The following is a 57671-nucleotide window of genomic DNA, read 5'->3' as shown; positions in this document are numbered from 1 at the left end:
GTGGGTGTGAACGACCCCGCCGACCTCGGGCATGTGGCGGTACACGTAGGCGTGAGCGGCGGTGTCGCTCGAGGGCGAGCGTTCGCTTCCCACACTGCCGGGAACGACGTTGCCGTCGAGGTCGCAGAGAATCATGTTCTCGGGGGCCAGATCGTCGTACGAGACGCCCGACGGCTTGATGACGAACAGGTCAGCGCCCGGAACGCGACCCGAGACGTTCCCGCCGGTCCAGACGATCAGTCCGTAGCGAACCAGTTCGGAATGCAACGCCGCGACATCGGCACGGACCCGAGCGATCGCTTCGCTGACGGCACTGTCGAAATGGGCACTGTCGATTTCGGTCATCGATGAATCCTTCCGAGACACCCTCGTCGTCGCGCTTGTCTGCACCGACTGGGCACGCCCCGAATGTTACCGGTAACACTTGGGATCCGCCAGTCTTGACCGTCGCAGCACCACGCCCCGGGAGGTCAGATCGTCAGCGGCGCACTCGAGGCCCGGATGACGAGCCGAGCCGGAGCCGACGCTGTGCTGAGCCCCCCGGTCGAGCCCCCCGTAACCTCGGCGACGCAGCGGCGCGCGTCACCGAGCACATCAACGCGAACCGTGGTGAGCGCGGGCGCATAGAACGCCGCATCCGGGTTGTCATCGAAGCCGACGACCGCGAGATCGTTCGGAACCCGGATGCCGCTCCCGGCGAGCCCTGCCATGAGCCCCAGCGCCATCTGGTCGTTCGCGGCAAGGATCGCGGTCAGTTCACCGGCCTGCACCGCGGCAGCGACCTCCGCGGCGCGGTCCGCGCCGGATCGAGCTGACCAGTCTCCCCGCCACTCATGGGTGAGGGACAGGCCGGCACGATGGAGTCCCGCCTCGGCGCCCTGGGCACGAGATGCCTCTTCAAGCCAGTCGACGGGCCCGCCGAGACGCCCGATCCGTCGGTGTCCGAGGCCCACGAGGTGTGCCGCAGCGAGCGCTGCGCCTTCGTGTTGCGCTCCTGCGCCCTCGTCTGCGTGCAGCGCGGCGACCGGCACGCCCAGCTCCCTTTCGCGCAGCGCGGCAACCATCCGCGCGTGCGGGGCAACGAGCACGAGCCCGTCGATGCCTTGAGCGAGCACGTGGGCTATCGCTCCGTCGATCGCGGCCGGATCGCTGGCATCAGCGTAGGCAGTCGCGATCCACAGGCCCGCCTCCCGAGCGGCTTCGGCGAGAGCCGCGATTCCCACCGTGGGGCCGTAGAGGGTGGCATCCGTTGCGATGACCCCGATGGTGCGCGTGGATGCCGTGCCGAGCGCTCGCGCGGCGTTGTTGACCCGGTAGTCGAGTGCTCGCATGGCCTCGAGCACACGCATCCGCGTCTCGGGCCGGATGTTCGGGTAGTTGTTGATGACCCGCGACACCGTCTGTGTCGATACTCCCGCCAGCCGGGCTACCTCGCGCACCCCGGCAGGACGCGCCGGACGGGTGACATCGCTCATGGGCCCTCAGCGTACTGCTGCGCTGCGCCCACCGATGACGAAGGCGGGACGGTCAGAGTGCGCCGATGCGCGCTTTCAGTTGCGCCACGATCTCGGGGTCGACCTGGCCGCCCGCGAAGGTCAGCACGGTGTTCACAGGCATACCCTTCGCCATCCCGACCATGGGGTGTGTCGGAAGCTCGGGAACCAGTTCGTCGATGATCGCGCGCGCCTCCGGGTCATCGAGCAACTGCCCGAGAGTGGTCGTGTTCAGATCGAACTTGCCAGCCATCGTGTGTTCCTCCATGGGCGAGGCGCGCACCCAAACGCGCACGCTCTCAGCTTCCCAGCGCCGGCGGCCGACGGCAACCGTCAGATCACGGAAAGGGCACTCTCCTGCTGGTGCGCGACAAGTCGCGCATACGCGCCGCCAGCCGCGAGGAGCTGGGCGTGCGTGCCGCTTTCGATAATGCGTCCCGCCTCCACGACGTGGATGACGTCGGCGGCGACGATCGTCGAAATGCGGTGCGCGATCGTCAGGGTCGTGCGGCCCTGCGCCGCGGCATCCAACGCCTGCTGCACGGTCCGTTCCGAGACGGTGTCGAGCGCGCTGGTCGCCTCATCCAGAAGGAGGACGGGTGGGTTCTTCAGCAGCACCCGCGCGATCGCGATCCGTTGCTTCTCGCCACCGGACAGGCGATAGCCCCGCTCGCCCACGATCGTGTCGTAGCCGTCGGGGAAGGACTCGATGACGTGATGAATATGCGCGCCGCGGCATGCTTCCTCGAGCTCGTCGGGAGAGGCCTCCGGCTTCGCGTACAGCAGGTTCTCGCGAATCGACGCGTGGAAGAGATACGTCTCTTGCGAGACGATCCCCACGCTGTCGAGCAGCGACTCCCGGCGGAGATCCCGAACGTCGGCGCCGGCGAACAGCACAGCACCCGACGACGCCTCATACATGCGCGGCGCAAGGTAGAGGATCGTCGTCTTGCCCGCGCCACTGGAGCCGACGAAGGCGATGTGCTGACCGGGTTCCGCCACGAAGGACACATTGTGCAGGGTCGCCGCGTCCTCACCCGCGCCGGGGTAGCGGAACGAGACGTCGCGGAACTCGATCCGACCGACCGGCCCCGGCGCTGCATCGACGTCGATGGCATCCGGAGCGTCGACGATAGCGGGCTCGAGGTCGAGGTACTCGAAGATGCGGGCGAACAGCGCCATCGAGGTCTGGACGTCGAGCGCAACCCGCATGAGCGCCATGAGCGGAAAGAGCAGGCGCCCCTGCACGGCGGTGAAGGCCACGATCGCGCCGGCCGTGATGTCGACGCCGCCCGTGATGAACACACCCGCGAGCAGATAGATGACCGCCGGGACTGCCGACATGATGACGCCGACGACCGCGAAAAAGCCCTGGCCGCTCATCGCCTGCCGGATCTGCAGGGAGACCTGACGGGTGGTCTCGTCGGCATAGCGACCGGTCTCGTAGTCCGCGCGATTGAACGAGCTCGTGAGCATGATGCCCGAGACCGAGAGCGACTCCTGGGTCATGGCGGTGAGCGTTGACAGTGATTCCTGGGCCTGCGCCGCGATCCGGGCACGCACCTGACCGACGCGCCGCTGAACGACCACGAGCACCGGCAGCATGACCACTGCCACGAGTGTCAGCCGCCAGTCGATGATGACCATCGCTACGAGCGACGCGATGACGGTGACGCTGTTGCCGAGGATCGAGGTGAACGTGTTGGTCAGGACGCTCGCCACCCCGCCCACATCGTTTTGAAGCCGGGACTGGATGACGCCCGTCTTCGTGCGCGTGAAGAACGCAAGTTCCATCGACTGCAGGTGCTGGAAGAGCCGGACCCGCAGGTCGCCGGTGACGCGGTTTCCCACCGACGAGGTCAGCCACGTCTGCAGGACGTTCAGCCCCGCAGACAGCACGAACAGCCCGATCATGAGCGCAACGAGCTCGATCAGCAGCGCAATATTGGGTCCGCCGGATGCCGGGAACAGCGCGAGGTCGAAAACCTGCTCGACCAGGAGCGCCGGGATGACGCCGAGGGCAGCGCTCAGGATGACGAGAACCGCGGTGATGCTGAGCCGCCCGCGGTACGGCGAGAACAGCGCGACGATGCGCCGCCCGAGGTGCGGGATGTGGGGCGCCTCCGCGTTGCGTTCCCGCTGCGTGCGTTCGTCGGCCCCGCGAGTGAGGCCCCCGCCGAAACCACCGCGCATCATGCTCATCCGCGCTCTCCCGTCCGGCGCTTTCCATGTCTTAGTACATGGAAAGCGTACCCGCCTGGAGCACCGCGAGGGTCGGGACGATGACGGCGCCTCGATAGACTCCGTCCTATGCTCCGTCGCACCCGACGAACGGTGGCCCTCGCAGCGATCGTGTGCGCCGCCACATCAGTCGTCGCCTGCGCCGCGACCTCCGAACCCGACGTGCCGCCGACCATCGCGGCCATCATGAACCAGCCCACCTATGAGGGTGGCCGGTGGGGGATGTCGGTGATGGACATCGACAGCGGCGAGACCCTCATCGCGGTGAACCCCGACGATCAGTTCCTCACCGGGTCGACCGCGAAGATCCTGTCCGTCACCGCAGCCCTCGACCTGCTCGGCGCAGACGCGACGTTCACGACGCCCGTCATCGCAATCGGTGAGGTCACCGACGGCATCCTCGAGGGAGACCTCATTCTGCGCGGCTCCGGGGACCTCACCCTCGGGGGCCGCACCATGTCAGACGGCACCCTGGATGTGCCCAACTTCGACCACTACGACGCGAACGTCCTTCCGGGACTGGCAACCCTCACCCCCGAAGACCCGCTAGCCGGCCTCGACGATCTTGCGCAGCAGGTCGCGGCTTCCGGCATCCGTGCCGTCACAGGAGACGTCCTCGTCGATGACAGGCTGTGGGATCCCGTCGTGTTGGATGGAGTGCCGATCTCACCGATCGTGGTCAACGACAATCTGGTGGACATCGTTCTCACACCCGGCGAGGCAGTCGGCGATCCCACGACCGCGAGCTGGCGCCCCGAGACCGCCGCCTACTCCCTCGAGAACCAGGTGAGCACGGCGGACGCCGACAGCGGATTCGATATCACGATCACGGAGCGGGACGGCATCCTCACCGCCACCGGAACGATACCCCTGGGCGTAGACCCCGTGGTGCAGACGTACCAGGTTCCTGAACCCGCCGCGTGGGCCCGGACCCTGTTCATCGAGGCGCTGGCCCGGGCGGGTGTCACCGTCGAGGCCGACGCGGTATCACCGAGCTCTGCCAAGCTGCCCCCGTCATCTGAACTCGATGACGAAGCCCCGGTCGCCACGTTCACATCGCCGCCGTTCTCGGAAACCGCCCGCCTGATCAACAAGGTCAGCCACAACCTCGGCGCGAACCAGCTCCCCCTACTCCTGGCTGCGCAAGATGGTGAACGAACCCTGGAGGCCGGACTTGCGCGGCAGATGAGCGTGCTCGAGGCGGCGGGCCTCGGTCCTGAGGACGTCGTCATCGCTGACGGTCAGGGCCTGCCGGGAAACCGCATCACCCCGGCGGCAATGACCTCGTATCTGGTTTCCCTGACTGATGCGCCGTACTTCACGACGTTCCTCGAGTCCACGCCGATCCTCGGGGTCGACGGCTCCCTGGCGGACGTGCTGCCCGAGGGCGACCCCGCGATCGGGTCTGCGCACGCGAAGACCGGCACACTCGTCGGACCGGGAACCGAGACTCCCTACCTCCTCGAGACGAAGGCGCTTGCCGGATACCTGGATGCCGCCTCCGGCCGACGCCTCGCCTTCGCCGTGTTCGTCAATGATGTCCCGATCACCGAGGTGCAGGCGGTTCTCCAGGCCAACGCCGATCTGGGCGCGATCGCCTCTCAGCTGTTCCAGTTGTACTGACGCCTAAACGGTCAGCGGGTGTTCGGCCGCGGTCTGGCCCGCCCGCAGCCTGCGAGCTGGGAGGTCGACGAGCGTCAGTGCGAGCCCGCCAGCCGCCCACAGCAGAAGCACGGTCCACTGCTGTGCGGTTGCCGCATCCGGGAAGTATGACAGCGACCGCAGAAGAGTTGCAGCAGCGCCCGGCGGCAGCCACTGACCGATCGCACCCCACGGCTGGAGGAGGAACTCGACGGGAATCGCTGCCGCAGAGAGCGGGTTAGCGAACAGCATCGTGAAGGCAGCGCCGAGACCAACGCCTGCCGGTCCGAGCAGTCCTGCGCACCCGGTCACTGTCGCCGCGATCGCCGCGATGGTCGCGGCGCACGCTGCGGCATTGAGCCAGAAGCTGCCCTGAAGGGCGCCGAACAACCCCTGCAGGATGCCGGCGAGCACAAGACCGGCGCCGACTGCTGCAACCACGACGGTCGTCACGCGCCTGACCGCGCTGCCTCGGACCACGAGCGTCGAGACGATTCCGACGGCGAGCCCGCCGAGGACAAGGGGGAACGATGCCACACCCAGTGCGGCGCCTCGCGGGTCGGACGCGGCGAACGGCACGATGTCGGTGACCGTGACAGTCACGACCGGGATCTGCACCGACCCGGAGGATCCAGCCTCAGGGATCTGCGGAGTCTGTCCGCTTCGGACTGCTTCGAGGACGGATTGGATGCGGGCGGCAACTTCCTGTTGTGCGGCAGTGATCTGCGCTTCGACCGTGGAGCGGATCTGTTCGTCAATGACAGCCTGCATGCTCTGCGCGAGGTCGTTGAGCATCTGCGCGACGGTCGAACTCGCCGCGCTTGCCGTCAACACTTCGGGTGCGTCTGTCGGGCTGGCACCCAGAACGATCGCGCCGTAGCTCTCCCGACGCTCAATCGCAGCCACGGCAGCATCCCGGGAGTCGTAGCGCGTGAGGGCGACGGCGCCCTCCGCCTTCTCCGACACCGTCGCCTCGACCTGCGTGACCTGAGCGTCGTCGCCGACGACCCCGACCGGAAGGTTCTGCGGGGAGGCTGTCACGGCCGGCCAGGCGAACAGCAGAAGGATCACTCCAACGACCAGCGACAGGACCACAGCCACGCCCAGTGCGCGCGACCAGGGTGTCGGAGCGGACAGCCCGGGATCGGTTGTCGTGGATGAATGAGTCATCGATCCTCCTAAAACGAATGTTCGTTCTTTATTATGAGGATGACCGCCTATTCTGGCAAGACCCGTTCGACGCGGGGCGAAAGAGGAGGGTGGATGCCGAAGATCAGCGAGGCCCGGCGCGACGCCCGTCGAGCCGAGATCCTCGATGCGGCCCTGCGCTGCTTCGCGCGATCGGGGTACCAGCGCACGTCGATGGCCGACATCATCGCCGAGTCGGGCCTCTCGGCGGGCGCCATCTACGGCTACTTCGCGAGCAAGCAGGACCTCGTCCTCGCTGTCGCGTCGCGGCTGCTGGAGGAACGCCGCGCTGACGTGGAGAGCGCGGCGCGCGAGCACCCGCTCTCACCCGCCGAGATCGCCCTCACACTGATCCACGGGGTGCGCACCCAGATGCCGATGGACGTCCTCCTCCAGATCTGGGCGGAAGCCAGCGTCGATCCCGGGATGCGCCGCCTCATCGAGTCGACCCTCGGCAGCCTTCGCGCCACTGTCGGCGACAGCCTGCTGGCCTGGGCACGCACTCATCCCGAACGCATCGCCGACCCGGCATCCTGGAGCACCGCCACGGCACCAGTCCTGCTCAGTCTCATTCCCGGTTTCGTGCTGCAGCGGGTTCTGCTGAACGAGTTCGACGAACAGGCGTTCCTGCGGGCGGTGCCGATGCTCCTTCCCCACGATTGAGCGCAGCGCTGGCAGCCGCCATGCGTGTCACGCGAGTTCGACGTCGCGCCCCGGCGTCGTCCGGCCACCGATCTCGACCTCGCGGCCAAGGTTTCGACGGTGCGTGACGAGCCTCGAACCTGCTCCCTGCTCGATCTGCAGGTCGCGGCCGAGCGCTGCAGTCAGCCGGATCGCTGCTGACCCGGTCGCCTCATCGGTACGGATGCCGAGCCCCGGCGCGAACATCCGCGTGCGCACTTTCCCCGCTTCTTCATCGAGCCACGCCCAGACATAGTGCATGCCCTCGGTGTAGGCATCCGGGTCGACGGCGTCGACTTCGTCCGGCGAGTCGAGCTGTTCGAGTTCGAACTCCGGCGCCCAGTCCACGTCGGCACTGATCCACGTGAACTCGCCGTCCGCCCGCACTCGCGCAGATCCGGCGGGCACGGCGACATGGCGGATGTCGTCGCCCGCCGCGCGAAGCCAGGCCGCAAGACCAACCGTGGGATGCCCGGCGAAACGCAGCTCCTGCTTCGGGGTGAAGATTCGCGCCCGAACAGTGCGCCCTTCCACCGCGTCGATGACCACGGTCTCGCTGAAGCCGAGGTCTGCGGCGATGTCCTGCTCACGCCCGCGAGTGGCCTTCGATGCCCACACGATTCCGAGCGGATTGCCGTGATCTCCTGCTTCGTCGACGAACACGTTGACGACAGTTGCCAGGATGCCCATGGGACGCCAGTCTTGCATCCCCGATACCCTGACGTGGTTCGGAGCGGCCCAGGATCGACGTACCCGGGCGCTGTGAGGGGCGGTTTACGCGACCGAAACACGAATGTGTGCACAATGGATGTGCAGCGTAAGCCGTTGCGGGCGCACTGGGCCACAAGATCCCGGGGCGTGTGGAGATGTCGTTCGCTCCACGTCCCCTCTCGCGGTGTGGTGCGGCGACTCATCCCTTCCTGTTCATCGGTATGGAAGTGAGAGAGTCATGTCACTCAAAGTCGCGGTCGTTGTCGGCAACCCGAAGCCGGCGTCGCGAACCCGCAAGATCGCCGAACTTCTGCTCGAGAAGCTTCTCGACCCCGGAACGTTCGAGGCGCAGGTGATCGACCTGGCCGACTACACCACAGAGATCTTCGCGTGGCCGTCGGAGACCATGGGGGCGCTGAACGCGGCAGTCGCTGAATGCGACCTCGCGATCTTCGCCTCGCCGACCTACAAGGCCACCTACACCGGGCTGCTCAAGGCCTTCCTCGACCGGTATCCCGCGAATGGGCTCGCCGGTGTCACGGCAATCCCGCTCCACACCGGCGCGGATTTCACGCACGCGATGGGGCCGACCTTCACACTGTCTCCCCTCTTGGTGGAGCTCGGAGCAACAGTGCCCGGACGCGGCTTCTACCTGGCCCTCAGCCAGATGGAGCGCGTGGACGACGTCCTGGACGCGGCAGTGGCGGAGTACGCCGGCAATATCCGACGAGTGGCTTCGCTGGCCGGCGCCCTCCGCGCCGACATCCCGGCATCCTGAACCGACGGCGAAAGAGAAAGCAAACCATGTCGCAGCTCGCCACACCTGAAGTGCCGTTCTCTCCCCGCCAGTTCCGGGACACCCTCGGCCACTACGCATCCGGAATCACGATCGTGTCGGGGATCGACAACGGCGAACCGATCGGATTCACCTGCCAGTCGTTCTTCTCGGTATCTATCGACCCGCCGCTGATCTCGTTCAGCGTCATGAAGACCTCGACGACCTACCCCCGGATCGCTGCTACCGGCAGGTTCGCGGTGAATGTCCTCGCGCACGATCAGCACACCATCGCCACCCAGTTCGCCCGTAGCGGCACCGACAAGTGGGCGGGGGTTTCGTGGACACCTGCCGCCTCGGGGAACCCGATCATCGCCGACACCCTGATGTGGGTGGACTGCGAGGCATGGGCCGAGCACGAAGCGGGTGATCACCTCATCGTCATCGGGTCGGTCGTGGGAATGAGCCCGGCGGAGTCGCATCGCGAGGAGCCGCTGCTCTACTTCAAGGGCTCCTACCGGCACCTTCGCGACCTCGACCAGCTCGCCGGCTGAGCACGTCTGAACGCGTTATGTTTGCAGGGTCGTAAAGAAAGCTCAATCTTGACGCCAATTGCGGCGGTAAGCACTGACATATCTCTTTAGCCTCGAGGCATGCCCTCTGCCCTGAGCGACCACACGCGCACGAAACGCGCCGTGTTCTTCGTCTCGGACAGCACGGGCATCACCTCCGAGACACTGGGCAACGCCCTGTTGGCGAACTTTCCCGGCTTCCGGTTCGAGCGCCACACGATTCCCTTTGTCGACACCGCCGAAGCGGCAGCGACGGTGGTACAGACGATCGCTGCCGCGGATGCCGCGGGCCTGGCGCCCATCGTCTTCTCGACAATGAAGAACGCGGCAGTCGGTCGGGTGCTCGACACCGCGCCGGCGCCGCGCATCGATCTGCTCGGCGGTCACCTCACCGACCTTGAGCGCACGCTCGGCACAACGGCATCCGAGCAGCTCGGGCAATTTCACACCGTGGGCGACACCGAGGCATATTTCGCACGGATGCGCGCGGTCGAGTACGCGATCGAGCACGACGACGGGCAGAGTTCGCGTGCGCTCGAGTTCGCCGACGTCATCATCATTGCCCCCTCGCGCTGCGGCAAGACCCCGACGACCATGTACCTCGCGCTGCAGTACGGCCTCCTGGTCGCGAATTACCCGCTCACCGACGAGGACTTTCCCACCGATGGACTCCCGCGGCTCGTCGCCCCGCACGCCGAGCGCTGCTTCGGCCTCACCACGACGCCCCTGCGCCTGAGCCAGGTGCGCCACGAGCGACGCCCGGATTCGCGCTACGCGAGCCTCGCGCAATGCACCCTCGAGCTGCGACGCGCCGAAGAGCTGTATCGCCGCACGCGCGTGCCGTTCCTGAACTCCTCGACCAAGAGCGTCGAGGAGATGTCGGCAATCATCCTGCAGACCTTGAAGCTTCGCGCCTGACACCCCAGCCCTTCCCGGCCCTCACAAAGGAGCACCCATGAAGAACGTCCTCTGGTTCGACGAGATCGGCATGACCGATCTGCCAGCCGTCGGCGGCAAGAACGCCTCGCTCGGCGAGATGGTCTCTCATCTGTCAGCGCTCGGCGTGCGGGTTCCCGGCGGGTTTGCCACCACAGCCGACGCCTACCGCCGCTTCTTGGCCCACGACGGTCTCGGCGACCAGATCGCAGCCCTCTTGCGCGATCTCGACACCGACGACGTCGCAGCCCTCACGCGCGTCGGCGGCGAGATCCGCGCCAGCATCGAGCGGCACCCGCTGCCCGAGGACCTCGAGATCGACATCCGCACCGCCTACGACCGGCTGCTGCACGACGACGCCGATCCGGATGCCGTGACCTGGGCGGTCCGGTCGTCGGCGACGGCCGAGGACCTGCCCGACGCCTCCTTCGCGGGGCAGCAGGAGACGTTCCTCAACATCGGGGGAATCGAGAACATCCTGACCGCGATCCGTCGGGTCTTCGCCTCGCTCTACAACGACCGCGCGATCGCGTACCGCGTGCATCAGGGATTCGATCACACCGAGGTTGCTCTGTCGGCCGGGGTGCAGCGCATGGTGCGCTCGGATGTGGGTGCCGCCGGCGTCATGTTCACCGTCGACACGGAGTCGGGGTTCGATCAGGCGGTGTTCCTCACGAGTTCCTACGGACTGGGTGAAGCAGTCGTGCAGGGAGCCGTCAACCCCGACGAGTTCTATGTCTCGAAGCCGGCTTTGCGCGCGGGGCGCCCGGCCGTCTTGAAGCGCTCGGTCGGCGAGAAAGCGGTGGCGATGCGCTACACCGACAGTCGTGCCGCGGGCGCGAGCACGGCCTTCGTCGATGTTCCACTCGCCGATCGCGCCAGGTTCTCGCTGACGGATGCCGAACTCGAGGAACTGGCCAGGCAGGCTCTCGTCATCGAAGAGCACTACGGCCGGGCGATGGATATCGAATGGGGTAAGGACGGCGTCGACGGGCGGCTCTACATCCTGCAGGCCCGGCCCGAGACTGTCGTCTCTCGCGCGTCGGCGAAGGTCATCCGCCGCTTCCGCCTGCATGAATCGGGGACGGTCCTGGCGGCAGGTCGCGCCATCGGCCAGCGCATCGGCTCGGGTTCCGTGCGGGTGCTGAGCGATCTGGCCCAGATGGACTCGTTCCGCGCGGGCGATGTTCTGGTGGCCGACATGACCGACCCCGACTGGGAGCCGATCATGAAGAGGGCCGCAGCGATCGTCACCAACCGCGGTGGACGCACCTGTCACGCGGCGATCATCGCGCGCGAGCTCGGCATCCCGGCCGTCGTCGGTGCAGGCGATGCCACCCGCATCCTGAGCGATGGACAAGACGTCACAGTCTCGTGCGCCGAGGGCGACACCGGGTTCGTCTACGAGGGCCTGGTGGAATTCGCCGAGGAGGAGACGCACCTCGATCGGATGCCGGAACTGCCCGTCAAGATCATGATGAACGTCGGCACGCCCGACCAGGTGTTCTCGTTCTCGCGCCTTCCCCACCGGGGGGTCGGGCTGGCGCGGCTCGAGTTCATCATCAACCGGCAGATCGGCATCCATCCCCGCGCGCTCCTCGAGGGCGACCTACCCGCCGAGCTGCAAGCCCAGATCGACGAGCGGGTCGCCGCCTACCCGTCGCCGCGTGACTTCTTCGTGCAGCGCGTCGCGGAGGGTATCTCGATGATCGCCGCCGCGTTCGCACCCGAACCGGTCATCGTCCGGATGAGCGACTTCAAATCGAACGAATACGCAAACCTCATCGGCGGCGAACGCTACGAGCCGCACGAAGAGAACCCGATGCTCGGCTACCGCGGGGCGTCCCGCTACATCTCCCCCGACTTCCGGGCCTGCTTCGATATGGAGTGCGAGGCGCTGCGGTACGTGCGCGACGAGATGGGATTCACGAACGTCCAGGTGATGATCCCCTTTGTCCGCACCGTCGGCGAGGGTCATGCCGTGGTCGAGATGCTCGCCGAGAACGGCCTGCGCCGCGGTGTCAACGACCTGAAGATCATCATGATGTGCGAGCTGCCGACCAACGCACTGCTGGCCGATCAGTACCTGGAATTCTTCGACGGCTTCTCGATCGGCTCGAACGACATGACCCAGCTGACCCTGGGACTCGATCGCGACAGCGGCCTTGTCGCCAACACCTTCGACGAGCGCGATCCCGCCGTGCTGCAGCTCATGTCGATGGCCATTCAGGCGTGCCGCGCGCAGGGCAAGTACGTCGGCATCTGCGGTCAGGGGCCGAGCGATCATCCCGACCTTGCCGAGTGGCTGCTCGCGCAGGGTGTCGAATCCATCTCCCTGAACCCCGACACCGTCGTTGAGACCTGGATGCGACTCGCCGCCGACGCACCTGCCGACGCCTCTGCGGGGACGTCGTCCTAGACGGGCGCTGAGGAGAGGGCGGCGGCCAGCCGGCGAACGATCTCTTCGAGCACAGGCGTCGGCGTCGCGAAGATGAGGCGCGCGAACCCGGCGCCGACCTGGCCGCACATGGTCCCCTCCGTCAGGGTGACGGATGCTTCCGTCGCGAAGTATTCCGCGGGGTGCTCGTCGATCCCGGCACCGCGGAAATCGACCCACCCGACGTACGTGCCTTCCGGTTTCGGCATCCATGCCCCCGGAAGATGCTCGGCAAGGAGCGAGAGCAGCCGATCACGATTGCCCTCGAGGTAGGGCACGAGGTCGGCAAGCCACGCATCCCCGCTGCGGAAAGCGACGGCGTTGGCGATCGCGCCGAGGTTGCTCGTGCCGTGCCCCGAGAACCGCCCGATGCGCTCCCACGTCTCGCGGTCACGGTCGCTCGTGAGCACGAGTTCCGCGCACTTCAGACCGGGGAGATTCCAGGCTTTCGAGGCGCTCATGGCCGTGATGGTGTGCTCGGCAGCAGCCGGTGTCACCGTCGCGTACGGGATATGGGTGGCGCCTGAGAAGACGAGCGGCGCCCAGATCTCGTCCGAGAAGACGCGCCCGCCGTTTCGGTCGACGACCTCGGCGATCCCGATCAGTTCGTCTCTCGCGAACACGCGACCCACCGGGTTGTACGGGTTGCACAGGAGCAGCAGGTTGCCTCCCTCGTCGAACGCCCGCTGCAGCGCGTCGAGGTCGAATTCGTAGCGTCCGTCGCGAATCGCGAGAGGCATCTCGATGACCTCGCGACCGCGCATCGGCGGCACCATGAGGAACGGCATGTATGACGGGGTGGGGACGATGATCTTCGACCCCGGCTCCGAGCAATGTTCCATCGCGAGTTCGAGGCCCATGATCACATCTGGGATGCCCCACACGTCGCTTGCCGGCACATTCCAGCCGTAGCGGCGCTCGAGGAAGCCCGCCGTCGCATCCGACAGATCAGCGGCGATGCGCTGCGGCATGTACCCGAAGGCGCCATCATCGACCGCCGCATGAAGGGCGGCGGTAATGGCCGGGTCGACACCGAAATCCATCTCGGCTACGAAGGCCCCGATCGAGCCATCCGTTGCCGACCACTTCGTCGCGCCGGTGGCACGAAGCTGCTCGATCGTGATGGCGTTCATGCGCCGGGCGAAGTCAGTCATTGCGCGCTCTTCCTGCTCGTGGCCGCTCCCACGATAGCTCGCGCCACCGACGCGGGCCCTCAGGCGCGGACGCTGCCGACCAGGGCGAGCACCTCTGCTACCGCCCCGCGAACGAGTGGAAGGCGAGCAAGCGGCAGCACCGCCGAAAGCAGGCGCAGCGACCTGTCGAGCAGGAGCCGCGTGCGCTGGCGGCCCTCTGAGGTGTCGTAGACCCAGAACAGCGCGAGCAGAAGGTGCGCGAGAACGAGCGCATCCGGCATCCGCTCCCGCACGTCGTCGGTTAGCCGCGTCGGTGCCGCGCCGTCGATCGCCTCCGCGAACAGCCCCTCGACGATCGCGAAAGCCTCTGCCGATTCAGCGGACAGGGGGTTGATCGGCGACCGGGGCGACACCGCAGCCGAGAGGAACTCTCCCGCGTGGGCATGATACGGCTCGAGCTGGTCGAGTCCGGTCTCGAAGACGATCCGCAGCCGCTCGATCAGCTCGGTTGCGCCGGCGAGGAGCGGCTGAGCCGCGGCCCAGTGCCGCTCCTGCACGTCGAGGTACAGCTCCTGGATGAGGTGATTCTTCGACGCGAAGTGGTAGTTCGTCGCCCCCACCGACATCCCCAGCTCGTCGGCCAGCCCCCGGATCGTCGTCGCGTCGTACCCGTTCTCGCGAAATGATCGCAGCGCCGCGGAGCGGATGCGCTCACGGGTGCGCTCACCCTTCGTGTGTCGAACCTCAGCTGGCATCGATCGCCTCCTTCGCGTCGACGAGCGCTGCTCGCAGGTCGGTGTGCCCGAATGTGAAGCCGGCATCGCTCAGGGCCTGCGGCACGACCCACCGACTCTTCAGGACCAGCTCGGGCTCGGTGCGCAGCACCCACATCGCGGCTTCCAGCATCCAGCGCTGGGCGGGCAGCCCGACCGGCGCACCGACCACGCTGCGCAGCGTTCGCATGAGGGTGCGATTGTCGCTCGGATGGGGCGAGGCGACGTTCACGGGACCCGACATGCGCGGGTCGTCACGGATGAAGCGCACGGCCGCAACGACATCGTCGGTGTGCACCCAACTGAATCTCTGGCGTCCGCGAGTGCGGTACCAGGGCGCCCGCGCCGGGCCGGTCGGTTGGTCACCGATGCCGCGGTAGCGGTGGTGCGGGGGGCACCATCCGTCGAACTGCGTGCCGCCCAGCCCCCACCGGGCGAGGTTCAGCAGCATCCGGGTCGCCGGACCGTCGCCGATGACGATCGCCATCCGCAGCGCAACCCGGCGTGTGTCGGGAAGCGAGCCGGCGAAGAGCTCGCGCTCCCACGACGTTGCGACATCTACCGAGAACCCCGAGCCGATCTCACCGTCCGACTCGGCGTTTGGTCGATCGGTGGAGTGACGGTAGATCGTCGCCGTGGAGGCATTCATCCAGACCCGCGGCGGTCGCTCCGCCGTCGCAATGGCCTCGCGCAGCGCTCGCGTCGTCTCGACCCGCGAGTTCAGGATGCCGGCGCGATTGCGGTCCGTGTAGCGACAGTTCACGGACTTACCCGCGAGGTTGATGACCACGTCTGCACCGTCGACCGCGCGCGCCAGGGCCGCGGCATCGTGCCACTGGACCGGCGCAGTTCGCCCGATCTGACGGACCGCGTAGCCGTCTTCGGCGAGCGCCTGAACAACGGCTCGTCCGACGAAGCCGCTGCCGCCGGCGATCACGGCGACCTGCCGCCTCTCGGTGTCCATACATCGACGATAGCGCTTTTCTGAACGTGTTCAGAAACTGAAGAACTCTATCGCTGTCGGATGCACGACATAGCGTGCCGTCATGACGATCACTGATGTCCTTGTGGAAGACGAACCCGCCGAACTGCTTCTCGAAGCGATCACGGCCCTGATGGAGAACTCCGAAGAGTCCGCCGGCATGACCAGCTTTGGAGGCAAACTGGCAGGCGATAGCGGCGCGGCGCTCGTGCACGCGCTCGGATGGATAACGGCCGAGCTGCACGCCGAGGACATGCGCAGCTTCCTCCCCGGAGGAACACGCAACAAACGCACCGAAGAGCAGCGTGGCGCTGACGCCTTCATCCTGCTCGTCGATCGGCTCGAGGAGGCATTGATGAGTCGGACAGCCGATGATGTCGCGACGTGACTGAAGTTCGCCGGGCCGAAGGCTTGTACCCCTGATCAGGTCAGCGGCCGGTCAGGACGCCCCGGAGCACTCACGTTCCCGGTCGTCAGCTCAGACATCGTGAGGTCGTCGAGCCATGAGGGCCGCATGATTTGCGCCGGCGGTTCGATTCGGACCCTTTCGGGAGTCCAGGCCGGCGTGACAACTGAACAGATCAACGCAAAGCCCGCGGAGTCGACGAGTCGAAGTGCTTTGTAGGATCCGGCCGGGACAGTGATCATCGGCCGCGTCTCCCGAGACACCACCGACCTGGTCACCGCACCGTCGCTATCCACAACCACGTACTCGACCGGACCACCGTCGACGATGACGTGGGTGTCATCGACAGCAAGCCAATGCCACGCGTTGATGGGGCGACGAGGGTCGAGCAGGTAATAGATTGCGTTCGCGGCTGGAGACGCCGCGCCGTCGGCAGTTCGGACTTCCACATCCGAACGGAAGGCGGGAGCCCACCACCCCGATTCACCCTCGAGCACGCGCAGTCCCAGCCGCTCAATCCACTCGTCGGCTCGAGGATGATGTGTCACATGCTCCATCGTGCCCGCATGCCGCTTCGAGAAGAGATCAGCTCAGCTACGTTCAGGAAAAGTGGCGGAGACGGAGGGATTTGAAATCGCGCCAATGACAATCGAGCCCAACTCAAACCGCATGATTCCGCGGATTCTGACGTCGCCGACGTACTCCTGGATCAGGTCGGCCGGGTTCGATTCGTGGCAGAAACGTGGCGAGTGTTCGGCGCGAAATCAGGTGGCTGCACTCGCCCTTCAGTCACGCGATCTGGAGACTACGCGGACGTGGCTTCGACCATCATCTCGACGGCTTCGATCATGCCGTATCGATCTCGCAAGATGTCGAGAATCTCCTCGACGGTGAGCGCTGTACTGTAGCGGCCAGAACGACTCGCGATCTCCTGCACCGCAGCGAGTGCATGCCTTGGGTTGAGCGCGACAGTGTTCTTCGCGAACTCCCTGGCGCTGAGCACCTGAATGCCCGGCGGAATCTTGCCTGCAGGGAAGTCCTTCAGGTTCTCGGTGACGATCGCTCCGGCTCCCGCGATGACGGCCGCAGCGACCACATGCTCGTCATCCGGATCGGGAAGCCCGAACGTACCTTCCAGCGGCTCCCAGCCTTCGACCTCCGCGTCGGCGAACTCTCGCCGCATCGCAGCGATGAGGGTTGCTGCGCGGCTGGCCGCCTCCGCTATGGGTATCCCCCGCTTCACGAGCTTGGCCTCCTCGTGGAACTCGAGCTCGTCGAGGATCGCCGAACTCCAGGTCGGTCGATACGCGCCCTCGACCGCGAGGGAAAGGAGGAAGTCACGCTGCAGGCTCGGCCACAGCACGCTGGTGTCGAGGGTCGCCGTGAACACGACCCCATCCTCTCAGCCTGCGAAGTCAGAGTCGGGCAGCCCGCCTCGCTGCCACTGCCTTCCTCGCCGCTTTCAGGTCCTCGAGCGTCTGCTCGATGTTGTCTTCGCCGACGGAGTCGCGCGTGGCGGCGAGCATGTCGTACTGACGCTCACGGCGGCGCTCTCGGTATTCGAGGAGATCCGCGAGGAGAACGCGGCGGTGCGTTCCCGCCTTCTCGAACGGGATCTCGCCCTCGTCGAGGAGCTTCACAATGGTCGGGCGGCTCACGTTCAGGAGATCCGCTGCCTGCTGGGTGGTGAGCCGTGTTGTCTGGGGTACAACTGACACGGCAAGCCCGCTCTGCATCGCGTCCACGATCTTGCGGAGAGCGAGGTAGACCTCTTCCGGAAGCTCCACCTGGTCACCTGGACGCGCCCCCGCAAGAAAGTACCTCGGCTCGGGAAGAGCCCGACCGGCGGCCTCATGGGCGGTGAGGAAGTCCAGCACAGGGGCAAGCTCGACTCCCCTGCTGGGAAGGTACGTCTCTTCAACAACTGCAGCGCGAGACACGGAAATCACCTCAATACACGTAAACGCAGGTGGTTGCGTTTGTTGCGATTAAGGTACCACGCGTCACCGACAAGTCAATAGGAGCGCGCTGGAGCAACGATCAGATGCCTCGTCAGGACACCCCGAGCCGTGCGAGCGCGTAGCTCCACGGAATGCGCTCCTGCTCGAGGCGTATGTTGCCCTCCGCGCTCAGCGACTGGAGAGCCGCGCGCTCATCAGGCGTGAGCAGCTCGAACACGCCGACATTCGGATCCGGATCGATCCCCCACAGATCACGGTGGTCGAACAGAGTATCCATATCCATCAATGCCGACGTTGCGTCCACTCCCCTGGCTCGAAGTCGGTTGAGAATGGCGAATCCGTGCGAATCGAGATCACCCCAGTAGGTGACCGTCTGCGCCCACGGGAGGCGGGCGACGAGATCGACGCGGTGACCGCCACCGTGCACTGCTATAGCTCGGGGCACATCCGGCATCGCGAGCAGGGTGGCGAGGTTCTCGAACACGAACACACGCTCGGGTCGGATCGTGCTTGCCGCAAGGTCGTCGACGGGCGCCGACACATCGGAGAGCCCCTGGAATGAGAGCGACGGATCGAGAGCACGGATCCGTATGAGCGGTGACGGCTCGCGAAGGCCCAGTCCGGGCGCACCGGTTCCCGCCCGATGCAACGCCTCCACGAGTCCGCGGCGAGATTCGATCCACTTGGTGTGGATGCCGCGGATCGGCAGTTCCCGCACCAGGCGGCCCGATTCCGGGTTCTCGCGCAACCAGGCCAGCACATGGACGAGCCTGTCGAAGTCGGCGCCATCGAGATCGCCGATCGCGCGGGCATGGGCGCGAAGCACGCCGCCGGCGTCGGACCCGGCCAGGCCCCTCAACTCGTCGAGTCGCGCCACCAGACGTCGCCAACCATCCGCCTCGCCCGCCGCTCGAGCGATCGAATCCGAACCGCGCAGCACCGCGCGAATGGGGACTTCCTGCGACCCAATGCGTGACCAATGACGGACGACCCACTCGAGCTCAATACCCGAATCCTCGCTCACACCGCGCCATGCGTCGACCCACTGTCGAACCCGATCGAGATCGTCCAGCGCCTCCCGCTCCGTTGGCGGGCGTAGCGGAACGTCGAGCACGACATCGGTCTGCTGCTCGGCGGCCCAAGTGCGTGCATCGCGCTCGAAGAGTTTCTTCGCCCGCGCGCGCAGGTCAGACGGTGTGACAAGCGTGCTCACGCGCGCGACTCCGCGTGCGGCGGGACGGCGACCTCAGTCTCATCGACCGAGAACACCACGTTCGCCAGCCGTGACGCGTCGCGGTCGGGGTTCGACACCGACGTGATCGCGCCCACGTACGGCTCGAGCGTCTGCAGCAGCTTCTGCGGTGTCGCGAGGATCATGTGGAATCCGAATTCGCGGAACACCTCCATCGCGTTGCGCGTGTATCGGCTGTCAGCCTTGTCGAACGCCTCATCGAGCACGATCGACCCGAACCGCGGAACGTCGTCCTCTTCTTCAGTCAGCTGGTACCGCAGCGCTGCGGCGAGGCAGAAGATGACAAGCTTCTGCCTCTGGCCGCCCGACAGCCCCTCGGCCGAGTCATACACCCGCACAACGCGGCCGGTGACGTCCTTCTCCCGCGCGAGGAAGCTCACATGCAGCCTCGTGTCGAGCACTCGGTTGCGCCAGTCCATGTCGACGCGGTCCTTGGATCCAAGCCGACCGATTACGCGCTGCAGCACGGCGAATCGTTGCTCGGCACCGGCGGCCGACTCGTCGGCCCAGTTGCCTTCGACGATGCGGCGGAGGTCGGTGAGGAACTCGTCAACCTCCGGGGTCCGCGTCGTCTTCACATCGATCTCGAGAAAGCGGTCCGCTCCCTCGAACGGGGACCGCCCCAGGGATGCGTTGACGGGGAGGATTCGCTCGCGGATGAGACCCGGGGCGTCGCGGAGATCGCTGAGCAAGTGTGCGACGACGTCCTGCGATCGTTCCCGCAGCAGCTTGCGGAACTCGGTCTCCTTCTCGGGCAGGCCGCGCGCGAGGATGCCCTCCCGCAGTTCCCGGTAGCCGTAGCGGTCGCGGATGTCAGCAGTCAGCTCAGCGGATGCAGCGGACCACTCGAGCCGGAACTCGGCGGCGCGCCCGGCGAAGCTGGCCTCAGCATCCGCCGCGCGGCCGGCCGCGGCGTCCTTCTCCTTCGAGAGTGCCGACTGCACCTTTCGCGCGACTTCGTCCACCGTTTCCAGGATCACCGAGCGTCGCTCGGCTCGGAACCGGCCTTCGAGGGCGTCGGTGATCCGCTCGTCGACCGGTGCATGCGGTGTTGCCTCGAGTCCGGCGATATGCGCCGCGATGCTTTCTACGTTCTTGCCGGCGACAGCGTGATCTCCGACCGCCCGTTCGTAACCCTCGTTCGTTTCGTTCAACCGCTGGGTTGCACGCTCCGCGGCTTCCTGTGCTTCACGGAGAGTCCCGGACTCGCTGGTGAGCACCCGGAGTTCGTCGCGCCGGGCGGCGGTGACCGCCGTCGCGGATGCGAGATCCACTTGGTTCCACGTGAACATCGATACGCGGTTGAAGACGTCGCGCCGACTGACAGCGTCCTGATGGAGCGAGTCCGCATCCGACTCGCGGGCAGCAGTCTTGTCCTTCGCGAGTTCCGCTTCGCGGCGACGGCTTAGCAGCGCTTCAAGTCGCGCTTGAGTGTCGCCGCCGAGCATCCACCGGGTGGCATCGCCGACATCGTGACGGTCGTCCTTCTCGTACCTGCGTGAGTTGCGCTTGACGAGGCCCCCGATCGTGACGCCCCGGTCGACGCCGTCGAGCTCGTCGGGGTGTGAAACGCAGGCGTAGTCGAACTCGTTGGCGATTCGCTTGCGGACGTAGGACGCGAAGGGCCCGTCGCTCACCACGAGGCGATGAACGAGCGAGCGGGAATCCTTGGGGCGACGCGGCTCGTCGACGGAGTGCGGGACCGCTTCGATGACGAGCCGGACGCCGAGTGTCCGCGAGTCGGCTGCCCGCCGCGCGGCGACAAGGTGTTCGTCGCGCACGAGGAGCGTCGGCGCAAACGGCGCCATCACTCGCTCTGCCGCGCCGCGCCAGCCGGAGTGCTGCTCGGCCACCGAGATCAGCTCGCCCGCAAAGGGGAATGTCGATGCCGGCACGCCGACAGCGTCCGCGAGGAATCGCCGGGCGCTCAGAAGCCTCTCATCGAGGTTGCTCCGGTGATCTCTCAACGCCTGAATCTGCTTCGTGACTTCGTCCACTGCCTTGCGCGCCTGGCTCGCGGCGTCACGCACCTCATACGACACCGCGGGGATATCGCGCGCAGCCTCGGTGACGGCCGCCGCAAGGAGCTCGGCGAACTGCTCGGGATCCTCGGGCATCGGCGCACCGATGCGCGCCAACTCAGCGGTCAGCTGGGCTCGATACTGCCCGGCGATATCCTCGGCGCGCTGCGCACTTTCGATCCGCTCCTGCAGAAGCTCGACCCGCGCGCCGCCCTCGTCCCGAACACGCGCCTTCGCGCTGTCCAGCGCCTCGGATGCCAACCGCTGCTCGCGCGCGGCGTCGCTCAACTCGCTCTCGGCGCGTGCCAGCCTGGCGCGCGCGGGGCCCGCGGCCTCCTTCGCGAGCCGAAGCTTGAGTCCCGCCGTGAAGGGTTCGACTGCATCGTGTAGATCAGAGATCGCCGCCACCTCGGCGCCGGCCAGATCGAACGCGGTGATCGCCTCATCGACCTTTCGGAGCGCATCAGCCTGCTTCCGCAGGTCGACGACGTGCTTGTGGGCAGCATCGAGCTCCGTGAATTGCTCGACTGCGGTCGCGGTTCGCGCGAAGGTTCCCGGCTGGTCGAGCATGAACCCGCGGAACAAGGCGTCGAGGGTGCCGAGGTTCTTCGCTGATTGTGTCTTGTGGAGAAGCTGAAGTGTCGCGTCTCCGCGGAAGCCGAACTGGCGGACGACGCGCTCATGAAAGCGTCCGTGTCTCCCGCCGGTGGTGATCAGCGCGTCGGGGAAGGCCTTCGACATGCGGCGAGCGTCGATTCCGCCCTCGACGTGGGGCTTCACCTCGAGAAGCCCCAGGTGACCGCGGGCGAAGATCCGTGCGTCCTTCAACGCGGTCGGTTCGGTGCGCGTGCCCGGTGCGTGGAACACCCGCAGCAGGACGACCGGTTCATCGCGGAGATTCTCGTAGCGCAGCAGGATGCCGCTCCAGGTTGCCTTCGAGCGCAGGTAGGTCGTGGTGGCCCGATCGGCAGTCTCGTCAGCTTCCTTGCTCCAGGCGCCACGCACATAGCTCATCAGCGTCCGATCGCTCTGCCGGGAAGCGCCATCCTGAGCCGCCGCGTTGAGGCGCAGCCACCTGTCGGGGGTGAGGACGGCGGCGATCGCGTCGAGTAGCGACGACTTGCCCGATCCGGATGCGCCGGTGAACAGGTGGCCGGCGCGCGCGACATCCACGGAGACGTGGCCCGCAAACGTACCCCAGTTGACGAGTTCGATCTGGGCGAGTCGCCACTGGCCGGGCCTGGTCGGATCGACCTCCGGCTCGTCGGTGGGGAAGCTCAGCATCGTCATTCTGTGTCATCCTCGGCATCCGTCGACGGGGCAGCGGATTCTCCTCCGCCCTCTCGGGCGATCCGGTGGTACTCAGATGTGATCGCGCGGATCTGGTCGGCATCGACGAGCAGTCGTAGCACCGGCGAGATCTCGGCACGGTCATCGCCAACGGCGTGCAGCACGCGGAGCTTGTTCTGCATCTTGTTCCACGACGAGTTGACGCGGCTCGCGAAGTCCTTCTCATCACGGTCCGGGGTGCGGAACACGGCGAGCTGCTCGAACACCTCCGCCTGCCCCACGATCACGCGCCCGCGGCCCTCCTCACTCAGCAGCGTCTGGCGCAAGACAAGCAGCATTGCGGTGTCGAGGAACGTCAACGCCTCAGACCGCACCGCCTTCGGGGCATCTTCGGACGGAGCGTTGCGGACGAAGGCGAACTCGTTGTCCCGATCGATGACCAATTCGAGGAACAAATCGGCAAGCCGGGAGCGGAGGACAGCCTCGTCGGTGAGCAGCACCGCCCACAGCTGCGCCTCGCGCGCTCCGGAAAGATACGGGCCACGCACCAGACGCAGCAAGACCCGCCGCGTACGATCCGGAAGCTCGCCCGCGTCGCCACGCCAGAGGCCAGTGTGCTCGTCGGGGGCGACATCCGCTGTGGTCGGTTCGGTCATGTCACCGCTCCTGTGAATCGGTGCGCGGCGACGATCGCCGCCCGCGGAACTCCGTCGGCGCCCTGCCAAGCGAGCACCTCGGGCTCATCGTCAACGGTGCCCTGCTCGGCGGCGATCGAGAGAAGTCCGATCACGCTGCCCACACCTTGGGTCGCGGGGTATCGAGCAAGGACATCTGCGACGGTGCACGATGACACCTCGGCGAGCAGGTCGTTGACGTTCCGGGTGAGTTCGTCGAAGTCGATCTCGGTCTCGCGTGCGATCGCCCGCAACTCCTCAAGACTCGCGAGGGATGCCGGCTGCGTGACGACCTCTTCGGTGGCAGCGAATTCGGCAGGATCGTGAAGATCGATCGCTCCAACGCTCGACAGCGCGACAGCAGAGAGATCCAGCGTGAGAGACGTCGGATACCACGGGCGCGTATGCGCAGCGGCTTCCACCCCCGCGTGCTGAGCCTCCCGCAGAAGAGTCCTCAATACCCGGTCGCGCTGGTAGTCCTGCGACTGCACGTAGCGGCGGAGCGCCCGGGCGAACAATGTGATGACGTCGTGAATCTCCGCGCTTCGTCCCTTGAGCGTTGTGAGGAAGGCGCGCAGTGCCCGGCGCTCATCCGAGGTGAGATCACGAGCGAATCCGCGGTCGAGGATGCGGCGGATGTCGGCCTCGAACGCGGCACCGAGTGCAGGGTCGAGCACGAGCTGGGAGAAGGCAGCGAAACTGCGGCCTGCATCCGAGTCGGAGATGTGGTCGATTCCGCGAAAGACTTCGTCGACGACTGACGCCTGAGAAACATCGGACTCGACGATCTTCGCCCTCAGCGACGCATTCAGCGTCTCGAACTCAGCACGCACCCGAGCGAAATCGTCCGGTACGTCCGCCGCCTGCGCCAACACATCGCGAACGCGCTCGAGCGCCCGGTCCTCGTCGATCGCGGTCTCGTCACCCGAACGCAGGCTCTCGATCCGCCGCTCGATCGACTCGATCTCTTCCTCGAGCAGTGCGATGCGCGCTGACGCATCAGGATCGGTGTCGATCGCGAGGCGACGGACTTGCGCCGCAAGGCTCGCAAGCCGAGACTCGGTCACACTCGAACGCGGGGCGGCACGCCCCTGCAAGAAGCGGATCCCGGCGATCGCATCCGGGGAAAGCTCGAGCGTCTCACCCCGCGCTTCCGATGACGGCCGACGCACCAGGAAGCCGGCCGATCGCCACTCCCCGCAGTACCCCTTCGCAGTCAGCGGCAAGATCAGCCCCTGCGCACGGAGCCGCTCGAGGTCGGCATCGATCCGCTCGTACAGCTCCTCAGCGTCGACTCGGCGCTCGTCTCCACCCAGATGGGTGCCGAGAAGACCGGCGACCACGGGTGCACTGTCGGCTCGAAGCAGCTTCCACGCCGCATCGCGCTCCGCAAGCTGGGCGAGCTCGAGAACCTGGGCGACGGCGGGCACGCGTCCATTCTGAAGGAACGCACCGACATCCGTTGACGCGGCGGCAGCGGATAGCTCGGACTGAGTCACCCGATGAGGTAGACCATCCCGCGACCGTCTGTCGCGAGCGCCTCGACGAACTCCTGTGCCCGCGTGAGGTACTCGAGGAGGTAGCGGAGCTCGTCGTCATCGTCGGCTCCGTGCCGACTGCGCCAGGTGCGCGCCCACGTTCGCACCTGGTCCTCGTCGATCGCACAGAGGTCGTCCCGAATCGCCGGCACCTCCGCCGGGAGGATCGTCCTCACCCACGGGTCCCACCCGAGCCCGTGCATCGTTACGCTCCCCTCGAACATCCGGTAGCAGGAGCCTGCGTCGGGAACATCGGTCGTCGGACACGTGAGGGACTGCAGGGCGGACCAGGCCTTGTCGAGGTAGAGCATGTCGCGCTTCGGCGAGACCTGCTCGAACGTCGCGACACTCACGCTCGCGTGCGGTTCCAGGCCCCATGCGTCAGCAAGCGGGTCACTGGAGAGGATGCTGTGCGGGTCATCGACCGCCTGCTGAGCGAGGTCGGCGTCGAAGGCATATGCGTAGTAGCGGATTCCCATGCGGCCAGCATCCCGACGCAGGCGTAGCCTCGATCGCCGCATCCGACGCCGTGGGGAGAACGCGTTCGAAACCCGCGCTGTGGAGGAACCGACGGGCCGCGGGCGCGAGCGTCTCGCGGCCCCTAGACCGAGGGATTCGACGTACCGGTCTCGGACCGAGGCGCGCAGCCCCTCGGTCTCCGACGTGGCAAGTTCGTGGCAGAACGCGCCACCCACAGCGTTATGCCCGCGTCCATGGCGATCTGCATGGCAATGTGACCGGCCTCCGCGGCGGTCCGCCGATCGGGCACTGACCAGGCATTCAGTTCTGCCACGACTTGCCACGAACCGAATCGGGCCGAAACCGGCTCACCTGATCGAAACGAGCCCACCTGAGCGGAGACGGAGGGATTTGAACCCTCGGTCCCCGTGAGGGGACTCCACCTTAGCAGGGTGGTGCACTAGGCCTGACTATGCGACGTCTCCAGGCATCCGTGCCCGAATCGGGCGGATGACCTCGTCAATACTAACCGCTGCGGTCCGCCGCGACGAATGGATGCCGTCAGCCGAGGTTTCCGACCGAGCAGGTGGTCTGCGCAGCCGTCGAGCCGCTGATCGAGTTCGGAAGAACCGCGGCGTCTTGAGCCGGCGCTTCCGTGGGCGCGGCCGTGGCGTTCGGATCCGCGGTGGGCTCAGGCGCGGGCTCCTCGGTCGGCGTGACATCGACAACGCTCCCGTTCGCTCCAGCCTTGCCGGTGAGCTCGAGCGGCGCGTTGGCCTCGAGTGCTGCCCACAGCTGGTCTGCCGCGGCGTAGTTCGGCACGACCTTGTTCGGGTCGTCCGGGTCGCCGTTCACGGGGTACTGAACGAAGACAATGTCCGAGAACGGAACATCCTTGATCGCAAGCGCGATCTGCACGAGCGTCAGGGGGTTGGTGAGGCTCGAGCTCTTCGTAATGTTGTCGATCGCCACGGTCGCGAGGCGGTAAAGCGTCGCCGGGTCCGAGAGCACGTTCTCGCTGACGAGCTTCTTGGCAAGGCTCGACATGTACTGCTGCTGGTTGCTGATCCGGCCGAGATCCGATCCGTCACCGACGCCTTTGCGGGTCCGGAGGAAAGCGAGTGCCTGGGTTCCCGAGACTGTCGAGATTCCGTCGGGCAGGTAGAGGCCGGCGAGCGGGTCGCTGATGCCACCTTGGACGCAAACGTCGACCCCACCGATCGCGTCGGTGATGTTGATCACGCCACCCCAGGTGACCTTCGCAGCGAACGGGATGCTCTGACCACTCAATTGCGAAATGGTCTTGACGACGCACGAGAGGCCGCCGCCGTCCGCGCCACCGCCCGCGTAGAACGCCGAGTTCAGGGGCTGCTTGCTCATTGCCGAGGACGTCGATCCGTCGCCCCGATCGCACGAGGGAATCGGGATCATGAGATCGCGAGGGAAAGAGATCACGGTGACCCGGCGCGGAGCATCCGATATGTGCACGAGCATGTTGACGTCGTTGAGCTCGCCCTCGGAATCGGAACCCGAGCAGCGGTCGCCGAAGATCGCCGCGAACTCCGGCTCACAGGCGTCAGTGCCTGCAACGAAGAGGTTCACGCCGCCCTCGATCGCGCCAATGTCGGGCGGAACGACGACCTGCTCTTCGAGCTCGACCGTGTTCTCGGTGGCGTAGCTGGCGGCCAGGTCGTAGACCGTGTAGGCGGCAACCCCTGTACCCGAAACGAGGACGACGGCAACGACAATGCCGAGTGCCTTCATGAAGACCGAGAACGGATGCGGCGACTTCAGCGCCCCATGACGGGCCACCGTGTGGCGGCCGCGCTGCGGTGCTGTCTTGCTCACAAAGTTCCCTTCCGACGACGATCGCAACGCACCCAGTCGGCGGGGTGGGCCGCGCAAGGCTGCGCCTCGGCTCTGCGCGACGCCGTCCGGTCACGGGTTGTTGTCCTGGAGGACGTCGGGTGTTAGCGAAGCCGAAGAACGGATGCCTTAAGAAAGGTAGGTTATGCCATGCCCGCTGAGCATGCACTGTGGGCATGCTCAGCGGCGATTCTGAGACACATATGCGATGCACAGCATCCTTTCCGGCTTTCACGGGCTGCGCTCGGCTTTTACGCAAGGCTGCACCGGTAACATCAGCGCCGTGACCACCGTTGACGGCGACCGGCAGGCCGATTCCGTCCCGGAAGGCGAGCCCTCCTCAAGCAACGCGCCTGCCCTGCGTGCGCGCCGTTCGTCAGACCCGCAGGGCGTCCTACCGCGAACCCGGTCGAGTGCGTCATCCGTCGCCCCCTCGGCCCCGATGACCCGGCGAGACGCACGGACGCGGAGAACTCCGGCGAGGCCGCTTGCCCGTCACGCCGCGCCCGAATCCGGGGCGTCGCGCCGGCGCCGCGGATGGCGGACGTTCTGGATCGCCCTGAGCCCCCTCGGCCTGGTCCTGGTCGGCTCCGTCATCGTCGGCGGCGTCTTCGCACTCCAGGTGCTCGAGGTGCGCGATGACCTCGAAACCGTCAAGTCGCAGCTGGGTGGACTGGCAGAGGCCGCCGTGTCGGGCAACACCGACACCCTCCAGCATGCTGGCGATGAGATCGTCGCTCGCACCCAGCGCGCGTCCGAGACCGCGAACGGTCCACTCTGGGATCTGGCATCCACGCTCCCCCGCATCGGGAACAACGTCCTTGCGGTGCGCACGGTTGCCGAAGCGGTCAACACGATCGCGAGCCAGTCGATCCCACCCGTCGTGAACATGGTCGCTGCCGCGAACGTCGATGAGCAGCGCGCCGAGGGAAGCCTCGGCATCAACCTGCAACCGTTCCTCGAGGCCGAGACGGTGCTGCCGACCATCATTTCGTCGTTCGAGGATGCCGCAGCGATCGCTGCGAGCATGGATCGCACGGATGTCCTACCCGCCGTCTACGAGCCGATGGACGAGATGGTCGGGCTTCTCGACCAGGCAGTGCCGATCCTCAAGGTCGCGCAAGAGAACCTTCCTGCGCTGCTGCAGGCGGCCGGCGCCAATGGGCCGATGCTGTACCAAGTCATGATCCAAACCCCCGCCGAGATCCGTGCGACCGGCGGCGGGGTCGCACACTGGCTGATTTTCAAAGTGGACAACGGGCAGGCCGAACTCGTCGGCCAAGACAACGGCGTCGATCTGATGTACTCGCGGCTTCCGTCGCTGGGTTTCGACACTGAGAACGGCTCCCTCATCACCTTCCCTCGGACGGTTCGATCGCTCTACCCTCCGGAGCTCGACAACTGGTCGTCTAACTTCACGATGACCCCGGATTTCCCGCGCGCCGTTGACCTCTTCCAGGCGACCCGCGAGTGGGAGGACCTGCCGACGTTCGATGGTGCGATCTCCATCGACCCGATCGTGCTTGCCCACCTTCTGGAGGCGACCGGTCCCCTCACCCTCGATTCGGGAGAGCAAGTCACCCCTGAGAACACGGGTGCGCTCCTGATGAGCGAGCCGTACGAGCGATACGGCGACAACAACGCCGCGATGGACGCGTTCTTCAACGAGGTGACCTCGAAGATGTTCAGCGCCCTCACCAGCGGCAACTGGGAGTTCGGCGCGATGTGGGATCAGCTCGTTCGTAGCGCCAGCGAGGGTCGCATTCAGATGTGGTTCGACGACCCCGGCCTCGAAGCGTTCGCGACGGAGTACGGCCTCGATGCGACACTCCGCGAAGACAACACGGATGCCACGCAGCTCGGCATCTACTTCAACGACTACTCGATCGGCAAGCTCAACTACCACCTGTCATACGACCAGCACGCAACGTGCAACGTCGACGAGCGCACGATCACAGTCACCATGAACCTGCACAGCAGCGTTCCGCCGGACATCTCAAGCAACTACACGCTGGGCCTGCGCAACATCGGTCGCGGTCTCGACCGACGCACCATGATGCTCGACGTGCTTTTCTTCGCCCCGCCCGGCGGCGAGATCCTCTGGACCGACCCGAAGCGGGGCGACCGGCAGGATGGCACGTTCCACGATCGCTCGGGAGTCGACCACGGAAACGAGGGGCTGAGTCGCACCCTGCTCCTACCGATGGGCAAGTCGCGCACGGTGTCGTACGAGGTCCAGCTCCCCGACGGACCCCTCGGTCCGCTGCAGTTGCGTCACACTCCGGGCGCGAACGACACCCAGGTCACAGTGGATGCGAACTGCGCGAGCCTGTTCGCCAGCCCCGAAGGCTCGACGAACATCTCCCTCACGAAGATCGGCTGACCCCGCCGCGCCTCACGCGCTCACGCCCTGGCGAAGGTGGGCGCATATCGTCGGCAACCATGCTGAAGATTGGCGCACATGGTCGCTATTGGTGCAGGATGCGGCAGAACGCGCCCACTTCTCGGCCGGCGGCGTGGGCCCACCCAAGGGCTCGAATCCGCCGCGCCCGAGAATCGGAAGAGGCGCCGCCCTCCGGGCGACGCCTCTTCCGATGGCGGAGGGTGTGGGATTCGAACCCACGGGACATTGCTGCCCACTGGTTTTCAAGACCAGGTCCATCGGCCGCTCGGACAACCCTCCCGATGACGCCGCACGCGGCATCCACCGAACGGCGTCCACTCTATCCGACCACCCCGACGACGTCCTCGCCGCGAAGGTTCAGAGCGCGCGAAGAATCGCCGCGACTCCGCCCTCGTGAACGGATGACGTGATCTCTCCGGCCGCGTCGAGCACTTCCTGCGGACCCTGCGCCATCGCGATCGCGCGACCGCCGTTCTCCAGGGCCCAGGCGAACATGCCCAGGTCGTTGCGGCCGTCACCGATGACGAGCACCTCATGCGGGTCGAAGCCGAGCCACTCGCGCACCATCTCCAGTGCCGTCGACTTGTCGATGCCGGGCGGGGCGATGTCGAGCCAGGCGGTCCACCCGATCGCGTACGAGACCTCGTTCAGGCCGACCTGCGCAACGAGGTCGACGAAGTCCCCCTCAGCGTGATCGGGCGAGACGACAACGACGCGGCACACCGGCTCACGGGTGAGCTCATCGAACGCGACGCGGCGAGCGCCGAGCAGGTTCCAGTCATCGAGCTCCTCGGTATAGAGGCGGCTGCCGTCCTCGAGCTCGACCATGTACTTCGCGTCGGGCAGGTGCTCACGCAGCAGCGTGACGACCTCTGTCGCGTCGAAAGTCTCGGTGTGCACCTGCTCGTAGCGGACCTCATCCCCCTCGATCTTCTTGAGGATGACGGTGCCGTTCGAGCACACGACGTAGTCGGGTTCGATCTCGAGGACGCGCACGACTCCACGCGTGCTCGCCCACGAGCGACCGGTCGCGAGCATGACCTCGTGCCCCGCGCGGCGAGCATGCTCGACAGCCTCGACGACGCCGGGACTCAGGGTCTCATCCTCGAGCAGCACGGTGCCATCGATATCTAGCGCGATGAGCAGCCGCGGCGTGCTCCCGGGGTGGTGTTCGGTCTCTTCAGCGAGTTCCTCGACGATCTCGGCGGCATCCTCCTCGGGAACCGCCTCGACCTCACCGGCGTGCGGCACGGCGGCATCCGTCACGCGACCGGCTCCAGGATCTCCATCCCACCCAGGTACGGGCGCAGTACCTCGGGCACCGTCACGGATCCATCCTCACGCTGGTGCGTCTCGAGCAGCGCGACGATCCAGCGCGTGGTCGCGAGCGTCCCGTTGAGCGTTGCCACGTGCTGCGTCTTCCCTCCGTCGGGGCGGTGACGGATGTCGAGCCGACGCGCCTGGAACGTCGTGCAGTTACTCGTGCTGGTGAGCTCGCGATAGGCATCCTGGGTCGGGACCCACGCCTCGACGTCGTACTTGCGAGCTGCGCTCGACCCGAGGTCGCCGGCGGCGACGTCGATGACGCGGTATGCGAGGCCGAGGTCTTGCAGCATCCGCTCCTGCATCTCGACGAGGCGCAGGTGCTCGGTCTCGGCATCCTCGAGGCTCGTGTAGACGAACATCTCGAGCTTGTTGAACTGGTGCACTCGGATGATGCCGCGAGTGTCCTTGCCATACGAACCCGCCTCGCGCCGGTAGCACGTCGACCAGCCGGCGTAGCGCTTGGGCCCCTTGGCGAAATCGATGATCTCGTCCATGTGGTAGCCGGCGAGCGGCACCTCGCTTGTGCCGACGAGGAAGAGGTCGTCCTCCTCGAGGTGGTATATCTCGTCGGCGTGCTCGCCGAGGAATCCGGTGCCGCGCATGACCTCGGGCCGAACGAGGGTCGGCGGGATGACGGGGGTGAACCGGGCCTGGAGGGCGCGGTCGAGCGCGAGGTGCATGATCGCGAGCTCAAGGCGCGCACCGATGCCGGTGAGGAAGTAGAAGCGGCTGCCCGACACCTTCGTGCCGCGCTCCATGTCGATGGCGCCGAGGATCTCACCGATCTCGAGGTGGTCGCGCGGTGCGAAATCGAAGGTGCGGGGCTCGCCGTGTGTGCGGAGCGTCACGAAGTCGGCCTCGCCGCCAGCCGGAACCCCGTCGATGACGATGTTCTCGATGCGTGAGAGTGCGGCTTCTGCTGCTTCTTCGGCGAGCGTCACGCGCTGCTGGGCCTGCTTGACCTGCGCGCTGAGCTCCTTGGCCTCGGCGACGAGTGCAGCCTTCTCATCCTTCGGTGCCTGCGCGACCCGCTTGCCGTGGGCGTTCTGCGCGGCACGGAGCTCCTCGAAGGCCGTGATTGCGGCGCGGCGCTCGCGGTCTGCGTCGAGGGCGGCATCCACCGTCTCGGACGAGTGCCCGCGAGCTTCCTGCGAGCGCTTGACCAGCTCGGGGTTCTCACGAAGAAGCACGGGATCGATCACCCGATAAGTCTGTCACAGCGCCCGGAACCGGCTCCTCGGCCTGGGAGGGTTATCGTGTGTGCATGACGCACGCTTCCGCATCCGACGAGGAAGCCGCGTCGACCAATGACCCCGGCACTGATTCGCCGGTCGATGTCACCGGCCACGAGGCTCAGCCGGGGGATGCCAAGCGCGCAGCCCTCGTCTACAACCCGATCAAGGTCGATCAGGATGCCATCCGCGCCTCGGTCGAGCGCGAATCATCGGCCGCGGGCTGGGGACCCCCGCTGTTTTTCGAGACGACAGTCGATGACCTGGGTCAGCTTGCGACGCAAGAGGCGCTCGACGCCGGTGCGGATGCCGTGCTCGTCGCCGGTGGTGACGGTACCGTCCGCGCGGTAGCCGAAGCGCTCACAGGGACGGGCGTGCCCCTCACGATCGTTCCCTCGGGAACCGGGAACCTCCTTGCCCGCAACCTCCAACTGCCGCTGTCACCGCCCGACGCGATGGTGACCGCGACGTTCTCGGGCGATCACGAGACCATCGACGTGGGCATTGCCGAGCTGCGGCGTGCCGACGGCTCGCGTCACGAGCACGCTTTCGTCGTTATGGGCGGCATGGGCATGGATGCCGCGATGATCGCCAACACGAACAGCGACCTCAAGAAGCGCCTCGGCTGGATCGCTTACGTCGACGGAGCAGCCCGCTCTCTCTGGACCGCCAAGCCGTTCCGCATCCTGTACGAGGTGTCAGGCCAGCGGATGCGGACCTCCCGCGTGCAGAGCGTGCTTTTCGCCAACTGTGGGTCGCTGCCGGCCGGCTTGACGCTCATTCCCGAGGCGTCGGTCGCCGATGGGCAGCTGGATGTCGCGGTCATCCAACCCAAGGGGTTCTTCGGCTGGTTCTTCGTGTGGCGTCGGGTTGCGTGGATCAACGGGTTCCTGCGCCGGCGGCTACACCGCAGTAAGGCATTCCTGAAGCTGCGGACCGCGGACAACGCGATCGTCTATTCCCGCGGCACGACCGTGGAGATCATGCCCGAGGCAGCGCAACCCGTGCAGCTCGACGGAGACGAATTCGGCGAGGCTGTGCGGATCGAATGCCGCGTCGAGCAGAAGGGCCTCGTCATCGCGATCCCCTCCGGCCACGACATCACCGGCGCGTAGGGCGCAGAGCGTCGCGATCACACCCGGACGTGCTCACTCGAAGTGAGTGCCCGCTGCCCTCCTCCCCAGCCTGAAGTTTCGCGTGGATGTTCCGGGGGCAGCTGGGCAACCGGTTCAATGTCGGAGGCCCCTGTCATGATTAGAACATGTCTTCGAATGTCGGGAAGGGTGACCGGTCGATCGGACCGGTGATCGGGTACACGGATGCCGACCTCGGCGCCCTGTGCCAGATCCTCGCCGATTTCGAAGACGCCGAGGTTCGGGCCGCGCGCGAAGAAGTAGCGCGCGTGCGGGTCCTCGCTCGCGCGGGCCAGCTAGCGCGGAAGCAAGCCGCGGGCCAGACGGCCAAGGTTCGTGCGCACGACATGGCGCTGCGGTCGATAGCGCTCGAGCTCGGCGCTGCTTCGCGGGTGAGTGACAGGTCGATGCAGCGCCAGATCAATGACGCTGTCCAGCTTGTCGAGGACTACCCCGCGTTGCTGGAGGCGCGCGAGACCGGCGCGATCACCCGTCAGCACGTCACCCTCGTCGTGGAGGCCGGCGCCCCTTTGCCTCCCGAAGTCCGCGCCGAGTTCGACCGGCTCGCCACCGAGCGATGCCTGACCGACTCGGCAAACCGGGTTCGCGCCTCGGTCATGATCCTCGCCGAGCGCATGCACCCTCGCACCCCGCAGGAGCGCCATCAGGAAGCACGCGAAGGGCGCGCGGTGCGGATCCGGCCGCTATCCGACGGGATGAGCGAGGTCTGCGCGCCGGTGCCGACGGTGATCGCTGTCGGCATCGACGACCGACTGACCCAGATGGCGCACGCAGTCATCGATTCCCGCCCGAGCCCGGGCGCCCCCGAAAAAGGGACAGACGTTCAGGGAAACGTCTTCACCGGCGATACCCGCACGATGGATCAGATCCGAGCTGACCTGTTCGCGCAGCTGCTGCTCGCTGGTTCACCCGTCGTCGACCCCGCCGCCGGAGACGGACCTGGCCCTCTCGGCGCAATCCGCGCGAAGGTGCAGGTCGTCATTCCCGCGCTCGCCCTGGCCGGTACCGACACCATCGAAACCGCTGGACCCGCGGACCTGATCGGACACTCACCCATCGCTCCCGGAACGGCACGTGAGCTCGCAGCCGGCGCGACCTGGTGGGAACGACTGGTCACTCACCCGGTCACCGGCACCGTGTTGGCAGCAGACGGGTATGCCAGGCCCGCTTCGCTGGACCGCTGGCTTCGGGCCCGGGATCAACACTGTCGGACACTCGGATGCCGCACCCCTGCCATCCGCTGCGAGGTAGACCACAACGACGACTACGCCAAGGGCGGCAAGACCGATCATTCGAATCTGTGCCACTTCTGCCAGCGACATCATTCGATGAAGCAGTTCACGGCCTGGCAGGTGCAGCAACTCGACGGCGGAATCCTCCAGTTCACCTCCCCGACCGGCCGGATCTACATAGACCATCCACCGCCAGTCTCCGTGCACTTCACACCAGAAGAACCCACGAGTAGTCAGAGCGACCCAGCACCTTTCTGACACGCGCGCAAGCCCCCACAAGTGATCGACCCGCGGCGCGCATGCGCGGTTATCCTGCTCGCGGAGGTGACCATGAACGACATCCGACGGCCCGAAGACGACCGCGGACAGAACGAGATCCGTCGACTCGCTGAGATCGCTCAGCACCGAGGCATCCGCATCGCCGTCGCCGAGTCGCTCACGTCGGGCCTGCTGGCAAGTGAAGTGGGCAAGGGCGAGAACGCCGGCAAATGGTTCGCCGGCGGGGTCGTCGCCTACCTCTACGACATCAAGCAGAACGTGCTCGGCGTCGAACCGAACCTCGACCCCTGCTCACCCGAATGCGCCGAGCAACTTGCCGCCGGGGTGCGAGACCTGATGGATGCCGATCTCGCCGTCTCTACGACCGGCGTCGGCGGTCCCGACCCCAGCGACGGCCACCCGCCCGGGACGGTCTATCTCGGCTGGGCCACCTCGAGCGGAGTCGGACACCTTCGCCTCGAGCTCGGCGACGAACCCGAGCAGGTGCTACCCGCCGCGGTCGACGCAGCGATCACGCTGCTCGCCGACACCGTCAACAGAGCCGAGCACGCGGGCGACACTCCGTAGCCGCGATCAACAGCGCCGGAATGGGATCGAGCAGCTCGGCGTTGTGTGAACTGATGTCCGACGCACCGCTTGCCCTCTCCGTCCTCGACCTCGTCCCGGTCCGCACCGGCCAGACCAGCGCGCAGGCGATCACCGCTTCGCTCACCACCGCCGACGCGGCCGACCGACTCGGGTACCGGCGCTACTGGTTCGCGGAGCACCACAACATGCCGGCGGTTGCCTCAACCACACCGCCAGTGCTTGTGGCAGCCGCTGCGGCGCGTACGTCCCGCATCCGCCTCGGCTCGGGGGGTGTCATGCTCCCCAACCATTCGCCGCTCGTCGTCGCCGAACAGTTCGCCGCGCTCGAAGCGATCGCCCCGGGACGCATCGACCTCGGCATCGGTCGAGCGCCGGGCAGCGACCCCGTCATCACCCAACTCCTGCGCCAGTCAGGGACCACCAGCGACGTCGACCGCTTCCCCGACAACATCCGCGACATCCTCGCCCTCTCCTCCCCCGAGGGCGCAAGCCTGCGCTTCACCTCCGGCCAGGAATACGCGGTGCGGGCCACGCCCGCGGCGATGACGCCACCGGCCGTGTGGCTGCTCGGTTCGAGCGACTATTCGGCGCAGCTCGCAGCATCCATGGGACTGCCCTACGTCTTCGCCAACCACTTCTCGGGAGACGGACTCGAGCGCGCGCTCGGCCTGTACCGCTCGCAGTTCCGCCCGGCCACCGACGGCGACACCCCAAGGACCTTCCTCACGGCGAACGTCGTCGTCGGCGACACGGATGCCGAAGCCCACGCTCTCGCCCTTCCGCAGCTGCGCATGATGGCGCGACTGCGCGGCGGCCGGCCCCTGACGGCGCTCGAGACCGTCGAGCAGGCGCACAGCGCCGAGGCATCCGACGGCCTCGCGACACCCCTCGCCTCCTGGGCGGCGGAGCGCTGGTTCATCGGCACGCCCGATGCCGTGACCGAACGACTGTGGGAGTTCGCTGAGCGCTGGCAGGTCGACGAGGTCATGATCTCGCCGGTCGCCGCGGCACGCGACAGCGATCCGATGGATGCTGCACCCGCCCGCCTCCGCACCCTCGAACTCCTCGCGGCAGCATGATCCCCGCGACCGAATACCGCACGATCGGGCCCGGCGGTACTCGGACGCGGATAGCATCCCAGGGTGACTTCTCGCACGATCGTCTGGTTTCGAGACGACCTGCGGATCGGCGACAATCCCGCCCTTCACGAGGCAGTGAAGCGTGGAGAGCCGATCGTCGCGGTCTACATCCTCGATGAACGCTCACCCGGCATCCGTCCGCTCGGCGCCGCCAGCCGCTGGTGGCTCCACCACAGCCTGACCGCTCTGACGCGTGACCTCAACGAGCTGGGCATCACCCTCATCCTGCGGCGCGGCGCTGCCGGTGATGTGATCCGCCGGCTCGTGGTCGAGACCGACGCTGACGCGATCTACTGGAACCGGCGTTACGCCCTCCCCGAGCGCGACATCGACGCCGACCTCAAGACAGAGCTACGCGACCGAGGCATCGAGGTCCAGTCCTTCGGCGCGAACCTGCTGTTCGAACCGTGGACCGTCCGCACCGGGTCGGGAACACCGTACGGCGTCTTCACGCCGTTCTGGAAGGCGTGCCTGGCTCTACCCGAACCCCGCGAGCCACTCCCCGCCCCCACGCAAGCGCGCGGCGCCCGGCCCGGTATCGACAGCGACGACCTACGGGACTGGCAGCTGCTCCCCACAGACCCCGACTGGTCCGGGGGCTTTCGAGAGACCTGGGAACCCGGCGAGGCCTCAGCCCACGCCCGCCTCGAAGCGTTCCTGGCCGAAGATCTGCCCGACTACGCGGCAGAACGTGACCGCCCCGACCGCGCCGTGACTTCCCGCCTGTCCCCTCACCTGCGATGGGGCGAGATCAGCCCTCACGAGATCTGGCATCAAACCAACGCCCGCCACGCACAGGGCCCCCACGCGAACGCGGCGCAGAAGTTCCTCGCCGAGGTCGGGTGGCGCGAGTTCGCGTGGCACATCCTCTTCCACTTCCCCGAGCTTGCGACCAAGAACTGGCGCTCCGAGTTCGATGCGTTCCCCTGGCCGCGCCTGAACCCGGCGCGACTGGAAGCCTGGCAGCGCGGACGTACCGGGGTCGCCCTCGTGGATGCCGGGATGCGAGAACTCTGGCACACGGGAACGATGCACAACCGCGTGCGGATGGTGACGGCATCCTTCCTCACGAAGAACCTCATGATCGACTGGCGCAAGGGCGAGCAGTGGTTCTGGGACACCCTCGTCGATGCGGATGCCGCATCCAACCCGTTCAGCTGGCAGTGGGTGGCCGGCTCCGGCGCCGACGCGGCGCCCTACTTCCGTATCTTCAACCCGGAGCTGCAAGCGGCGAAATTCGACCCCGACGGGACATACGTTCGTCAGTGGGCTCCTGAGTACGCGGGGGACGAGGCTCCGGAACCGATCGTTGACCTGAAGGCGACCCGGGACGCGGCCCTGGCCGCCTACGAGGCGGTCAAGAACTCGCGCTGACTAACCGGCGACGCCTGAGAGCGCGATGGCCTGCAAGACGTTCACCAGCGCGCACACAAGGAGCACGGCGGACACCGGCGTCCAGATGGCGCGCTCGATGCGACTCCGCGAGATCCCGTTCATCACCGTGGCGATCGCGAAGAGCGCGACGAGCACCCACAGCACGACAATGTGCCACGACGCGGGCACGATGCCCGGGAGAGCGGGGATGGCAAGGGACAGGAAGAACCACGCCACCAGCGCCCAGATCACTGCAGCGACGCCGCTTGAGACCCGCTGCGCCGGTGCGAGCGTCGCGGCTGCGCCGCCGTACGCCGCTTTCCCCCACGACACCCCGGCCGCGAGCGCTACCTGAAATCCGACGAGCACAAGGAGCAGGACCACCGCGACCCATGCCGCAACCACCGCCAGAGTTTCCATCGCAGGCCTCAGCGGTCGGGTTCACCCGAGAGCAGGCCGCGCAACCAGTCTCGAGCCTCGACGAACACATCGTCGGAGTACCGGTCGGGGTAGCGGACGACCGCGTGGTCGGCGCGGGGATAGGAACCGAGGAAGATGACCTTGGGACTGAAACGCCGCAGCCCCAAGAGCGCATCGGCCATACGTTCGTCCTTGATGTGCCCGTCGGCGTCGATGACGAATCGGTAGCGACCCAGCGCATCGCCGATCGGCCGCGATGCAAGCAGACTCAGGTTGATCCCGCGCGTTGCGAACTGCTCGAGCATCTCCAGAAGGGCCCCGGGGTGATCATCGGGCAGCTCGGCGATGAGCGATGTCTTGTCGGCACCGGTCGGCTCAGGTGGCGCGACGGTCCGACTGACCAGCACGAACCGCGTGACAGCCTCGGCGTTGTCACCGATACCCTCGGCCAGCAGCTCGACATCGAGGTGCTCCAGGATGCCGGGGGCAGCGATCGCGGCATCGGCATCCGAGGTACCGTCGATCAGCCCGACAGCGCTCGCGACGTTCGACGCCGCCGGGATATGGGCGTGGGCGGGAAGAGTGCCGGTAAGCCACCGCAGGCACTGGGCGTAGGCGACGGGATGCGCAGCCACCAGCGACACGTCCTCAAGCCGTGTGCCGGGCCGCCCGACGAGGACGAACTCGACCGGAACGAGGTACTCGCCGACGATGCGCAGTCCGGGCATCGTCGCGAGGGCGTCTTGCGCGGTCGAAACCCCACCGTCGACCGAGTTCTCGATCGCGATCATCGCGGCATCCGATCGACCCTCGACGACATCGGCGAGCGCCTCGCCGACATTGCGGACGGGGCGCCAGATCTGCCCGCGGGCCTCCGGCACCTGCGCCAGAGCCGCTTCGGTAAAGGTCCCCGCGGGTCCGAGATAGCTATAGGTCCGGCGGGTAGCTTCGGGCTCGTCGCTCACGGCAACCCAGCCTAGACCTGCGGCTCGACCCCACGCAGTTCAGCCCCCAGAGCAGGGGGCATCGGCATCGAGAGGCCACGCGGGATTGCGTGCGCTCGCTCGGGTGACAGACTGTGTTCATGAGCCGCGCAGGTCTGCCAGCCGAAGAATCCGACCTCATCGACATCGACGAACTGATCGCCGCGTATTACGAACGGGTCCCCGATCCGGCGGTGCCGGAGCAGCGCGTCGCGTTCGGAACGAGCGGTCACCGCGGTTCATCGCTGTCGACGAGCTTCAACGAGGTGCACATCCTCGCCACAACGCAGGCGATCGTCGACTACCGCACGGCTAATGGCATCGCCGGTCCCCTGTTCCTGGGCCGCGACACCCACGGGCTCTCCCGACCGGCCGAGCGCAGCGCCATCGAAGTGCTGGTGGCCAACGGCGTCGGCGTGCGCGTCGACTCGCGTGACTCCTGGGTACCGACCCCGGCGCTCAGCCACGCGATCCTGACCTTCAACCGCGGCAAGGCCGGCGACGACCCGACGCGTGCCGACGGCATCGTCGTCACCCCATCGCACAACCCGCCCCGGGACGGCGGCTTCAAGTACAACCCGCCCCACGGTGGTCCCGCCGACACCGACGCGACGGGCTGGATTGCGAACCGGGCCAACGAGCTCATCGCGGCAGGTCTCGAGGGTGTGAAGCGGGTGCGCTTCGCCGATATGGACGGCGAGCGCATCGGTTCCTACGACTTCCGTGACGCCTACGTGCGCGACCTCGAGAACATCATCGACGTCAACGCGATCGCCCGCGCCGGCATCCGGATCGGCGCCGACCCGCTCGGCGGTGCGTCAGTCGAGTACTGGGCCTACATCGCCGAGGTATACGGCTTGGACCTTACCGTCGTGAACCCCGACGTCGACCCGACCTGGCGATTCATGACGCTGGACTGGGACGAGAAGATCCGCATGGATCCCTCCTCCCCCTCCGCGATGGCATCGCTGGTCGCCCGCCGCCACGAGTTCGACATCCTCACCGGCAACGACGCCGACGCCGACCGCCACGGCATCGTCACCCCGGATGCCGGACTCATGAACCCCAACCACTACCTCGCCGTCGCGATCGACTACCTCTTCACGCACCGCGACGGATGGGAATCGGATGCCGCGGTCGGCAAGACCCTGGTCTCGTCGATGATCATCGACCGCGTCGTCGCGGCCCTGGGCAGGGACCTCTACGAGGTGCCGGTTGGATTCAAATGGTTCGTGCCAGGTCTGCTCGATGGATCTGTCGCGTTCGGCGGTGAAGAGTCGGCCGGCGCGTCCTTCCTCCGCAAGGACGGGTCGGTGTGGACAACCGACAAGGACGGCATCCTGCTGTGCCTGCTCGCCGCTGAAATCCTCGCCGTCACCGGCAAAACACCCTCGCAGCGCTATGCCGAGCTCGAGGAACAGTTCGGGTCATCCGCCTACCAGCGGGTTGATGCGCCGGCCACTCCCGCGCAGAAGGCGACGCTCTCGAAGCTCTCCCCCGAGTCGGTGACAGCTACCGAGCTTGCCGGCGAACCGATCACCGCGAAGCTCTCGCACGCGCCCGGCAACGGCGCAGCGATCGGCGGCCTCAAGGTGCAGACCGAGAGCGCGTGGTTTGCTGCACGGCCGTCGGGCACGGAAGACGTCTACAAGCTCTACGCCGAATCACTCAAGGGCGAAGAGCACCTGCGCGAGGTGCAGGAGCAGGCGCGCGCCGTCGTTTCCGCGGCTCTCGGTTCCTAGGCCGGCCTGCGGTACGCCCGAAGCGGAACGAAGCTGACGGCAACCGCCAGCGCTGACCCGACGATCGTGTCGACGACACGCTCGCCGGCGATCGCCACCGAGCCGAACTCTCCGGCTGCCGCGCCTGTCAGGACGAGGACCAGGGGCGTGATCAGCACGAGCGCGAGCGCATAGTTGCGAGCGACGACAAGCTCGATTCCGAACTTCGCCCTGATCAACGGGTTCCTCCTGGGCCGCTTCTGGAGCGCAGGCCCCCAGCGCACGCTCTACGTCCCAGCGCCGGTGACGCGCGCCGGGACCAATGAGATCGTCGTGCTGACTCTGGATGCCGCGAGCTCGGCGACCGCACGCTTCGTCCCCTCCGCACTCCTCGGCCCGACCGAGGAGTGATCCCCGACCTGACAGGATGGAAGCCATGAGCTGGCTTGTCACCGGCGGTGCCGGATACATCGGTGCCCACGTCGTCCGCGCGCTGTCCGCCGCGGGGATCGCCCCGGTCGTCATCGATGACCTGTCCAGCGGACACGACGGCTTCGTGCCGGCGGGCGTGCCGTTCGTGCGCGGCTCCATCCTCAACCGCGAGCTCGTCGAAGAAACGCTGCGCGAGCATGAGGTCGAGGGCGTCATCCATGTCGCCGGCTACAAGTACGCCGGCGTCTCGGTCACCCGGCCCCTGCACACGTACCACCAGAACGTCGAGGGCACCCGGATCGTGCTCGAGGCGATGGCGGCGGCGGGAGTGACCAAGATCGTGTTCTCGTCCAGCGCCGCGGTGTACGGGACCCCGGATGTGCCGCTCGTGGTCGAGGACCTCCCCAAGCGCCCAGCCTCCCCCTACGGCGAGTCCAAACTCATCGGCGAGTGGCTCATCGCCGATCAGGCGCGCGCGACTGCCGACACCGACGCACCGCTGCGGCACACGTCGCTGCGCTACTTCAACGTCGTCGGGTCGGCTGACCCGAGCGTCTACGACACGAGCCCGCACAACCTCTTCCCGATCGTTTTCGAGAAGCTGATTGCGGGCGAGACACCACGCATCAACGGCGACGACTACGACACCCCCGACGGCACCAACGTGCGCGATTACGTGCACGTCGGTGACATCGCCGCCGCTCACGTCGCCGCCGCGCAACGCCTGATCGCGGGCGAACCGATCGAGGCCGCCTACAACCTCGGGTCGCAGAACGGGCTGTCGGTGCGCGAGATCATGGATGCCATGGCTCGGGTCACCGGGATCGCGTTCACTCCCGAGGTCGGGCCGCGTCGCCCTGGCGACCCCGACCGAATCGTCGCGACGGGAGAACTCGCTGCCCGCGACCTCGACTGGCAGATGCGCTACTCGATCGACGAGATGGTGCGCACCGGGTGGGAAGCGCGCCAGAACGCGCTCTGAGCGGTCGCGGTCGCGAAACGGTCAGGCAGGCTGCACGAAGGGCGCTGCGCTGCTGCCGCGAACAACCAGCGGCGCATCGATCACCTCTCGCGATCCCGCCTCTGCGCCGTCGAGTACGGCGGCTACCGCGCGCTGTCCGAGCAGATCGAATCGCTGACGCACCGTCGTGAGCGCGGGAGTGAAGTTCGCGGCATCCGCAACGTCGTCGAACCCGACCACACTCAGCTGTTCGGGGACGAGGATGCCGAGCTCGGATGCTGCTCGCAGGACGCCGAGCGCCATCTGATCGTTCGCGACGACGACAGCCGTCACGGGATCACTGGCGTCGATGTTCGTCAGAAGCTCCAGGCCCGCTCGATAGCCGGACGCCGAATCCCATGCACCACGCAACAGCACACCGTACCGGAAGCCCGCTTCCGCGAGAGTCTCGCGCCATCCGCGCTCACGTTCGGCGGCGGCGTACGACGATTCCGGACCTGCGATGTGGGCGATGACGCGGTGCCCGAGTTCGCGGAGGTGTGCCGTCGCGGCAGCCGAGCCGGTGGCGTGCGCGGTCTCGACACCCGCGTATCGGTCGTCGGGCGGTGAGTCGACCACAGCAAGACGCAGGTCGGTGGGCAGCTCGGTGTGACGCAGTAGCGCTGACGCCTCGTTGACAACGATCGCACCGTCCACGCCCTGATCGCGCAGCCGCTCGAACGCCTCGGCCGGGCCGCCCTCGCCGATGCGGGCGACCGCGACGGCATAGCCGCGCGCGGATGCCTCGTCGACGACGGCCTCGAGCAGCATCGAGTTACCGACCGTGGCAAGGGTCGAAACAACAGCCCCGACGACTCCCGTGCGACCCGTGCGCAGGGCCCGGGCCGCCCGGTGGACTCGATAGCCGGCCTGGGCCATCGCGGCCTCGACACGAGCACGCGTTGCTGGGTCCACGCGGGGGCTCCCGTTGGCAACCCGTGACACGGTCTGCGTCGACACGCCTGCCAGTTCTGCGACATCGGCCATGGATGCGCGTCGGTGCTGGGTCATTGGGCCCTCCGATGTTGACGATATCACGCCCGGGCATTAGCGTGTTATCGTGAACATGCTTCGGGAACCGGTAGTGCTTGGCGCCGGCGTCATCAGACGAGACACCGCCCTCGCCGACGGACGAGACCTCTTCTACTACGACGATCCCGACACAACGCTCGGCGCCGAACGCGGGATCGATCAGCGAGCGCTCGACCCGCGCCCGGCCACGGCGACGATGCGCCAAGACATCCTGACCGGCGACTGGATCTCGATTGCGGCAGCGCGGCAGAACCGCGCCTTCCTGCCGCCCGCGGAGCTTGACCCGCTGTCTCCGCAGACGCCGACCAACCCCTCCGAGATCCCGTCGCGCTACGACGTCGCGGTCTTCGAGAATCGGTCGCCCTCCTTCGGCCCGGCCCTGTCCGCAGCGCACGGCGATGCCCCCGAGGCACCGAACCCGCCGCGCGGTCTCGACGATCTCGACGCGCTGGGTCTCGGCAGCGTTCGGACCTCCGTGGGCCGGTGCGAGGTCGTCTGCTTCAGCCCTGAGCACACCGGATCCTTCGGCACCCAGTCCGTCACCCGGGCACGTACGGTCATCGAAGCGTGGGCCGACCGCACGGCAGCACTGTCGGCCCTGCCGGGTGTCGAGCAGGTGTTCCCGTTCGAGAACCGCGGTGAGGCGATCGGGGTAACCCTCCCCCACCCGCACGGCCAGATCTACGCCTACCCGTACGTCACGCCGCGCACGCGGCGGCTGGTCGAGAACATCTCGCGTACCTCTCCCGATTTGATGCAGCGCGTGCTCGACTTCGAACGAGACGGAAGCCGCGTCATCCTCGCCGGCGAGCGCTGGACAGCCTACGTCCCGTTCGCTGCCCGCTGGCCCATCGAGGTGCACCTCATGCCGCACCGCCACGTCCCGGACTTCGCCGAGGCGACGGATACCGAACGCGACGAACTCGCCGGGCTGTATCTGCGTTTGCTGCGCGGCATCGACACCCTGTATGACACCCCCACTCCCTACATCGCCGCCTGGCACCAGGCGCCCGTGAACGTCGCGCGGGACACCGTGCGGATGCACCTCGAGATCACCTCTCCCAGGCGAGCTGCCGACAAGCTGAAGTTCCTCGCCGGGTCCGAGGCGGCGATGGGCGCCTGGATCGGCGACATCCCTCCCGAGGATGCCGCAGCACGCCTGCGCGACGCGGTCGAGGGAGTGCAGCTGTGAGCGCCTCCGATCCCCGCCCGCTCGCCCTCGCCCTGCTGAGCGAGATGACGGATGCCGCTCCCCTGGGCGTCTGGTCCGCTCCCGGGCGCGTGAACCTCATCGGCGAGCACACCGACTACAACGACGGCTTCGTCTTGCCGTTCGCCATCGATGCGCGCACCGCTGTTGCCGTCGCCCCACGCACAGACCGGCTGCTGCGGGTTCGTTCGAGCTTCGACGACTCCGAGGCATCCGTCGCTATCGCCGACCTCGATGAGCTGTTCGCGAGCCCCGCACCGACCTCGGTTCCCGAGTGGACGACCTACCCGCTCGGAGTGGCGTGGGCGCTGCTGCGCGCGGCCGGCGACGCCGCGACAGCCGCAGGGCTGGACCTCGCGATCGCCTCATCGGTTCCCGTGGGCGCCGGGCTCTCGTCATCCGCCGCCATCGAATGCGCCGTCGCCGTGGCGCTGAACGAACTGTGGGGCGCCGACCTGAGCGCGAAGGACCTCACGCGGGTGGGTCGCACCGCCGAGAACGACGCGGTCGGCGCGCCGACGGGCATCATGGACCAAACAGCGTCGATGCTCGGCCAGACCGATGCCGCGGTGTTCCTCGACTGCCGCGCGCTCGCTACCGAGATCGTGCCCTTGGGCCTGCAGGCCGCGGGCCTGGATGTCCTCGTCATCGACACGCTCGTCACCCACGCCCACTCCACCGGCGGATACCGCGAGCGCCGGGCATCCTGCGAACAGGGTGCGGCGGCGATGGGTGTCGAGTCGTTGCGCGATCTCTCGGTCGATGACCTCGAGCGGGCGGCATCCGTCATGGATGAGGTCACCTTCCGCCGCGTGCGGCACGTCGTCACCGAGAACGAGCGCGTGCTCGAGACCGTGCGCGTTCTGCGCGAGTCCGGCCCGCGGGCCATCGGCGAGCTCCTGCTCACTTCGCACGCCTCGATGCGCGACGACTTCGAGATCTCGGTGCCGGAGCTGGATACTGCTGTCGAGGCGGCGATGTCGGGCGGCGCGATCGGCGCGCGCATGACCGGCGGCGGTTTCGGGGGCGCGGCGATCGCCCTCGTCGCGCGCGACACCCTGACTGCGGTGACGGATGCCGTGACCGCGGCATTCTCGACATCCGGGTTCCGAGCACCCCGCATCTTCACGGTGCAGCCCTCAGCCGGCGCGCACCGCGACAGCTGATTTCGCTCGCGATCCCCGCCACACCCCTTCTCGCCCATCTCACCGAGGTAGGACAAATCCCCGGGGTAGGACGATTGGTTTGCCAAACGTCCTACCCCGGGGATTTCGCCTACCTTCGTGAGGGCGGCCGCAGGCGCCTACTGCTGCGGGGCGTTCGCCATCGCGATCAGGCCGTCGATCATCTCGGGGCTGACCTGATCGCCGGCCATCATCGACATCCGGCCGATGGGGAACGACATCATCATCTTGTCCATCGACACGCCCTCGGGCATGACGGACTCGAGATCATCCATCCCCGCCATCATCTGCTGTATCGCCGCTTGCACCATGTGGCCTACGACCGGATGTGCAATCACTTCGCCGAGCGACGACTCACGCGACAGCGGGACCGCCACCGGGTCTCCCTCGACGGTCACCGTCGCCGAGCTGCGGATGTCGCGGCTCGACGCCCCGACCTCCACGGCGTATTCCCCACCCTCGACAACCCAGCCATCGAGTCGGATGTCCCAGTAGGCGAGGTCCGCGCGGCGCACCGCGACCGCGACCTCCCGGGACTCACCGGCAGCGAGCGCAACCGATACGAAGCCCTTCAGCTCGCGCACCGGGCGCTGCACCGCCGACCCCGGCAGCGAGGTGTAGACCTGCACGATTTCGCGCCCGTCGCGCTGACCCGTGTTGGTCACGGTGACCGTGACTTCAAGGTCGCCGCTGTCGGTGACGCGGACCGCGGCATCCGTGTGCGAGAACGTCGTGTACGACAGGCCGTGACCGAAGGGATAGGCAACCGCGAGGTTCCGCGCGTCGTACCAGCGGTAGCCGACGAACAGACCCTCGCCGTAACGGACGTGGCCGAACTCACCCGGGAAGTCCAGGTAGGCAGGGGTGTCCGAGAGCCGCAGCGGAATCGTCTCGGTGAGCTTGGCCGACGGGTTCACGTCACCGAAGAGTACGTCGGCCGTCGCCCCACCCCCGGCCTGACCGAGGAGCCATCCTTCGAGAATTGCGGGGACGTCGCCCGCGAAGGGAAGCGCGACGACCCCACCGTTGGAGAGCACGACGACGACGTTCGGGTTCGCGGCACGGACGGCATCCAACACCGCGAGCTGCTCCGCCGGCAGGTCTATGTCGTCGCGGTCGTAGCCTTCGGACTCGAGGCGCGCGGGCAGCCCGAGGAACAGCACGACGACCTCGGCGGCGGATGCCGCAGCCGCAGCCTCATCACGCAACTGAGCCGCCTCGGATTCGGCGATATCGGCAGCCAGCGAGAATCCTGGCGCATAGGCGACCTCGCCGGTCGCGAGCGCGCGGATCTCCTCGAGCGGCGTGTCGAGGCGGGTCGGATTGATCAACGAAGAGCCGGCGCCCTGGTAGCGCGGCTTCTCGGCGAACGCTCCGATGACGGCGAGCTTCGCGTCCTTCGCGAGGGGCAGGATGCCGCCTTCGTTCTTCAGGAGCACGATCGAGCGGCCGGCAGCCTCGCGGGCGAGGGCATGGTGCGCATCGACGTCGAGCAGTCCTGCCACCGCGCCGGCCCCGGCCTGGGCCTTGCGGACAAGGTCGATGACACGGCCCGCTGCGACATCGAGAGCCGACTCATCGAGGTCTCCGGCACGGACTGCCGCGACGAGCTCAGCATCAGTGCGCCCGCTCGAGGAGGGCATCTCCAGATCGAGTCCGGCGGGAAGACCCTTCACGCGTTCGTTGACCGCTCCCCAGTCCGAGACGACAAGACCCTCGAAGCCCCACTCGTCGCGCAGCACACGCGTGAGCAGCCAGGGGTCCTCGGATGCGTAGACGCCGTTGATCTTGTTGTACGAGCACATGACCGTCCACGGCTGAGCATCGCGCACGACCCGCTCGAACCCGCGCAGGTAGATCTCGCGTAGTGGCCGAGGGTCGATGTCGGAGCTCGCTCGCATCCGATCGGTCTCTTGATTGTTCGCGGCGAAGTGCTTGAGCGAGGTGCCCACTCCCTGTGACTGGACGCCCGTGACGAATGCGGCGCCGAGCACGCCGGAGATCAAGGGGTCTTCGGAGAAGTACTCGAAGTTGCGACCGCACAGCGGCGAGCGCTTGATGTTGATGCCGGGTCCGAGGAGCACGGCGACACCCTCGATCGACGTCTCGGCGCCGAGGGCCCGGCCGACCCGATCGAGCAACTCGACGTCCCACGACGACCCAAGCCCGACGGCCGGCGGGAAACAGGTAGCCGGCACACTCGATCCGACGCCCAGGTGGTCACCGGCACCCGCCTGCTTACGAAGGCCGTGCGGTCCGTCGGTCATCATGATCGACGGGATGCCTACCCGCTCGACCGGCTTGGTGTGCCAGAAGTTCAGCCCGCTGGTCAGCGACGCCTTCTCTTCCAGGGTCAGATCAGCGACAGTGGCTGTGACGTCATTGTCAGTCATGGATTTCCTTCCAACAGCAGACTCGACGAAAACCTTATGACACTAGGTTTTGAAAAACAAGCATCATTGGGCACACTCGTCTCATGGCACAACGAGGGTCGTACGCGAAGGGCGTAGCCAAGCGCGAAGAGATCCTCGAACGTGCACTCGATGTGATCGCGACCGAGGGCTACGACGGCGCGAGCGTCAAGCGCATCGCGGAGGCCGTTGGGCTCAGCCAGGCGGGCTTGCTGCACTACTTCGACAGCAAAGAGGAGCTGTTCACCGAGGTCCTGCGCAAGCGTGACGAACACGACGGTGAACAGTTCGGTCTGCCCGATGACAGGTCGAAGGACGCCGATCCGGTCGACCCCGCCGTGATCCGCGACAGCGTGATTCGCGTCATCCGCCACAACAGCGAAGTTCCAGGTCTCGTCGAGCTTTTCTCGCGCTTGGCCGTCGAGGCCGCGAACCCCGAGCATCCCGCCCACGACTACTTTCTCGAGCGGGGCGAAACAGTGCGGGGAGCCTTCGAGCTGACTGCAGCGTCCGACAGCCTGCCACCCGATGTCTATGCCCGGATTCTGCAGGCAGTCGCTGACGGCCTGCAGCTCCAGTGGCTCGTCGACCCCACCGTTGACATGGCGGGTATCATCGACCAGCTCCTCGCCGCCCTAGAGCAGAAGCCCGCCGCGACACCGTGACCAATCCCACACCGCTACCAAGCCGAGAGGCACCCGTCGTCGAAACCACCTGCGGCGCAGTGCGGGGCCTGTGGCGCACCAGCGGTGAGGCTCGGTCTGCCGCCTTCCTCGGCATCCCGTTCGCCCGGCCACCGGTCGGTGAACTACGGTTCGCGGCGCCGGTTCCCATCGAGCCGTGGACCGGCGTTCGGGATGCTACGAGCTTCGGCGCGACACCACAACGCGGCCCCGTCGCCGAGGTCACCCTCATCCCCGAGCCGTCGGTTCCCGGAGACTCGACCCTGAACGTCAACGTGTTCACGCCCCGACCCGGCGACCCGTCAGCACGGATGCCGGTACTGGTCTACATCCACGGCGGCGGCTACGTTTCGGGATCGCCGGCAAGCCCCTGGTACGACGGCGAGTCGTTCGCGCGCCGCGGAGTCGTCACTGTCGTCGTGTCCTACCGGCTCGGTTTCGACGGGTTCGGCCTCATCGAGGGAGCCCCGAGCAATCGCGGCGTGCGCGACTGGCTGGCGGCGCTCGAATGGGTCCAGCGCGAGATCACGGCGTTCGGCGGAGACCCGGATGCTGTCACGATCGCCGGGCAATCCGCTGGCGGTGGCGCCGTGCTGACGCTGCTCGGGATGCCGGCTGCCCAGCACCTCTTCGAGCGGGTCTGGGCGCTCTCCCCGGCGCTCGGCGATGTCTCGCTCGCGCGCGCCGAGAACGTTGCGGCGCAGCTCGCTGAACTCGCCGGGGTCCCTGCCACGCGCGACGGATTCGCATCCGTCGATCCGGATGCGCTGATCGGGCTGCAGCAGACGGTCAGCGAGCGTGGCGGAGCCCGACTGTCGGGAATTCGCTCGCTGCTCGACGACGGTCTGCCGTGGGGTCCCCTCGTCGACGGTGATCTGCTGACGACCACGACGCCGGAATCGATCGCATCGGGGGTTGGCGCGAACAAGCCGCTGGTCGTGGGATCAACCGACGACGAATTCACGATGATCGCTGACGACGCCCGCGGTAAGCTCCGCTTCGTTCCGGCCACAGTCGCGCTTGGTGCGCTCGGTGTGAGTCGGCCGATGCGGCGCGGCTATCTTTCCGACAATGCGGAGCAGCACCGGCTCGGTACGGCAGCCCTGCTCGGCCGCTACGTTTCCGACAAGGTGTTCCGCAGCGGCGTCGTACGGATTGCGGCGGCCCGTGGCGAAGCGCCGACCTGGGTGTACCGCTTCTCGTGGGCCTCGACGCGCATCGGCTGGGCGTGCCACTGCGTCGACGTGCCGTTTTGGTTCGACGTGCTCGACCGGGAGCGGGTTGACGCACTCACCGGCGACGACCCGCCTCAACTCCTGGCGGATGCGGTGCACGGTGCTGCGTCAGCCTTCGTGCGGGTTGGCGATCCGGGGTGGGAGAAATGGTCGGCCGAGCCCGGTCGCACGCGGATCTTCGACGCCACTGGCCCCGGAACCATCGCGGACGGCTACGCCAGCGTCCGAGCCCTGCTCTGACCCGCGCCGGCCGGCTCACGCAAGCGCCGGCACGACCTCCGCCTCGAACAGTTCGATGCCGCTCGTGTCGTATGCCGCTTCGGGAAAGTAGTGGATCGCGTACCCGAGTCCGTGGCTCGCGCGCTCCTGCAGCCGCTCGGCCACCTGCTCGGGAGTGCCGAAACCGAGCGACCCGCGGTACTCGGCCTCGATGCCGGCAAGTCGCTCGTCACCGACGAACGGCGCGAGGCGCCCCAGGACCGCACGCAGGCGTTCCTCTGCCTCTGCCTCGGTCGCACCCACGATCGTGTTGACGTTCGACGACGCGGTGATCTCGCCCGGGTCGCGACCGAGCGTCGCGCAGTGCTCGCGCACGACCGACAGCTTGTGATCGAACTCCTCGACGCTGCCGGCGAAGTTCGTGTACGACGCGTACTTCGCTGCGATCTTCAGCGTGACCTTCTCGCCGCCACCAGCGATCCAGAAGGGAATCCCCGGGCGCTGCAGCGGCTGTGTTGCTTGCAGCGGCTGGGGCTGCACAATCGCGCCGTCGACCTGGTAGTACTTCCCGTCAAGAGATGCCGAGCCCGTCGTCCAGGCCTGGTGCATGATCTCCACTCCCTCGCGCAGCATCGCGAGGCGATCGCGTACCTCCGGGAAGCCGTACCCGTAGGCCCGCCACTCGTGCTCGTACCATCCGCCACCGATACCCATTTCGGCGCGGCCACCCGAGATGATGTCGACCGTTGCGGCGACCTTCGCAAGGTAGGCCGGGTTTCGATAGCCCATGCAGGTGCACATCTGGCCGAGACGGATGCGGCTGGTCGACGCTGCGAACGCTGACATCAGCGTCCACGCCTCGTGTGTCGCCTCCTGGGTCGCGACGGGCACCGTGTGGAAGTGGTCGTAGACCCAGAGGGATTCCCAGGGCCCTGCATCGGCGCGCTGAGCCAGTCCGTTCATCGCTTCCCACTGCCGCGCGGGATCGATTCCCACGAGGTCGAGTCGCCAGCCTTGGGGGATGAAGATTCCGAATCGCATAGCGTCAGCCTAGGCTCGCGTGGCCGAAGCACGGGTCAGTTTTCGACGATCATCGCGAGCGGCATCCTGGTCCGCATCACCGCTATCGCTTCGGGATTCGCGTCGATGAGCACGGCGTCGCGCCCCAGCGCCTGGGCGACAGCACCTGTCGTTCCCGACCCGGCGAACGGGTCGAGGACAGCCTCGCCCGGGCGAGAGGATGCCTGCACGATTCGCCGCAGCACACCCTCGGGCTTTTGAGTGGGATATCCGGTCTTCTCGCGCCCCGCCGTCGGGACGATCGTGTGCCACCACACATCTGTCGGGAGCTTGCCGCGGGCCGCTTTCTCAGCGGTCACGAGCCCCGGCGCCATATACGGCTCGCGATCAACGGCCTCGGAATCGAACCAGTACAGCGCTGGATCTTTCACGTAGACGAGAATCGTGTCGTGCTTGGTGGGCCACCGTTTGCGGGTCTTCGCACCGTAGTCGTACGACCAGATGATCTCGTTGAGGAAGTGGTCGCGACCGAACACTGCATCCAGGAGCACCTTCGCGTAATGCGCCTCGCGGTAATCGAGGTGAAGGTACAGAGTGCCGGAGTCGGCAAGCAGTCGCCACGCCTCGAGCACTCGCGGTTCGAGAAAGCCCCAGTAGTCGTCGAACCGGTCGTCGTACACACGCAGGTCTCCCCGCAGCCGTTCGTAGTCGCGACCGTGGAATCCGCGCCGGGTCACAGCGCCCGGAAGCCGCTCATCCCGGGGCGTGCTGGCTGATTCGACTGCCCGCTCCCGGAGGCGCCCGGTGTTGAACGGGGGGTCGAGGTAGACCAGACCGAAGGACGCATCCGGCAGTCCGCGCATCACGGACAGATTGTCGCCGTGATGGATCGTGACGGTCACGGAACCCGATGCAGCCACGCGTCGGTGGCGAACTTCGACGCGACGAGAGCCTCTGCTTCGGCGTATTCCTCTTCGGTGATATGCCCGACCTCGGCGCCGTAGAGCGTGGTGAATGTGTCGGCGAAGGCCTGGATGATCGCCTCGCGAGGCAGTCCCGTCTGCCGCCGCAGCGGGTCGACGCGTTTGGCGGCCGAGGTCGTCCCCTTGTCGCTGAGCTTCTCCCGGCCGATGCGGAGCACGTCGGTGAGCACCTCACCGTCCATGTCGTAGCTGAGGGTCGCGTGATGCAGCACACCACCATTGGCCAACCGCTTCTGCGCGGCGCCGCCGATCTTGCCCTCCGGGCTCGCGATGTCATTGAGCGGCTGGTACGTCGCATCGATTCCCAGCGAGCGCAGCGCCTGCAGAACCCAGTCGTCGAGGAACGCGTAGGAGTCGGCGAAGGTCATGCCCGCCACCAGCGACGCGGGAACCGAGAGCGAGTACGTGATGATCGCATCGGCGCCCATGAGCATCGCGCCGCCGCCCGAGATTCGCCTGACGACGTCGTAGCCATGACGGCGAGCACCCTCCGGGTCCACCTCATTGCGGTACGACTGGAACGATCCGATGACGACCGCCGACTCATTCCATTCCCACAGGCGCAGGGTCGGCATCCGTCGCCCGTCGCCCACACGGGTCGTGAGTACTTCGTCGAGCGCGAGGTTCATGCGCGGCGAGACCGGGCGGTCGTGGACGATCTGCCATGAGAAGTCTTTCCAGCCGGATGCGGTCACGAGCGCCCGGCGCACCACGGTGCCCACGGCCTCGGGCGTGAACCCCAGAAGTTGTGCACCGTCAGGGAGCGCCGCACGTACGGCCGCAGCGATCGTGGGCACGTCGGCTTCGGAGGGAAGGCCCGACACCGCCGCGTTGATCGCGCCGAGGGCATCGTCGGGCTCGAGGAAGAAATCGCCAGCGAGTCGCACATTCGCCAAGCTCCCGGCTTCGACATCCAGGTCGACGACGACGAGCTTTCCGCCCGGGACCTTGTACTCAGCGTGCATGGCACCAGCCTAGGAGGAGCTGCGCGCCGAGGCGCGGACCGTCAGTCGCGGACCGGGAAGCGGGCATCGAGCCACGCCAGGAGGTCAGCGCGGACCTCGGCCTGCTGGGCCTCGTTGAAGATCTCGTGCCGCGCTCCCGGGTAGACGAGCGTGGTGACATCGGTGAACCCCGAACGCGTGCGATAGGCATCCGCCAGCAAATGGTTGCTGCGCGGGCCGCCGACGGTGTCCTCGCGCCCCACCATGATGAGGGTCGGCACGTCGTGCTCGAGATGACGACCGGGTTTGCCGAGCAGTCGGAGCGTATCGACGGGCCCGAAGAGCTTGGCCAGCGGAGTCGAGGTCGTGAGCGGATCGGCGAGGAACGCTTCGGCAACTGCCGGATCGGTCGAGAGCCATTCCATGCCGTTGGCGTTCGGGCCCTGCCACGGCGCGTTCAGATCACCCGAGTTCAGCGATCCCGGCCAGCGCAACGCCGACCCGCTGAGGATCAGTCCATCGATCGCCGCCGAATGACGGTTCACGAGGATCTGCGCGATGAAGGATCCCCACGAGTGACCGAGCAGGATGAAGGGAAGATCCGGATGCTCCGCCCTAGCCATCTCGCTCAACTGCCAGACCGCGTCGATCGTCGCACGCAAGCCGCCGGGGCCGAGGCGACCGAGGCGCTCGCTGCTGCCGTGCTGGCGCATCCCGGTGCGGCCGTGACCGCGATGATCGTCGGCGTAGACGATGAACCCAGCATCCGTCAGCGCACCGATCACCGCGCCATAGCGGCCGGCGTGCTCGCCCACGCCGTGGAGGAGATGGATGACGCCGCGGGGAGTGGTCACGGGAGTGGCGAGGTCGTAGACGATCTCGACACCGTGCACGTCGGTGTACTCGGGCATGCCGGAAGCTTAGCGGGCCGGGCAGAGGCTGATGCGAGATGCCTCTTGCGGCGAGTATTTAGCTAGATAAGCTAGCGACGTGCGAAATCGTCGCTGGCTCGGCCTCGTGTTCATCAGCATCGCCGTTTCGCTGATCATCGTCGACTCGACGATCGTCAACGTGGCTATTCCGGCGATCGTCGACGATCTCGGGATCACCTCGACGCAGGTGCAGTGGGTGCAGGAGGCCTACACGCTGGTCTTCGCGTCGCTCCTACTCGTGTTCGGATCACTGGCAGACCGCTTCGGCCGCCGCCGCATCATGCTGCTCGGCGTCGTGATCTTCGTGCTCTCGTCCATCGCGGCAGCCTTCGCGCCCACCGGAGACCTGCTGATCCTTGCGCGGCTGATCCGGGGCATCGGCGGTGCGATGATCCTGCCGACCACCCTGTCGCTGATCAACGCGACTTTCCGTGGCCGCGAGCGCGGAATCGCGTTCGCTGTCTGGGGTTCGACAATTGGCGGCATGGCGGCGGTCGGGCCGCTGCTGGGCGGATGGCTCACTACCGCGTTCTCGTGGCGATGGGCGTTCGGGATCAACATCCCGCTCGGCATCCTCATCATCATCGGGGTGCTGCTGACGGTTGCCGAGTCGCGCGATGAGAACACCCGCTCGATCGACATCATGGGCGGCGCGCTCTCGTTCATCACGTTCGGCGCACTTGTCTTCGGCCTCATCGAGGGGCGGACCCTGGGGTGGTGGGCCACCGAGGGCGACTTCACGATCGGGTCCTGGACCTGGCCGTGGGCGCTCTCTCCCGTCCCCGTCGCGTTCCTCATCGCAATCCTCGGCGCCGTCGCCTTCATCGCGTGGGGCATCCACCGCGAGCGTACGGGTCGGGTCTCGCTGCTCTCGTTCAGCCTCTTCCGCATCGGTACCTTCCGAAACGGGAACATCGCGGCGATGCTCGTTTCGCTCGGCGAGTTCGGCATCATCCTTTCGCTCCCCCTCTGGCTGCAGTTCGTTCTCGGGTTCGACGCCCTGCAGACCGGGCTCATCTTGCTGGCCCTCGCTGGCGGGTCGTTCGTCGCCAGCGGCGCGGCAGCCGGCGCGAGCTCGCGTATCCCGGCGGTCTGGGTCGTGCGCGTGGGTCTTGCCGCCGAGATCATCGGCGTGGTGTGGGTCGGGCTGGTCATCGCTCCGGATGCCGCGTGGGGCTGGGTCATCCCCGCCCTGTTCATCTACGGATTCGGGGTCGGCCTTGCCACCGCGCAGCTGACCGGCGTCATTCTGGTGGACGTTCCCGTCGAGCGAAGCGGCCAGGGCTCAGGGACCCAGTCGACAGCTCGCCAGATCGGTTCGGCGCTGGGCATTGCCATCCTCGGCACCGTCCTATTCACGAGCACCGCCGGCATCCTCGCCTCGAACCTCGAAGACCAAGGAATGGCCAGCGACCAGGCCGATCAGATCGTGACGGCAGTCGTTCAAAGCGCCGGCGGTGCCATCGCGCAGCTCGAGCAGTCGCCGGCGACGTCGGCTGCCGCGGATGCCGCCAAGACCGCCTTTTCAGACGGCACCCGCTACGCGGCGTTCACCGCTGCCGGGTTCTTGGCCATCGGGCTGGTCGCCACACTCGCTCTCCCCTCCCGCCGTCCGGAAGAGGCGACCGAGAGCGACCACAGCGAGAACGCACCGAAGACCGCGACTGACTGATCCCCGGCCGCGCGGTGCTGCCCCGGGTCCACGGAAGTAGGACGCGCAATTTCCTTAGCATGACTAATGAGCTATGCTAAAGAAACCGTGACCGAACCCACATCATTTCCTGATTCGCATCCCCTCGCCGGCGACGCCTCGCAGTTGCGCATAGGCGTCTTCCGGTTTGCGAGGCGGATGCGCACGGAGCGCTCGGTCGACTCGATGAGCGATGGTCAGTTCGCGGTTCTCGCGGGCCTTTACCTGCACGGACCGCGCACGCTCGGCCAGCTCGCGGAGCGCGAGCGGGTCTCGCCGCCGTCGATGAACCGAACGGTCAACTGTCTGCAGGATGCCGGATATGTCGAGCGGTCAGCAGATGACAGCGACGGTCGCAAGGTCGTCATCACGATCACCGATGCCGGGCGAGCCGTTGTCGACGAGACGACTCGACGCCGCGATGCATGGGTCGAGACAGTGCTTGCTGACGTCAGCGAACAAGAGCGGATGACGCTGGCTGCGGCCGCGGAGATCCTGCAGCGGCTGGCAGCGCAGTGAGCACAATGTTCCGGTCCCTCGGGATCTTCAATTACCGTGTCTGGTTCATCGGCGCTCTCGTGTCGAACGTCGGCGCCTGGATGCAGTCGACAGCCCAGAACTGGGTGGTCCTCACCGAGCTGACTCCTGGTGATGCGGGTGCCGTCGGGGTCACGATGGCCCTCCAGTTCGGGCCGCCCCTCCTGCTCGTGGGCCTGACGGGGTGGGCAACCGACCGGTTCGAGCGACGCCACATCCTGCTCGCGACGCAGGGCGTTTCACTGCTGCTTGCCACGGCGATCGGCATCCTCATCCTCACCGGCGCCATGACGCTCCCCCTCATGTATGCGTTCGCCCTGGGGCTGGGCCTTGTCGCCGCCTTCGACAATCCGGCGCGCCAGGCCTTCGTCTCGGACTTGGTGACGAAGGAGAACACCAGCAACGCTGTGGCGCTGAACTCGGCATCCTTCAACGCGGCGCGGATGATCGGACCCGCAGTGGCGGGCCTGTTCATCGTTCTGGTCGGGACCGGATGGATGTTCATCGTGAACGCGTTCACCTTCCTCGCAACGATCGGCGCCCTGCTCGCGATGCGCCGGCACGAGCTCACCCCCCGCGCTGTCACCCACGGTAGTTCCCGCCTCTCCGACGGATTTCGCTATGTCGCCACCCGACCCGACCTGATCGTGGTCTTCATCGTCGTGTTCCTGCTGGGCGCGTTCGGCATGAACTTTCCGATCTACGCCTCCACGATGGCTCTCGAGTTCGGCGCTGGAGCCGACGGATTCGGCCTGCTGAATTCCGTGCTCGCGATCGGGTCGCTCACGGGCGCCCTGCTTGCCGCCAGGCGCGACCGCGCGCGGGTTCGGGTCGTGATCGCCGGGGTCCTCGGATTCGCGGTGGCGTCAGCGATCTCGTCTGTCATGCCGACGTACGCGCTGTATGCCGTAACGCTGGTGTTCACCGGATTCACCGTCGTCACGATCCTCTCGACGGCCAACGGATACGTCCAGGCAACGACTGACGCTCACCTGCGCGGGCGCGTCCTGGCGATCTACGTCGCCATTCTGCTCGGAGGCACCCCGGTGGGGGCACCGATCGTCGGCTGGGTTGCGGACGAGCTCGGGCCTCGCGCCGCCATCCAGCTAGGAACCCTCGCGTCCCTGATCGCCGCGGCCATAGCCATCACCTGGCTCGTCTGGTCGGGGCGAGTGCACCGGGGTGGCAGGCTCCGGCTTCGACTTGACGAGACGCGCCCCCTCTCGGTCATCACACAGCCGATAGCCAAGGCTTCCGCGTCGAACTGAGGTCAGGCC

Annotated in this window: 51 protein-coding genes, 2 tRNA genes and 1 pseudogene (1 of these 54 running past the window's edge); 23 read left to right on the top strand and 31 right to left on the bottom strand. The window is 66.9% G+C overall.

All coding sequences use genetic code 11. The features are described 5' to 3' along the window. From B4F19_RS11100 to B4F19_RS11085, 4 genes are all read right to left on the bottom strand, one after another. Positions 1–345 carry the beginning of an L-ribulose-5-phosphate 4-epimerase gene (locus B4F19_RS11100; protein ID WP_292734927.1) on the bottom strand. 378 nt of this gene lie to the left of the window's left edge, so 345 of the gene's 723 nt are visible here — the first part of the coding sequence; its start codon is at positions 343–345; its stop codon lies beyond the left edge, outside the window. 125 nt (positions 346–470) lie between these two features. Further along, a complete protein-coding gene (locus B4F19_RS11095) occupies positions 471–1475 on the bottom strand; it encodes a LacI family DNA-binding transcriptional regulator (RefSeq protein ID WP_292734924.1) in 1005 nt (334 codons plus the stop codon). A gap of 52 nt (positions 1476–1527) precedes the next feature. Further along, positions 1528–1746, bottom strand: a complete 219-nt coding sequence (locus B4F19_RS11090) for a hypothetical protein (protein ID WP_292707755.1) — start codon at positions 1744–1746, stop codon at positions 1528–1530. Between the two features lie 80 nt (positions 1747–1826). After that, positions 1827–3686, bottom strand: coding sequence for an ABC transporter ATP-binding protein (locus tag B4F19_RS11085; RefSeq protein ID WP_292735105.1), 1860 nt, complete (start codon positions 3684–3686; stop codon positions 1827–1829). 117 nt (positions 3687–3803) lie between these two features. On the opposite strand from B4F19_RS11085, the gene dacB reads away from it, so the two are divergent. After that, positions 3804–5357: a D-alanyl-D-alanine carboxypeptidase/D-alanyl-D-alanine endopeptidase gene (gene dacB, locus B4F19_RS11080; protein ID WP_292734921.1), complete on the top strand. Its 1554-nt coding sequence runs from the start codon at positions 3804–3806 to the stop codon at positions 5355–5357. Between the two features lie 3 nt (positions 5358–5360). On the opposite strand, the gene B4F19_RS11075 is transcribed toward dacB, so the two are convergent. After that, positions 5361–6545, bottom strand: coding sequence for a hypothetical protein (locus tag B4F19_RS11075; RefSeq protein WP_292734918.1), 1185 nt, complete (start codon positions 6543–6545; stop codon positions 5361–5363). Between the two features lie 93 nt (positions 6546–6638). Between B4F19_RS11075 and B4F19_RS11070 the strand changes: the two genes are divergently transcribed. Next, positions 6639–7226, top strand: a complete 588-nt coding sequence (locus B4F19_RS11070; protein ID WP_292734915.1) for a TetR/AcrR family transcriptional regulator — start codon at positions 6639–6641, stop codon at positions 7224–7226. A gap of 27 nt (positions 7227–7253) precedes the next feature. On the opposite strand, the gene B4F19_RS11065 is transcribed toward B4F19_RS11070, so the two are convergent. After that, on the bottom strand, positions 7254–7952 hold the full coding sequence (locus tag B4F19_RS11065; RefSeq protein ID WP_292734912.1) for a PhzF family phenazine biosynthesis protein: 699 nt from the start codon (positions 7950–7952) through the stop codon (positions 7254–7256). 241 nt (positions 7953–8193) lie between these two features. On the opposite strand from B4F19_RS11065, the gene B4F19_RS11060 reads away from it, so the two are divergent. From B4F19_RS11060 to ppsA, 4 genes are all read left to right on the top strand, one after another. Continuing rightward, on the top strand, positions 8194–8733 hold the full coding sequence (locus tag B4F19_RS11060) for an NADPH-dependent FMN reductase (protein WP_292734908.1): 540 nt from the start codon (positions 8194–8196) through the stop codon (positions 8731–8733). Positions 8734–8759: 26 nt separating this feature from the next. Beyond that, on the top strand, positions 8760–9284 hold the full coding sequence (locus tag B4F19_RS11055) for a flavin reductase family protein (protein ID WP_292734905.1): 525 nt from the start codon (positions 8760–8762) through the stop codon (positions 9282–9284). A gap of 99 nt (positions 9285–9383) precedes the next feature. Beyond that, entirely contained in the window at positions 9384–10220 is an 837-nt protein-coding gene (locus B4F19_RS11050) for a pyruvate, water dikinase regulatory protein (RefSeq protein WP_292734903.1), read from the top strand. A 37-nt stretch (positions 10221–10257) separates the two neighbouring features. Then, entirely contained in the window at positions 10258–12657 is a 2400-nt protein-coding gene (gene ppsA, locus B4F19_RS11045) for a phosphoenolpyruvate synthase (protein ID WP_292734900.1), read from the top strand. On the opposite strand, the gene B4F19_RS11040 is transcribed toward ppsA, so the two are convergent. From B4F19_RS11040 to B4F19_RS11030, 3 genes are read right to left on the bottom strand one after another with little or no spacing between them, the layout of a single operon-like run. Beyond that, entirely contained in the window at positions 12654–13829 is a 1176-nt protein-coding gene (locus B4F19_RS11040) for a MalY/PatB family protein (RefSeq protein ID WP_292734898.1), read from the bottom strand. The two genes, ppsA and B4F19_RS11040, sit on opposite strands and share 4 nt — an antisense overlap. 59 nt (positions 13830–13888) lie before the next feature. Then, positions 13889–14563 carry a TetR/AcrR family transcriptional regulator gene (locus tag B4F19_RS11035; protein ID WP_228178426.1) on the bottom strand — a complete coding sequence of 225 codons (675 nt, stop codon included), beginning with the start codon at positions 14561–14563 and terminating at the stop codon, positions 13889–13891. Continuing rightward, positions 14553–15545: an epimerase gene (locus B4F19_RS11030; RefSeq protein WP_292734895.1), complete on the bottom strand. Its 993-nt coding sequence runs from the start codon at positions 15543–15545 to the stop codon at positions 14553–14555. The genes B4F19_RS11035 and B4F19_RS11030 overlap by 11 nt, the downstream gene beginning before the upstream one ends. An 82-nt stretch (positions 15546–15627) precedes the next feature. Between B4F19_RS11030 and B4F19_RS11025 the strand changes: the two genes are divergently transcribed. Continuing rightward, positions 15628–15951, top strand: a complete 324-nt coding sequence (locus B4F19_RS11025; RefSeq protein WP_292734892.1) for a DUF222 domain-containing protein — start codon at positions 15628–15630, stop codon at positions 15949–15951. A 35-nt stretch (positions 15952–15986) separates the two neighbouring features. On the opposite strand, the gene B4F19_RS11020 is transcribed toward B4F19_RS11025, so the two are convergent. From B4F19_RS11020 to B4F19_RS10975, 10 genes are all read right to left on the bottom strand, one after another. Beyond that, a complete protein-coding gene (locus B4F19_RS11020) occupies positions 15987–16517 on the bottom strand; it encodes a cupin domain-containing protein (RefSeq protein WP_228178423.1) in 531 nt (176 codons plus the stop codon). A gap of 257 nt (positions 16518–16774) precedes the next feature. After that, positions 16775–17359, bottom strand: coding sequence for a PIN domain-containing protein (locus B4F19_RS11015; RefSeq protein WP_228178422.1), 585 nt, complete (start codon positions 17357–17359; stop codon positions 16775–16777). Between the two features lie 25 nt (positions 17360–17384). After that, positions 17385–17909, bottom strand: a complete 525-nt coding sequence (locus B4F19_RS11010) for a helix-turn-helix domain-containing protein (protein WP_228178421.1) — start codon at positions 17907–17909, stop codon at positions 17385–17387. Between the two features lie 112 nt (positions 17910–18021). Next, positions 18022–19143, bottom strand: a complete 1122-nt coding sequence (locus tag B4F19_RS11005) for a DUF3322 domain-containing protein (RefSeq protein WP_292734889.1) — start codon at positions 19141–19143, stop codon at positions 18022–18024. Then, positions 19140–22493, bottom strand: a complete 3354-nt coding sequence (locus B4F19_RS11000) for an ATP-binding protein (protein WP_292734886.1) — start codon at positions 22491–22493, stop codon at positions 19140–19142. The genes B4F19_RS11005 and B4F19_RS11000 overlap by 4 nt, the downstream gene beginning before the upstream one ends. Further along, on the bottom strand, positions 22490–23149 hold the full coding sequence (locus tag B4F19_RS10995; RefSeq protein ID WP_228178418.1) for a DUF4194 domain-containing protein: 660 nt from the start codon (positions 23147–23149) through the stop codon (positions 22490–22492). The genes B4F19_RS11000 and B4F19_RS10995 overlap by 4 nt, the downstream gene beginning before the upstream one ends. Then, positions 23146–24597: a DUF3375 domain-containing protein gene (locus tag B4F19_RS10990; protein WP_228178417.1), complete on the bottom strand. Its 1452-nt coding sequence runs from the start codon at positions 24595–24597 to the stop codon at positions 23146–23148. The genes B4F19_RS10995 and B4F19_RS10990 overlap by 4 nt, the downstream gene beginning before the upstream one ends. 65 nt (positions 24598–24662) lie before the next feature. Next, positions 24663–25184, bottom strand: a complete 522-nt coding sequence (locus B4F19_RS10985) for a DUF1877 family protein (RefSeq protein ID WP_292725986.1) — start codon at positions 25182–25184, stop codon at positions 24663–24665. A 376-nt stretch (positions 25185–25560) separates the two neighbouring features. Then, a tRNA-Ser gene (locus B4F19_RS10980) sits at positions 25561–25649 on the bottom strand. A gap of 76 nt (positions 25650–25725) precedes the next feature. Further along, complete coding sequence (locus tag B4F19_RS10975) at positions 25726–27012, bottom strand: LCP family protein (protein WP_228178415.1); 1287 nt, start codon at positions 27010–27012, stop codon at positions 25726–25728. A gap of 301 nt (positions 27013–27313) precedes the next feature. Here B4F19_RS10975 and B4F19_RS10970 point away from each other — a divergent pair, with 301 nt between their 5' ends. Beyond that, a complete protein-coding gene (locus B4F19_RS10970) occupies positions 27314–29413 on the top strand; it encodes a DUF4012 domain-containing protein (RefSeq protein WP_228178414.1) in 2100 nt (699 codons plus the stop codon). A 212-nt stretch (positions 29414–29625) separates the two neighbouring features. Here B4F19_RS10970 and B4F19_RS10965 read toward each other — a convergent pair. The 3 genes from B4F19_RS10965 to serS form a co-directional block, all read right to left on the bottom strand. After that, positions 29626–29713, bottom strand: a tRNA-Ser gene (locus tag B4F19_RS10965). Between the two features lie 78 nt (positions 29714–29791). Further along, a complete protein-coding gene (locus B4F19_RS10960) occupies positions 29792–30700 on the bottom strand; it encodes an HAD family hydrolase (protein ID WP_292734883.1) in 909 nt (302 codons plus the stop codon). Further along, complete coding sequence (serS, locus tag B4F19_RS10955; RefSeq protein WP_292734881.1) at positions 30697–31962, bottom strand: serine--tRNA ligase; 1266 nt, start codon at positions 31960–31962, stop codon at positions 30697–30699. Before serS ends, B4F19_RS10960 begins: the two co-directional genes overlap by 4 nt. Before the next feature lie 62 nt (positions 31963–32024). Here serS and B4F19_RS10950 point away from each other — a divergent pair, with 62 nt between their 5' ends. The 5 genes from B4F19_RS10950 to B4F19_RS10930 all read left to right on the top strand — a co-directional run bounded on the left by B4F19_RS10950 (position 32025) and on the right by B4F19_RS10930 (position 37758). Next, on the top strand, positions 32025–33107 hold the full coding sequence (locus B4F19_RS10950; protein WP_292734878.1) for a diacylglycerol/lipid kinase family protein: 1083 nt from the start codon (positions 32025–32027) through the stop codon (positions 33105–33107). Positions 33108–33253: 146 nt separating this feature from the next. Next, positions 33254–34636 carry an HNH endonuclease gene (locus tag B4F19_RS10945; RefSeq protein ID WP_292734875.1) on the top strand — a complete coding sequence of 461 codons (1383 nt, stop codon included), beginning with the start codon at positions 33254–33256 and terminating at the stop codon, positions 34634–34636. A gap of 72 nt (positions 34637–34708) precedes the next feature. After that, positions 34709–35224 (top strand): CinA family protein, encoded by a 516-nt coding sequence (locus B4F19_RS10940; RefSeq protein ID WP_292734872.1) that lies wholly within the window; start codon positions 34709–34711, stop codon positions 35222–35224. Positions 35225–35277: 53 nt separating this feature from the next. Further along, on the top strand, positions 35278–36324 hold the full coding sequence (locus B4F19_RS10935; protein ID WP_292734869.1) for an LLM class flavin-dependent oxidoreductase: 1047 nt from the start codon (positions 35278–35280) through the stop codon (positions 36322–36324). Between the two features lie 63 nt (positions 36325–36387). After that, positions 36388–37758, top strand: a complete 1371-nt coding sequence (locus tag B4F19_RS10930) for a cryptochrome/photolyase family protein (RefSeq protein WP_292734865.1) — start codon at positions 36388–36390, stop codon at positions 37756–37758. Here the strand turns inward: B4F19_RS10930 and B4F19_RS10925 are convergent, their stop codons facing one another. Continuing rightward, a complete protein-coding gene (locus tag B4F19_RS10925; RefSeq protein WP_292734862.1) occupies positions 37759–38178 on the bottom strand; it encodes a hypothetical protein in 420 nt (139 codons plus the stop codon). An 8-nt stretch (positions 38179–38186) separates the two neighbouring features. Continuing rightward, a complete protein-coding gene (gene pheA / locus B4F19_RS10920; protein ID WP_228178406.1) occupies positions 38187–39143 on the bottom strand; it encodes a prephenate dehydratase in 957 nt (318 codons plus the stop codon). A 119-nt stretch (positions 39144–39262) separates the two neighbouring features. On the opposite strand from pheA, the gene pgm reads away from it, so the two are divergent. Continuing rightward, positions 39263–40903 (top strand): phosphoglucomutase (alpha-D-glucose-1,6-bisphosphate-dependent), encoded by a 1641-nt coding sequence (pgm, locus tag B4F19_RS10915; RefSeq protein ID WP_292734859.1) that lies wholly within the window; start codon positions 39263–39265, stop codon positions 40901–40903. On the opposite strand, the gene B4F19_RS10910 is transcribed toward pgm, so the two are convergent. Further along, positions 40900–41121 (bottom strand): FUSC family protein, encoded by a 222-nt coding sequence (locus B4F19_RS10910; RefSeq protein WP_267189684.1) that lies wholly within the window; start codon positions 41119–41121, stop codon positions 40900–40902. The two genes, pgm and B4F19_RS10910, sit on opposite strands and share 4 nt — an antisense overlap. On the opposite strand from B4F19_RS10910, the pseudogene B4F19_RS15810 reads away from it, so the two are divergent. Both B4F19_RS15810 and galE read left to right on the top strand, forming a co-directional pair. Then, a pseudogene (locus B4F19_RS15810) lies at positions 41099–41161 on the top strand (hypothetical protein); the annotation flags it as partial. The gene B4F19_RS10910 and the pseudogene B4F19_RS15810 sit on opposite strands and share 23 nt — an antisense overlap. Before the next feature lie 157 nt (positions 41162–41318). After that, the gene (gene galE, locus B4F19_RS10900) at positions 41319–42296 is read left to right on the top strand and encodes a UDP-glucose 4-epimerase GalE (protein WP_292734857.1); all 978 of its coding nucleotides are present in this window, start codon (positions 41319–41321) and stop codon (positions 42294–42296) included. A 21-nt stretch (positions 42297–42317) separates the two neighbouring features. Here galE and B4F19_RS10895 read toward each other — a convergent pair whose 3' ends face one another. Further along, positions 42318–43325: a LacI family DNA-binding transcriptional regulator gene (locus B4F19_RS10895; RefSeq protein WP_228178402.1), complete on the bottom strand. Its 1008-nt coding sequence runs from the start codon at positions 43323–43325 to the stop codon at positions 42318–42320. Positions 43326–43380: 55 nt separating this feature from the next. Here B4F19_RS10895 and galT point away from each other — a divergent pair, with 55 nt between their 5' ends. Together galT and galK are read left to right on the top strand one after the other, a co-directional pair. Then, positions 43381–44538, top strand: a complete 1158-nt coding sequence (gene galT / locus B4F19_RS10890; protein WP_292735102.1) for a galactose-1-phosphate uridylyltransferase — start codon at positions 43381–43383, stop codon at positions 44536–44538. Positions 44539–44582: 44 nt separating this feature from the next. Continuing rightward, positions 44583–45722 (top strand): galactokinase, encoded by a 1140-nt coding sequence (gene galK, locus B4F19_RS10885; RefSeq protein ID WP_292735099.1) that lies wholly within the window; start codon positions 44583–44585, stop codon positions 45720–45722. Positions 45723–45859: 137 nt separating this feature from the next. Here the strand turns inward: galK and B4F19_RS10880 are convergent, their stop codons facing one another. Next, positions 45860–48133 (bottom strand): glycoside hydrolase family 3 C-terminal domain-containing protein, encoded by a 2274-nt coding sequence (locus tag B4F19_RS10880; RefSeq protein ID WP_292734853.1) that lies wholly within the window; start codon positions 48131–48133, stop codon positions 45860–45862. Between the two features lie 83 nt (positions 48134–48216). Here B4F19_RS10880 and B4F19_RS10875 point away from each other — a divergent pair, with 83 nt between their 5' ends. Both B4F19_RS10875 and B4F19_RS10870 read left to right on the top strand, forming a co-directional pair. Then, positions 48217–48816, top strand: coding sequence for a TetR/AcrR family transcriptional regulator (locus B4F19_RS10875; protein ID WP_228178400.1), 600 nt, complete (start codon positions 48217–48219; stop codon positions 48814–48816). Then, positions 48813–50309 carry a carboxylesterase/lipase family protein gene (locus B4F19_RS10870; RefSeq protein WP_292734850.1) on the top strand — a complete coding sequence of 499 codons (1497 nt, stop codon included), beginning with the start codon at positions 48813–48815 and terminating at the stop codon, positions 50307–50309. The genes B4F19_RS10875 and B4F19_RS10870 overlap by 4 nt, the downstream gene beginning before the upstream one ends. Before the next feature lie 15 nt (positions 50310–50324). On the opposite strand, the gene B4F19_RS10865 is transcribed toward B4F19_RS10870, so the two are convergent. The 4 genes from B4F19_RS10865 to B4F19_RS10850 are packed head-to-tail and all read right to left on the bottom strand — an operon-like array spanning position 50325 to position 54146. Then, the gene (locus B4F19_RS10865) at positions 50325–51329 is read right to left on the bottom strand and encodes an LLM class F420-dependent oxidoreductase (protein WP_292734847.1); all 1005 of its coding nucleotides are present in this window, start codon (positions 51327–51329) and stop codon (positions 50325–50327) included. 35 nt (positions 51330–51364) lie between these two features. Further along, the gene (locus B4F19_RS10860; RefSeq protein ID WP_228178461.1) at positions 51365–52171 is read right to left on the bottom strand and encodes a DNA-methyltransferase; all 807 of its coding nucleotides are present in this window, start codon (positions 52169–52171) and stop codon (positions 51365–51367) included. Between the two features lie 35 nt (positions 52172–52206). Next, the gene (locus B4F19_RS10855) at positions 52207–53256 is read right to left on the bottom strand and encodes a lipoate--protein ligase family protein (protein ID WP_292725888.1); all 1050 of its coding nucleotides are present in this window, start codon (positions 53254–53256) and stop codon (positions 52207–52209) included. A gap of 41 nt (positions 53257–53297) precedes the next feature. Then, positions 53298–54146: an alpha/beta fold hydrolase gene (locus B4F19_RS10850; protein WP_292725887.1), complete on the bottom strand. Its 849-nt coding sequence runs from the start codon at positions 54144–54146 to the stop codon at positions 53298–53300. A gap of 79 nt (positions 54147–54225) precedes the next feature. On the opposite strand from B4F19_RS10850, the gene B4F19_RS10845 reads away from it, so the two are divergent. From B4F19_RS10845 to B4F19_RS10835, 3 genes are all read left to right on the top strand, one after another. After that, positions 54226–55839 carry an MFS transporter gene (locus B4F19_RS10845; protein WP_292725885.1) on the top strand — a complete coding sequence of 538 codons (1614 nt, stop codon included), beginning with the start codon at positions 54226–54228 and terminating at the stop codon, positions 55837–55839. 87 nt (positions 55840–55926) lie between these two features. Beyond that, a complete protein-coding gene (locus B4F19_RS10840) occupies positions 55927–56376 on the top strand; it encodes a MarR family winged helix-turn-helix transcriptional regulator (protein WP_414683103.1) in 450 nt (149 codons plus the stop codon). Positions 56377–56381: 5 nt separating this feature from the next. After that, positions 56382–57662, top strand: a complete 1281-nt coding sequence (locus B4F19_RS10835; RefSeq protein ID WP_292725881.1) for an MFS transporter — start codon at positions 56382–56384, stop codon at positions 57660–57662. The last annotated feature ends 9 nt before the right edge of the window (positions 57663–57671 follow it).

The organism is Microbacterium sp. UBA1097, assembly GCF_002313585.1.
GTDB lineage: Bacteria > Actinomycetota > Actinomycetes > Actinomycetales > Microbacteriaceae > Microbacterium.
The sequence above is the reverse complement of the archived record's forward strand: the minus strand, read 5'-3'. Positions and strand labels throughout refer to the sequence as shown.

Bases quoted from the DNA above. Each gene is read 5' to 3' on its own strand.
- B4F19_RS11095 (WP_292734924.1), bottom strand. From the start codon at position 1,475: ATGAGCGATGTCACCCGTCCGGCGCGTCCTGCCGGGGTGCGCGAGGTA.
- B4F19_RS11090 (WP_292707755.1), bottom strand. From the start codon at position 1,746: ATGGCTGGCAAGTTCGATCTGAACACGACCACTCTCGGGCAGTTGCTC.
- B4F19_RS11085 (WP_292735105.1), bottom strand. From the start codon at position 3,686: ATGCGCGGTGGTTTCGGCGGGGGCCTCACTCGCGGGGCCGACGAACGC.
- dacB (WP_292734921.1), top strand. From the start codon at position 3,804: ATGCTCCGTCGCACCCGACGAACGGTGGCCCTCGCAGCGATCGTGTGC.
- B4F19_RS11075 (WP_292734918.1), bottom strand. From the start codon at position 6,545: ATGACTCATTCATCCACGACAACCGATCCCGGGCTGTCCGCTCCGACA.
- B4F19_RS11070 (WP_292734915.1), top strand. From the start codon at position 6,639: ATGCCGAAGATCAGCGAGGCCCGGCGCGACGCCCGTCGAGCCGAGATC.
- B4F19_RS11065 (WP_292734912.1), bottom strand. From the start codon at position 7,952: ATGCAAGACTGGCGTCCCATGGGCATCCTGGCAACTGTCGTCAACGTG.
- B4F19_RS11060 (WP_292734908.1), top strand. From the start codon at position 8,194: ATGTCACTCAAAGTCGCGGTCGTTGTCGGCAACCCGAAGCCGGCGTCG.
- B4F19_RS11055 (WP_292734905.1), top strand. From the start codon at position 8,760: ATGTCGCAGCTCGCCACACCTGAAGTGCCGTTCTCTCCCCGCCAGTTC.
- B4F19_RS11050 (WP_292734903.1), top strand. From the start codon at position 9,384: ATGCCCTCTGCCCTGAGCGACCACACGCGCACGAAACGCGCCGTGTTC.
- ppsA (WP_292734900.1), top strand. From the start codon at position 10,258: ATGAAGAACGTCCTCTGGTTCGACGAGATCGGCATGACCGATCTGCCA.
- B4F19_RS11040 (WP_292734898.1), bottom strand. From the start codon at position 13,829: ATGACTGACTTCGCCCGGCGCATGAACGCCATCACGATCGAGCAGCTT.
- B4F19_RS11035 (WP_228178426.1), bottom strand. From the start codon at position 14,563: ATGCCAGCTGAGGTTCGACACACGAAGGGTGAGCGCACCCGTGAGCGC.
- B4F19_RS11030 (WP_292734895.1), bottom strand. From the start codon at position 15,545: ATGGACACCGAGAGGCGGCAGGTCGCCGTGATCGCCGGCGGCAGCGGC.
- B4F19_RS11025 (WP_292734892.1), top strand. From the start codon at position 15,628: ATGACGATCACTGATGTCCTTGTGGAAGACGAACCCGCCGAACTGCTT.
- B4F19_RS11000 (WP_292734886.1), bottom strand. From the start codon at position 22,493: ATGACGATGCTGAGCTTCCCCACCGACGAGCCGGAGGTCGATCCGACC.
- B4F19_RS10995 (WP_228178418.1), bottom strand. From the start codon at position 23,149: ATGACCGAACCGACCACAGCGGATGTCGCCCCCGACGAGCACACTGGC.
- B4F19_RS10985 (WP_292725986.1), bottom strand. From the start codon at position 25,184: ATGGGAATCCGCTACTACGCATATGCCTTCGACGCCGACCTCGCTCAG.
- B4F19_RS10950 (WP_292734878.1), top strand. From the start codon at position 32,025: ATGACGCACGCTTCCGCATCCGACGAGGAAGCCGCGTCGACCAATGAC.
- B4F19_RS10945 (WP_292734875.1), top strand. From the start codon at position 33,254: ATGTCTTCGAATGTCGGGAAGGGTGACCGGTCGATCGGACCGGTGATC.
- B4F19_RS10940 (WP_292734872.1), top strand. From the start codon at position 34,709: ATGAACGACATCCGACGGCCCGAAGACGACCGCGGACAGAACGAGATC.
- B4F19_RS10935 (WP_292734869.1), top strand. From the start codon at position 35,278: ATGTCCGACGCACCGCTTGCCCTCTCCGTCCTCGACCTCGTCCCGGTC.
- B4F19_RS10925 (WP_292734862.1), bottom strand. From the start codon at position 38,178: ATGGAAACTCTGGCGGTGGTTGCGGCATGGGTCGCGGTGGTCCTGCTC.
- pgm (WP_292734859.1), top strand. From the start codon at position 39,263: ATGAGCCGCGCAGGTCTGCCAGCCGAAGAATCCGACCTCATCGACATC.
- galE (WP_292734857.1), top strand. From the start codon at position 41,319: ATGAGCTGGCTTGTCACCGGCGGTGCCGGATACATCGGTGCCCACGTC.
- B4F19_RS10895 (WP_228178402.1), bottom strand. From the start codon at position 43,325: ATGACCCAGCACCGACGCGCATCCATGGCCGATGTCGCAGAACTGGCA.
- galT (WP_292735102.1), top strand. From the start codon at position 43,381: ATGCTTCGGGAACCGGTAGTGCTTGGCGCCGGCGTCATCAGACGAGAC.
- galK (WP_292735099.1), top strand. From the start codon at position 44,583: ATGACGGATGCCGCTCCCCTGGGCGTCTGGTCCGCTCCCGGGCGCGTG.
- B4F19_RS10880 (WP_292734853.1), bottom strand. From the start codon at position 48,133: ATGACTGACAATGACGTCACAGCCACTGTCGCTGATCTGACCCTGGAA.
- B4F19_RS10875 (WP_228178400.1), top strand. From the start codon at position 48,217: ATGGCACAACGAGGGTCGTACGCGAAGGGCGTAGCCAAGCGCGAAGAG.
- B4F19_RS10865 (WP_292734847.1), bottom strand. From the start codon at position 51,329: ATGCGATTCGGAATCTTCATCCCCCAAGGCTGGCGACTCGACCTCGTG.
- B4F19_RS10860 (WP_228178461.1), bottom strand. From the start codon at position 52,171: ATGCGCGGACTGCCGGATGCGTCCTTCGGTCTGGTCTACCTCGACCCC.
- B4F19_RS10855 (WP_292725888.1), bottom strand. From the start codon at position 53,256: ATGCACGCTGAGTACAAGGTCCCGGGCGGAAAGCTCGTCGTCGTCGAC.
- B4F19_RS10850 (WP_292725887.1), bottom strand. From the start codon at position 54,146: ATGCCCGAGTACACCGACGTGCACGGTGTCGAGATCGTCTACGACCTC.
- B4F19_RS10835 (WP_292725881.1), top strand. From the start codon at position 56,382: ATGTTCCGGTCCCTCGGGATCTTCAATTACCGTGTCTGGTTCATCGGC.